Source organism: Endozoicomonas gorgoniicola, assembly GCF_025562715.2.
Taxonomy (GTDB): Bacteria; Pseudomonadota; Gammaproteobacteria; order Pseudomonadales; family Endozoicomonadaceae; genus Endozoicomonas_A; species Endozoicomonas_A gorgoniicola.
The window spans coordinates 519,042-576,166 of record NZ_JAPFCC010000001.1; the positions used below are offsets into that span (position 1 = coordinate 519,042).

Annotated in this window: 57 protein-coding genes and 2 pseudogenes (2 of these 59 cut by a window edge); 25 read left to right on the plus strand and 34 right to left on the minus strand. The window is 48.9% G+C overall.

Annotation, left to right across the window (positions count from 1 at the left end; all coding sequences use genetic code 11):
• The 13 genes from NX722_RS02385 to ccoN form a co-directional block, all read right to left on the minus strand.
• Positions 1-482, minus strand: partial view of an adenine phosphoribosyltransferase gene (locus NX722_RS02385; protein ID WP_262566556.1) — the 5' portion only. Its footprint begins 61 nt before the window's first position; 482 of the gene's 543 nt are visible here — the first part of the coding sequence; it begins with the start codon at positions 480-482; its stop codon lies off the left edge, out of view.
• A gap of 104 nt (positions 483-586) precedes the next feature.
• Positions 587-1,345 carry a fumarate/nitrate reduction transcriptional regulator Fnr gene (gene fnr, locus NX722_RS02390; RefSeq protein WP_262566557.1) on the minus strand — a complete coding sequence of 253 codons (759 nt, stop codon included), beginning with the start codon at positions 1,343-1,345 and terminating at the stop codon, positions 587-589.
• Between the two features lie 322 nt (positions 1,346-1,667).
• Positions 1,668-3,053 (minus strand): oxygen-independent coproporphyrinogen III oxidase, encoded by a 1,386-nt coding sequence (gene hemN, locus NX722_RS02395; RefSeq protein ID WP_262566558.1) that lies wholly within the window; start codon positions 3,051-3,053, stop codon positions 1,668-1,670.
• 175 nt (positions 3,054-3,228) lie between these two features.
• Positions 3,229-3,948, minus strand: a complete 720-nt coding sequence (locus NX722_RS02400; RefSeq protein WP_262566559.1) for a sulfite exporter TauE/SafE family protein — start codon at positions 3,946-3,948, stop codon at positions 3,229-3,231.
• Positions 3,949-4,001: 53 nt separating this feature from the next.
• The gene (gene ccoS / locus NX722_RS02405) at positions 4,002-4,202 is read right to left on the minus strand and encodes a cbb3-type cytochrome oxidase assembly protein CcoS (RefSeq protein ID WP_262566560.1); all 201 of its coding nucleotides are present in this window, start codon (positions 4,200-4,202) and stop codon (positions 4,002-4,004) included.
• A 2-nt stretch (positions 4,203-4,204) separates the two neighbouring features.
• On the minus strand, positions 4,205-6,685 hold the full coding sequence (locus tag NX722_RS02410) for a heavy metal translocating P-type ATPase (protein WP_262566561.1): 2,481 nt from the start codon (positions 6,683-6,685) through the stop codon (positions 4,205-4,207).
• A 16-nt stretch (positions 6,686-6,701) separates the two neighbouring features.
• Positions 6,702-7,256, minus strand: coding sequence for a FixH family protein (locus tag NX722_RS02415; RefSeq protein WP_262566562.1), 555 nt, complete (start codon positions 7,254-7,256; stop codon positions 6,702-6,704).
• A 39-nt stretch (positions 7,257-7,295) separates the two neighbouring features.
• The gene (gene ccoG / locus NX722_RS02420; protein ID WP_262566563.1) at positions 7,296-8,681 is read right to left on the minus strand and encodes a cytochrome c oxidase accessory protein CcoG; all 1,386 of its coding nucleotides are present in this window, start codon (positions 8,679-8,681) and stop codon (positions 7,296-7,298) included.
• Positions 8,682-8,886: 205 nt separating this feature from the next.
• Positions 8,887-9,681, minus strand: coding sequence for a hypothetical protein (locus NX722_RS02425; RefSeq protein ID WP_262566564.1), 795 nt, complete (start codon positions 9,679-9,681; stop codon positions 8,887-8,889).
• A 338-nt stretch (positions 9,682-10,019) separates the two neighbouring features.
• On the minus strand, positions 10,020-10,922 hold the full coding sequence (ccoP, locus tag NX722_RS02430; protein ID WP_322740906.1) for a cytochrome-c oxidase, cbb3-type subunit III: 903 nt from the start codon (positions 10,920-10,922) through the stop codon (positions 10,020-10,022).
• On the minus strand, positions 10,919-11,140 hold the full coding sequence (locus tag NX722_RS02435; RefSeq protein WP_262566565.1) for a cbb3-type cytochrome oxidase subunit 3: 222 nt from the start codon (positions 11,138-11,140) through the stop codon (positions 10,919-10,921). The genes ccoP and NX722_RS02435 overlap by 4 nt, the downstream gene beginning before the upstream one ends.
• Positions 11,141-11,144: 4 nt before the next feature.
• Complete coding sequence (gene ccoO, locus NX722_RS02440) at positions 11,145-11,756, minus strand: cytochrome-c oxidase, cbb3-type subunit II (protein WP_262566566.1); 612 nt, start codon at positions 11,754-11,756, stop codon at positions 11,145-11,147.
• 18 nt (positions 11,757-11,774) lie between these two features.
• Complete coding sequence (gene ccoN / locus NX722_RS02445) at positions 11,775-13,226, minus strand: cytochrome-c oxidase, cbb3-type subunit I (RefSeq protein WP_262566567.1); 1,452 nt, start codon at positions 13,224-13,226, stop codon at positions 11,775-11,777.
• A gap of 512 nt (positions 13,227-13,738) precedes the next feature.
• Here ccoN and NX722_RS02450 point away from each other — a divergent pair.
• Both NX722_RS02450 and NX722_RS02455 read left to right on the plus strand, forming a co-directional pair.
• Positions 13,739-14,698 carry a TraB/GumN family protein gene (locus tag NX722_RS02450; protein WP_262566568.1) on the plus strand — a complete coding sequence of 320 codons (960 nt, stop codon included), beginning with the start codon at positions 13,739-13,741 and terminating at the stop codon, positions 14,696-14,698.
• 29 nt (positions 14,699-14,727) lie between these two features.
• A complete protein-coding gene (locus tag NX722_RS02455) occupies positions 14,728-14,868 on the plus strand; it encodes a hypothetical protein (protein ID WP_262566569.1) in 141 nt (46 codons plus the stop codon).
• Here NX722_RS02455 and NX722_RS02460 read toward each other — a convergent pair.
• From NX722_RS02460 to NX722_RS02470, 3 genes are all read right to left on the minus strand, one after another.
• Entirely contained in the window at positions 14,855-15,562 is a 708-nt protein-coding gene (locus NX722_RS02460; protein ID WP_262566570.1) for a hypothetical protein, read from the minus strand. The two genes, NX722_RS02455 and NX722_RS02460, sit on opposite strands and share 14 nt — an antisense overlap.
• 273 nt (positions 15,563-15,835) lie before the next feature.
• Positions 15,836-16,543, minus strand: coding sequence for a hypothetical protein (locus NX722_RS02465; protein WP_262566571.1), 708 nt, complete (start codon positions 16,541-16,543; stop codon positions 15,836-15,838).
• Positions 16,544-16,816: 273 nt separating this feature from the next.
• A complete protein-coding gene (locus NX722_RS02470; protein ID WP_262566572.1) occupies positions 16,817-17,548 on the minus strand; it encodes a YopT-type cysteine protease domain-containing protein in 732 nt (243 codons plus the stop codon).
• A gap of 235 nt (positions 17,549-17,783) precedes the next feature.
• On the opposite strand from NX722_RS02470, the gene NX722_RS02475 reads away from it, so the two are divergent.
• Positions 17,784-19,145 (plus strand): IS110 family RNA-guided transposase, encoded by a 1,362-nt coding sequence (locus NX722_RS02475; protein WP_262563664.1) that lies wholly within the window; start codon positions 17,784-17,786, stop codon positions 19,143-19,145.
• Positions 19,146-19,519: 374 nt separating this feature from the next.
• On the opposite strand, the gene NX722_RS02480 is transcribed toward NX722_RS02475, so the two are convergent.
• Positions 19,520-20,437 (minus strand): Dyp-type peroxidase, encoded by a 918-nt coding sequence (locus tag NX722_RS02480; RefSeq protein ID WP_262566573.1) that lies wholly within the window; start codon positions 20,435-20,437, stop codon positions 19,520-19,522.
• A gap of 276 nt (positions 20,438-20,713) precedes the next feature.
• Between NX722_RS02480 and tusA the strand changes: the two genes are divergently transcribed.
• The 3 genes from tusA (at position 20,714) to NX722_RS02495 (ending at position 22,686) form a co-directional block, all read left to right on the plus strand.
• On the plus strand, positions 20,714-20,959 hold the full coding sequence (gene tusA / locus NX722_RS02485) for a sulfurtransferase TusA (RefSeq protein ID WP_262566574.1): 246 nt from the start codon (positions 20,714-20,716) through the stop codon (positions 20,957-20,959).
• Between the two features lie 232 nt (positions 20,960-21,191).
• Positions 21,192-21,794, plus strand: coding sequence for an FMN-dependent NADH-azoreductase (locus tag NX722_RS02490; protein ID WP_262566575.1), 603 nt, complete (start codon positions 21,192-21,194; stop codon positions 21,792-21,794).
• A gap of 34 nt (positions 21,795-21,828) precedes the next feature.
• Positions 21,829-22,686 (plus strand): pirin family protein, encoded by an 858-nt coding sequence (locus tag NX722_RS02495; protein ID WP_262566576.1) that lies wholly within the window; start codon positions 21,829-21,831, stop codon positions 22,684-22,686.
• A 17-nt stretch (positions 22,687-22,703) separates the two neighbouring features.
• On the opposite strand, the gene NX722_RS02500 is transcribed toward NX722_RS02495, so the two are convergent.
• The 3 genes from NX722_RS02500 to NX722_RS02510 all read right to left on the minus strand — a co-directional run bounded on the left by NX722_RS02500 (position 22,704) and on the right by NX722_RS02510 (position 25,212).
• A complete protein-coding gene (locus NX722_RS02500; protein ID WP_262566577.1) occupies positions 22,704-23,387 on the minus strand; it encodes a hypothetical protein in 684 nt (227 codons plus the stop codon).
• Between the two features lie 67 nt (positions 23,388-23,454).
• A complete protein-coding gene (locus NX722_RS02505; protein ID WP_262566578.1) occupies positions 23,455-24,144 on the minus strand; it encodes a hypothetical protein in 690 nt (229 codons plus the stop codon).
• Positions 24,145-24,225: 81 nt separating this feature from the next.
• Positions 24,226-25,212: a DUF3080 domain-containing protein gene (locus NX722_RS02510; RefSeq protein WP_262566579.1), complete on the minus strand. Its 987-nt coding sequence runs from the start codon at positions 25,210-25,212 to the stop codon at positions 24,226-24,228.
• Positions 25,213-25,436: 224 nt separating this feature from the next.
• Here NX722_RS02510 and pdxB point away from each other — a divergent pair, with 224 nt between their 5' ends.
• From pdxB to NX722_RS02530, 4 genes are all read left to right on the plus strand, one after another.
• A complete protein-coding gene (pdxB, locus tag NX722_RS02515) occupies positions 25,437-26,609 on the plus strand; it encodes a 4-phosphoerythronate dehydrogenase PdxB (RefSeq protein WP_262566580.1) in 1,173 nt (390 codons plus the stop codon).
• A gap of 106 nt (positions 26,610-26,715) precedes the next feature.
• Positions 26,716-27,840: an RNA-guided endonuclease InsQ/TnpB family protein gene (locus NX722_RS02520; protein ID WP_262565795.1), complete on the plus strand. Its 1,125-nt coding sequence runs from the start codon at positions 26,716-26,718 to the stop codon at positions 27,838-27,840.
• A gap of 158 nt (positions 27,841-27,998) precedes the next feature.
• Positions 27,999-29,246, plus strand: coding sequence for a sterol desaturase family protein (locus NX722_RS02525; protein WP_262566581.1), 1,248 nt, complete (start codon positions 27,999-28,001; stop codon positions 29,244-29,246).
• The gene (locus NX722_RS02530) at positions 29,246-29,635 is read left to right on the plus strand and encodes an ACT domain-containing protein (protein WP_262566582.1); all 390 of its coding nucleotides are present in this window, start codon (positions 29,246-29,248) and stop codon (positions 29,633-29,635) included. Before NX722_RS02525 ends, NX722_RS02530 begins: the two co-directional genes overlap by 1 nt.
• Before the next feature lie 7 nt (positions 29,636-29,642).
• On the opposite strand, the gene NX722_RS28725 is transcribed toward NX722_RS02530, so the two are convergent.
• From NX722_RS28725 to NX722_RS28750, 11 genes and pseudogenes are all read right to left on the minus strand, one after another.
• Entirely contained in the window at positions 29,643-30,497 is an 855-nt protein-coding gene (locus NX722_RS28725; protein WP_407647950.1) for a C2H2-type zinc finger protein, read from the minus strand.
• A 114-nt stretch (positions 30,498-30,611) separates the two neighbouring features.
• Positions 30,612-31,418, minus strand: a complete 807-nt coding sequence (locus NX722_RS28730; protein WP_407647951.1) for a C2H2-type zinc finger protein — start codon at positions 31,416-31,418, stop codon at positions 30,612-30,614.
• 137 nt (positions 31,419-31,555) lie between these two features.
• Entirely contained in the window at positions 31,556-32,377 is an 822-nt protein-coding gene (locus tag NX722_RS28735) for a C2H2-type zinc finger protein (protein WP_407647952.1), read from the minus strand.
• A 114-nt stretch (positions 32,378-32,491) separates the two neighbouring features.
• The gene (locus NX722_RS28740) at positions 32,492-33,316 is read right to left on the minus strand and encodes a C2H2-type zinc finger protein (RefSeq protein WP_407647953.1); all 825 of its coding nucleotides are present in this window, start codon (positions 33,314-33,316) and stop codon (positions 32,492-32,494) included.
• Positions 33,317-33,410: 94 nt separating this feature from the next.
• Positions 33,411-33,782, minus strand: a complete 372-nt coding sequence (locus tag NX722_RS02535; RefSeq protein WP_262566583.1) for a YacL family protein — start codon at positions 33,780-33,782, stop codon at positions 33,411-33,413.
• Positions 33,783-33,873: 91 nt separating this feature from the next.
• Positions 33,874-34,425, minus strand: coding sequence for a hypothetical protein (locus NX722_RS02540; protein WP_262566584.1), 552 nt, complete (start codon positions 34,423-34,425; stop codon positions 33,874-33,876).
• Between the two features lie 226 nt (positions 34,426-34,651).
• Complete coding sequence (locus tag NX722_RS02545) at positions 34,652-34,843, minus strand: hypothetical protein (RefSeq protein ID WP_265442328.1); 192 nt, start codon at positions 34,841-34,843, stop codon at positions 34,652-34,654.
• A gap of 234 nt (positions 34,844-35,077) precedes the next feature.
• Positions 35,078-35,476 (minus strand): annotated as a pseudogene (locus NX722_RS28745) (C2H2-type zinc finger protein); the annotation flags it as partial.
• A 135-nt stretch (positions 35,477-35,611) separates the two neighbouring features.
• Positions 35,612-35,752 carry a hypothetical protein gene (locus NX722_RS02550; protein ID WP_262566586.1) on the minus strand — a complete coding sequence of 47 codons (141 nt, stop codon included), beginning with the start codon at positions 35,750-35,752 and terminating at the stop codon, positions 35,612-35,614.
• A gap of 160 nt (positions 35,753-35,912) precedes the next feature.
• On the minus strand, positions 35,913-36,551 hold the full coding sequence (locus NX722_RS02555) for a C2H2-type zinc finger protein (RefSeq protein ID WP_262566587.1): 639 nt from the start codon (positions 36,549-36,551) through the stop codon (positions 35,913-35,915).
• Between the two features lie 39 nt (positions 36,552-36,590).
• Positions 36,591-36,746, minus strand: a pseudogene (locus tag NX722_RS28750) (hypothetical protein); the annotation flags it as partial.
• A 328-nt stretch (positions 36,747-37,074) separates the two neighbouring features.
• Between NX722_RS28750 and NX722_RS02560 the strand changes: the two are divergent.
• The gene (locus NX722_RS02560; protein WP_262566588.1) at positions 37,075-37,302 is read left to right on the plus strand and encodes a hypothetical protein; all 228 of its coding nucleotides are present in this window, start codon (positions 37,075-37,077) and stop codon (positions 37,300-37,302) included.
• A gap of 35 nt (positions 37,303-37,337) precedes the next feature.
• Here the strand turns inward: NX722_RS02560 and NX722_RS02565 are convergent, their stop codons facing one another.
• A complete protein-coding gene (locus tag NX722_RS02565) occupies positions 37,338-37,688 on the minus strand; it encodes a hypothetical protein (RefSeq protein WP_262566589.1) in 351 nt (116 codons plus the stop codon).
• A gap of 160 nt (positions 37,689-37,848) precedes the next feature.
• On the opposite strand from NX722_RS02565, the gene NX722_RS02570 reads away from it, so the two are divergent.
• The 9 genes from NX722_RS02570 to NX722_RS02610 all read left to right on the plus strand — a co-directional run bounded on the left by NX722_RS02570 (position 37,849) and on the right by NX722_RS02610 (position 49,267).
• Positions 37,849-39,345, plus strand: coding sequence for an isochorismate synthase (locus NX722_RS02570; RefSeq protein ID WP_262566590.1), 1,497 nt, complete (start codon positions 37,849-37,851; stop codon positions 39,343-39,345).
• Between the two features lie 78 nt (positions 39,346-39,423).
• Positions 39,424-41,175, plus strand: coding sequence for a 2-succinyl-5-enolpyruvyl-6-hydroxy-3-cyclohexene-1-carboxylic-acid synthase (menD, locus tag NX722_RS02575; RefSeq protein ID WP_262566591.1), 1,752 nt, complete (start codon positions 39,424-39,426; stop codon positions 41,173-41,175).
• Entirely contained in the window at positions 41,175-42,107 is a 933-nt protein-coding gene (locus NX722_RS02580) for an alpha/beta fold hydrolase (RefSeq protein ID WP_262566592.1), read from the plus strand. Before menD ends, NX722_RS02580 begins: the two co-directional genes overlap by 1 nt.
• 42 nt (positions 42,108-42,149) lie before the next feature.
• Complete coding sequence (menC, locus tag NX722_RS02585) at positions 42,150-43,184, plus strand: o-succinylbenzoate synthase (RefSeq protein WP_262566593.1); 1,035 nt, start codon at positions 42,150-42,152, stop codon at positions 43,182-43,184.
• A complete protein-coding gene (locus NX722_RS02590; protein ID WP_262566594.1) occupies positions 43,175-44,683 on the plus strand; it encodes an AMP-binding protein in 1,509 nt (502 codons plus the stop codon). The genes menC and NX722_RS02590 overlap by 10 nt, the downstream gene beginning before the upstream one ends.
• Positions 44,684-44,943: 260 nt before the next feature.
• On the plus strand, positions 44,944-45,633 hold the full coding sequence (gene thpR / locus NX722_RS02595) for an RNA 2',3'-cyclic phosphodiesterase (RefSeq protein WP_262566595.1): 690 nt from the start codon (positions 44,944-44,946) through the stop codon (positions 45,631-45,633).
• 66 nt (positions 45,634-45,699) lie between these two features.
• On the plus strand, positions 45,700-46,710 hold the full coding sequence (gene ubiU / locus NX722_RS02600; RefSeq protein ID WP_262566596.1) for a ubiquinone anaerobic biosynthesis protein UbiU: 1,011 nt from the start codon (positions 45,700-45,702) through the stop codon (positions 46,708-46,710).
• 46 nt (positions 46,711-46,756) lie between these two features.
• Complete coding sequence (locus NX722_RS02605) at positions 46,757-47,653, plus strand: U32 family peptidase (protein WP_262566597.1); 897 nt, start codon at positions 46,757-46,759, stop codon at positions 47,651-47,653.
• A 291-nt stretch (positions 47,654-47,944) separates the two neighbouring features.
• Positions 47,945-49,267: a hypothetical protein gene (locus NX722_RS02610; RefSeq protein ID WP_262566598.1), complete on the plus strand. Its 1,323-nt coding sequence runs from the start codon at positions 47,945-47,947 to the stop codon at positions 49,265-49,267.
• Positions 49,268-49,316: 49 nt separating this feature from the next.
• On the opposite strand, the gene ubiT is transcribed toward NX722_RS02610, so the two are convergent.
• Together ubiT and thiM are read right to left on the minus strand one after the other, a co-directional pair.
• A complete protein-coding gene (gene ubiT / locus NX722_RS02615; protein WP_262566599.1) occupies positions 49,317-49,787 on the minus strand; it encodes a ubiquinone anaerobic biosynthesis accessory factor UbiT in 471 nt (156 codons plus the stop codon).
• Positions 49,788-49,799: 12 nt separating this feature from the next.
• Positions 49,800-50,615: a hydroxyethylthiazole kinase gene (gene thiM, locus NX722_RS02620; RefSeq protein WP_262566600.1), complete on the minus strand. Its 816-nt coding sequence runs from the start codon at positions 50,613-50,615 to the stop codon at positions 49,800-49,802.
• Positions 50,616-50,992: 377 nt separating this feature from the next.
• Between thiM and alaE the strand changes: the two genes are divergently transcribed.
• The 5 genes from alaE to NX722_RS02645 form a co-directional block, all read left to right on the plus strand.
• Complete coding sequence (gene alaE, locus NX722_RS02625) at positions 50,993-51,427, plus strand: L-alanine exporter AlaE (protein ID WP_262566601.1); 435 nt, start codon at positions 50,993-50,995, stop codon at positions 51,425-51,427.
• A 372-nt stretch (positions 51,428-51,799) separates the two neighbouring features.
• Complete coding sequence (locus NX722_RS02630; RefSeq protein WP_262566602.1) at positions 51,800-53,572, plus strand: dipeptide ABC transporter ATP-binding protein; 1,773 nt, start codon at positions 51,800-51,802, stop codon at positions 53,570-53,572.
• A 44-nt stretch (positions 53,573-53,616) separates the two neighbouring features.
• A complete protein-coding gene (locus tag NX722_RS02635) occupies positions 53,617-55,173 on the plus strand; it encodes an ABC transporter substrate-binding protein (RefSeq protein WP_262566603.1) in 1,557 nt (518 codons plus the stop codon).
• Positions 55,174-55,263: 90 nt separating this feature from the next.
• The gene (locus NX722_RS02640; RefSeq protein WP_262566604.1) at positions 55,264-56,244 is read left to right on the plus strand and encodes an ABC transporter permease; all 981 of its coding nucleotides are present in this window, start codon (positions 55,264-55,266) and stop codon (positions 56,242-56,244) included.
• Positions 56,241-57,125: the 5' portion of an ABC transporter permease gene (locus NX722_RS02645; protein WP_262566605.1), read on the plus strand. Its footprint extends 60 nt past the window's final position; 885 of the gene's 945 nt are visible here — the first part of the coding sequence; it begins with the start codon at positions 56,241-56,243; its stop codon lies beyond the right edge, outside the window. Before NX722_RS02640 ends, NX722_RS02645 begins: the two co-directional genes overlap by 4 nt.

The following is a 57,125-nucleotide window of genomic DNA, read 5'->3' on the forward strand; positions in this document are numbered from 1 at the left end:
GAGCCGCCAAGGTCAGGCAGGTCCATAATCGCTGCCGCCTCAATGGTTCTTGCGCCCAGTTTTTCAATGAGCTGAACCGCAGCCAGCAGAGTGCCACCCGTTGCAATCAGGTCGTCAACCAGTAAGACCCGGTCACCTTTTTGCAGGCTGTCGGCATGAACCTCCAGGCTGGCTGTTCCATACTCCAGATCGTATTCTACCGAGATGGTTTTGGCGGGCAGTTTACCTTTTTTGCGAAACAGAACCAGAGGCTTGTTGAGTACATAGGAAAGGTTGGAGCCGATCAGAAAGCCCCGTGCATCCATTGCACCAATATGGCTGAAATCCAGCTCCATGTAACGGTGGATAAAACTGTCCATCACGCCACGCCAGGCTTTTGGGTTTTCAAAAATGGTGGAAACATCCCGGAACAGAATGCCTGGCTTGGGCCAGTCGGGAACAGTACGAATCTGGGACTTGAGATAAAAATCGTCGATGATCATGAAGTGGCAACCATATGCTGTGAAAGTGCTGATCATGGCTTGGAGAAAACCACTGCCGTACGGTGCCATCGGACTGTACGACAGTGTGAACAGGTTACATCAAATCAGTTTATTGCAATGATCTGTTCAATATCAGCGGCTTTTCCGCCAGCCAGAGAGCATAGTTGAACTGCGTCACGAATTTCAATTTCCTTGCCAACAGCCGAAATCAGGCCGTTTTTCTGGAAACGAGTGAAAACACGGCTAACCGTCTCTACTGCCAGACCCAGATAGTTGCCCATCTCGTTACGGGACATGGACAGTCTGAAAGACTGGGATGAGAAACCACGACGACGGAAACGGCTGGCAAGATTGATCAGGAATGTAGCGATACGCTCGTCTGCATTCTTCTTGGACAGCAGCATCATCATTTGCTGGTCTTCCCTGATTTTTTTGCTCATCAGGCGCATCAGGTGACGACCCAGCTCCGGGAATTCGTCAGACAGCATTTCCAGCTGCTCAAACGGAATCTCACACACCATGGTGGTTTCCATGGCCTGGGCGGAGACCGGATACATGTCAGTGTCCATACCGCTCAGGCCGAGGATTTCGCTTGGCAGGTAGAAGGCAGTAATCTGTTCTTCACCTTCGTTAGTTGCTGTGTAGGTTTTGATAGCCCCGGAACGCACAGCGTATACGCTGTCGAACGGGTCTCCTTCCAGAAACAGGTGTTCCCCTTTTTTCAGCGGGCGGCCGCGTTTTATGATTCGATCCAGATTGTCAATGTCTTTCACGCTCAACGCCAGCGGCAGGCACAGAGAGCTGAGACTGCAATCCCTGCATGCCACATGGCTTGGTTGTCGGACGTTGGGCTTAGACGTCATTGAGTGCCCTCAAGGTCTTAAATGCAAAACGCTGACTATTGTATGGAAAATATTTGGAAAGTGTAAGTGCGGTGTTGACTTACGAATGTTGATATTGATTGTTTTTTGAACTTAATTCGGTAAGTCGCATTATGTTGCGGCTGATAGCTGGTCTTATTAGTGAATGCTTTGCCCTTTTTCTGGGTTTGAGCAGGGTGTTTGCGACTTTTTATACGACGCCCTTTAAGAAGCAGGAGTTTCATTGTTGTTGTCGGCTTATTGAGCACTGCACAGATCAGAGTTAGAGCGACTAACCTCTGATCTATGTAAAAGGATATCCAGATTAAATCACTTTAGAAAAAAGCTTCGTGTTTTTTTGCTCCTGATAATACCGGTCAAACACCATGCAGATATTTCGTATCAGCAGTTTGCCTACCGGTGTGACTTCCAGAATTTCGGGTGTTATGACGATCAGACCATCCTGTGCCAGTGGTTTTAAGTTGATCAGTTCAGACAGAAAGTAGCTGGGAAAATCAATAGAATATTGCTGCTCAATTGTTTCTGGTTTTAGTCTGAAATGGCAGATCAGCTCGTTGATGACACTCTGACGAATCTGGTCATCTCTGGTCATTTTCAGACCGCGCTTAATCGGCAACTGACTTTGCTCGATAGCAGACTGGTATTCAGCCATATTTGTATAGTTCTGGATATAGGTGTTGCCTACCTTGCTGATAGAAGAGATGCCCATACCTATCAGGTCACACTGGCTGTGTGTGGTATAACCCTGAAAGTTGCGATGCAGCGTGCCGTCTTCCTGTGCTACTGCCAGCTCGTCATCGGGTAGTGCAAAATGATCCATGCCGATGTAAACATAGCCACTGTCCAGTAACCTGCGGGTCGCCTGCTGCAGAATCTGCAGTTTGACATCGGCAGGTGGCAGGTCTCTCTCATTTATTCGACGCTGTGGCATAAAGCGATGTGGCAGGTGAGCGTAGTTAAACAGCGACAGACGATCGGGTTGCATCGCGATCACCTTATCAATGGTAGTCATGAATCCGCTGAGCGTCTGTTGCGGCAGCCCGTATATCAGGTCCATGTGAACCGATTTGAATGCCATGGTGCGGGCTGCATCAAGAACCGATTCAATTTGCGCTTCGCTTTGTACCCGGTTAACCGCCTGCTGTACCACCGGGTCCAGATCCTGAACGCCAATGCTGATGCGGGTAAAGCCCTGGTCCCGCAATGTCGCCATCATGGGCCAGTCTACTTCACGAGGGTCCAGTTCGATGGAGTAATCAATGTCACTCCCGTGGGACAGTTTGAAGTGTTCAGATACCTTGTTCATCAACGCTGAAATCTGTTCCTGATTAAGGAAAGTGGGCGTGCCGCCCCCAAGGTGTAGCTGTTGTACTTCCTGATCGTCATTATACAGGTCTGCCTGCAGCTCAATTTCTTTGAACAGGTAGTTCAGGTAAGTGTCTGCCTGCTCTTTGCGCTGAGTGACAATCTTGTTGCAGGCACAGTAGTAACAAACGTGCTGGCAAAACGGAATATGGAAATACAGCGACAGAGGCTTGTCTGTGGCTGAACTACGCCAGGCGCTGGACTGATAATGCTGCTTGTCGAAGTCTTCAGAAAACTGAACTGCCGTTGGGTATGAGGTATAGCGTGGACCAGACAGGTCATACTTGCTAATCAGTCCTGTATCCCACACGGGTGTGTTATTCATAGTTTTTCTCATGTTGTTCTTGTCAGGTCATCAGTCAGCCGTCGACCTTGTGAAATGTTGTTTTAGTTTACGAAAAGGGTGGATAGATAAAGTTGATGTGTGTCAATAGGTAGGGTGCGTAATTTACATTTCTTTGATTTAATTGATCAGGGTCAGGTAGATGAGGTCGTACCGGCTACATTGAGTGACTGCTCATGGCCAGTAAAGACATAACCCATTTTTGATGTGGACCGGGAATAGCCCAGAGCCCAAACAGGATCATTAATACGCCCGCAATGTTGCGGGTAGCTGCTGCCTGAATCAGCGAGGTTAACTGTCTGGCAAACAGACCCGTTAAAAAGACAGCGGGCAAGGTACCGAGCCCAAACAGGCACATCAATAAGGCCGATTGCAGGGCATTGCCCTGAGTGGCGCTCCAGACCAGTGTGCTGTAGACCATTCCGCAGGGAAGCCAGCCCCAGAGGCTGCCCAGCGTCAGGGCATTAGGCAGATTACGAATCGGCAGTAAACGACTGGCTGCTGGCTGAATATGTTTCCATAGTCGTCCACCAAACTGTTCCAGACGCATAAGGCCCCGCCACCAACCGCTAATATAAAGCCCCATGGCGATCAGCATAATGCCTGCGACACCGCGCAAGGCCAGATGAAGTCCACGACTGAGGTCGCCCAGATACCAGCCAATACTACCCAGAATAAAACCAGCCAGTGCATAGCTACCTATCCTGCCCAGGTGATAGGTCAGCATTAAGACCGTTGTCTGCCAGCGATTTTTGCCCTGAAGCGACAGGCTTAACGCCGAGGTAATACCGCCACACATGCCAATACAGTGAGCGCTGCCCAGCAGTCCGATACTGAGCGCGGTCAGATAAACAGGCATGGTATGGCTTAGCTCCATCTCAATATATCCAGTAATTTATTATTCTCAGAAAGATCATGTGTTTTGCATATTTATGATTCTAAAGGCTTTTTTTTCCCACTACTCTGACATGTGTCAGTTTCTGGCTTTATTGTTTTGTCTTCATAAAGAATGCTATGAGCCGGACCTTCGAGGTCATCAAACTGCCCACTGTCTACTGCCCAGAAAAACAACCTGATGGCGAGGGCAATAAACAGAACGGCAAGGGGGATGAGAATAAACAGGCTTTCCATGTTTATATCCTTATGGCCGGGTTGTATACAGAGGGTGGTTCTGAGCACTCAGAAACCGGGACACGGCTGTTTTTTTGTTGTCCACCCAGGCGCAGGGCATTGCCCACAACAATCAGTGAACTCAGTGCCATACCTATGGCTGCCATCCAGGGGGCGATCAGACCTGCTGCTGCCAGAGGCAGTGCGCTAAGGTTATACAGCAGTGACCAGGTCAGGTTCTGGCGAATGACTGAACGGGTTTTGCGAGCCAGCTGCCAGGCATCCAGCAAACGACTTAAGTCGTTAGATAGCAGGACGGCGTCGGCACTGGTTTTTGCCAGATCGGAAGCCGTACCCATCGCCAGTGAAATATCTGCCCCTGCCAGAACCGGGACATCGTTGATGCCGTCGCCCACCATCAGAACCCGTTCACCCCGTTGTTGTTGCTGCCTGATAAACTCAAGCTTGTCGTCGGGGCTTGCCTGTGCCTGCCAGTGGTTGATATTTAACTCTTCAGCGACAGTGGCAACCACGTTTGTCTGGTCTCCGCTGAGCAGCGTCACGGTTATTCCACGGTTTTGTAACTGGCTGACCACTTCGCAGGCTTCCTGACGCAAACTGTCGTCCATCATCCGGAACCAGCACAGGGCTGTATGGTTCTGGCTGAGTAGTAACCACTGACCAGTGCCTTCCGGTCTTGCCGGGCTGTTGTCTGGCAGGCAGAAATCGGGTTTGCCTATCCGGTAAACATTGCCGTCTATAACACCTTCAACGCCCTGTGCGGTGTAAGTCTTCACTGTCTGTACTGATAACGTCGACGTTGTCGTTTGAAAAGCTTTCGCAATAGGGTGTTCTGAATGAGCTTCCAGTGCCGCAGCAATTTGTATTACATCGCTTTCTGAGTGACTCTGGCTAACCATACGCACTTCACTCAGCTCTATATTGCCTCGGGTCAGCGTACCTGTTTTGTCAAAGACAACATGGGTAATCTTCTCAAGACCTTCCAGAACATGCCCTTTTGTGATCAGGAAACCAAGCTGGTGCAAATGTCCAGTGGCAGCGGTGAGCGCCGTAGGCGTGGCCAGTGACAGAGCGCAGGGACAGGTGACCACCAGTACTGACAGAGTAATCCAGAAAGCGTCTTCGGCGGCCGCTGCGGACCAGTACCAGTAGACGGTGGTGGCAACAATCAACACCGAAGCAACAAACCAAACGGCTACCCGGTCAGCCATTCTGGCAATAGCCGGCTTGTCATGCCGGGCATGGTTAAGCAGCTGCATGATGGCAGACATGCGGGTTTCTGCGCCAGTCTGGGTGACCTTCAGCTCAATGGCGTTCTCTACATTAAGGCTACCACCTATAACGATGTCGCCACCTTGATGGGCGACCGGGCGGTTTTCGCCGGTCAGCATGGATTCGTCAAAACGGCTGGAGCCGCAGGTAATAATGCCGTCAGCCGGAACCGAGTCGCCGGGTAAAACACGAACAAAGTCGTTTTTTTGCAGCTCTTGCGCCGGTACCCGGACATACTCACCATCAACCAGCTTCAGGCAGCTGGAGGGTAGCAGGTTTTGCAGAGCCCTTGCGGCTCTGGATGTGGCATGTCTGGCTCGAAGCTCAAGGTAGCGACCCATCAGAAGAAAGAAGGTGAACATCGACACCGAATCAAAATACACTTCGCCACTGCCGTTTATTGTGGCCCATAAACTGGCGATATAAGCACCGCCAATGGCGATGGAGACTGGCACATCCATACTCAGATGACGCACCCTGAGATCGCGCAGGGCTGCCTTAAAGAAAGGGGCGGCAGAATAAAGGATAACCGGTGTGGCCACCAGAGCGCTGATATAACGAATAAAATCACGATAAGCGTCGCTCATATCATTGGTAATCGCCCCTGAATAGAGGGCAATGGCATACATCATCACCTGCATGGTGCCAATGCCCGCCAGTGCCAGTCGTCTAATAAAACGACGATTTTCTTCTTTTAACAGGGCTTCCTGACGATCTGCACGCCATGGGTGGGCTTTGTAACCAATACGATGAATATGCAGCAGCAGGGTACTCAGTGGTATCTGTTCAGGATTCCAGACCACCTGGGCTTCATGGGTGCTGAGGTTGACGCTGACCCGGTCAACCCCTGTCAGGGTGCTAATGTGGCTTTCCAGCAACCAGATACAGGCGGCACAGGTAATGCCTTCAATTAACAGGCTGGCCTGTTTGAGTGACGAATCGACGGCAATTACAAAATCGTTCTGAATCTCGTCCCTGTCGTAGATCAACAGCTCTTCCTGAAGTCGCCGGGTAATGCTGCCGGCCTGTAGTCCCGGGTCGGTGCGGTGCTGGTAATAGCTGTTCAGACCACCGGCAATAATAGCTTCAGTGACTGCCTTGCAGCCAGGGCAGCACATGGGCTGCTGTATTCCGTCAACATCTGCATGGAATGGGGGAGTGCCGGGAATTGGCAGATGACAGTGAAAGCAGTGGTGGTTGTCCTTGCTCATGTTTCACCCCGGTACATCAAGGTTGAGAATGCAGCAGCACAGTGGCTCCGGGCTCAAGCGTATGAGTCTGGTTCAGGCGCCAGCCGGTCTCGTAGCCGATTTCCGGAATCAGTTCGTCAATGGTTTCGAGCTGAATATAGGTTTTGCCAGAAACGGCTCTGTCGGTCTGGCCAACATAAACGACATCTGAAGTCAGGGTGATGCCTTGCTTCAGGGTGATAACCTTGTCCCGGTCAGCAAAAGCTGGCGACAGCAGGCTCAGTTTCAGCGATGAAGGCCACTCTTCAGCATCCCCCTGAACCCTTACCTGTACCTCGCCCATCAGTTCGTCAATAGTCAGCTGTGCTGAGATGTTCAGGTCTTTGGCATTCTGGTCGCGGGTCAGATCCTGGTTGATGGCTTTACCACTCTTGTAGTAATCATCCACTACAACGCTGTCTTGTATTTTGAAGGCGTAATAAATCCGGTAGCCGCCCCAGATAAAGGTCGTTAACAGCAGCCCGATGATTGCCCAGACCCAGGGCTCTTTATACCAGGGGGTGAAGGGCTCATGGTTTACCGGATGGGTCATATACTGCTTCCTCTTCTCCGAATAGTGTTCTTTTTCTGTCTATGGCGAGATGAATCGACTGCCTGAGCTGACGGATATCGAATCAGATGGCGGGTTGGTGAGGGTAAACTCAATATCCAGCCCCGGTGTTTTCAGCTCATCTTCTGGTGCGGACAACCGAATAACCTGTTCAGCGACCTCACCGGAATTGACGACAAACGTTGTCTGGCTTCCTGTGCGTAAATCAGGGATGCCGGAAAAGCTCAGGGTGAGCGTCTGATTCTGGTCGGTTTTGTTGGCTATTTTCAGGGTAAAGATATTTTCGATGCGACCGTCCGGCAGGGTTCGGTACAGCACATTTCGATCCCGCAATATTTCAAACTCAAGGGGTGACCGATTAGCCAGTGTCCATAGAAACAGCCCTGCCATTACCAGCAATGCGCTGACATAGCCAATCAGGCGAGGGCGCAGCCAGTGAGCAGGCTGGCCAGCCAGCTGGTTCTCGGTGCTATAGCGTACCAGCCCCCGCTCATACCCCATTTTATCCATGATGCTGTTACAGGCATCAATGCAGGCGGCGCAGCCTATACAACCAATTTGCAGACCGTCCCGGATATCAATGCCGGTCGGACAAACCTGAACACAGACCTGACAGTCGATACAGTCGCCCAGTCCATCTTCTTTATAATCACTGTTGCGTTTTCTGGATCCCCTGGTTTCACCGCGTTTTTCGTCGTAAGCGACAACCAGAGTGTCATTATCAAACATCACGCTCTGGAACCGGGCGTAAGGACACATCAGCAGACAGACCTGCTCCCGCAGCCAGCCTGCATTGCCATAAGTGGCCAGGGTGAAAAAGGCAATCCAGAATACTGCCCAGGGATGAACCTGCCAGTCGACAACATCGGCAACCAGTTGCCTGATGGGGGTGAAGTAACCGACGAAGGTCAGGCCGGTGGCCAGAGCGACGAGCAACCACAGCCCGTGTTTCGCCAGCTTACGAAGGAGCTTGTTGCCTGACATGGGCTGCTGGTCGAGCTTGATACGGCGGTTTCGCTCGCCCTCTGTGAATCGTTCAATCCACATAAAGATCCAGGTAAAGACGCTTTGTGGGCAGGTATAACCACACCAGACCCTGCCAGCAAAAACCGTGATGGCAAATAAACCAAAAGCGCAGATGATGAGCAGCCAGGACAGCAGAACAAAATCCTGGGGCCAGAAGGTGGCTCCAAAAATATGAAACTTTCGTTCAGGTAAGTCAAACAGCACCAGTTGCTGCCCGTTGACCTGCACCCAGACTGTACCGAAGTACAAGGCAATAAGAAGGCCTGCCCCAAGCAGTCTGAGGTTGCGGAAAAAACCTTTAAAGCTTCGGGTGTAAATCGGGTCTGGCTTTTGATACAGATCTATCAGCTCTGGCTGATCGTCAGGTTGTTTTTTTTTCATTGTTCTGTTAACACCACTTTATTTTGACTTCTTCTGTTGCTGCTTCGAAATAGAAACAGGCTATCAGGTGTTATTTGAAAAACATCCGGTTTTTCGATGGTCTATTTTACCTGTCTTCAGAAAAAATAGCTTCGATAAAAGTGTCAAATAACACGAAAAACGGGTGAGAACGGTTTTCCTTATCTGCCTGATTTAAGAGCCAATATCAAATCAGGTTAATTTTATCCTGAATAACAGCCCACCCTGCCGGGTCGCGAATATAGCCATCTACTGTTGACCAGTCAGGGGTATCTCTGCGCAGAGTCTGGCCAAATAATTCATGTACCATCTCCGTGGCTGGCCCACTACCACCAAATGTAGAGCTTAACTGTGATTCCTGAAAGGCTCGCCAATGTAATAGTATTGAGGTGTGTAACACCAGGCTGCCGTATCTGTTTGCCACAATGTTGCCGCCAATACCACTGGCTGCCCCTATCACACCACTGGCAATCGATATTGGAATGCAATCAGCCGCAAGCTGACCACCTCGGCTGATGACTTTTAGCTCTTTCATCTTAAGAAGCACAGCGCATAGTTGAGTCAGGTATTCGCTTTGACTGAATCGGCTGGAGAGCTGCTTTAATCTGGCAATGTGAGCGATTGTTTTAGTCTCGGCCCTTGCATGACGGGCAATACCGGTGGTATTGACTTGCGTGACAAGTGAGCCAACATTTCCTACCGCTGATAAAAAACCACCACCTATTTTTTTGAGCTTTCTGTTGACAAAATACTGTCGAACTAATTCTGAGAAGCCGTCAAAGTCGTGTCCCTGTGCTATGAAAAGAGGGTTAGGAGTTCTTGCCGGCTCAGAGCCTCCAGCTGCCTCGGCAATGTTTTCAATACCACTTCCAACCATAGTACCAATGCTTGTACCGGTCAGCTGATCGACAACTAATGCCGCCAGAGATAACCCGTCCATGGCGTGACCTGATACCAGCTCTGTAAACTGCTCTTTCTTCATATAGAACTGTCCTGAACTCTACCTGAAATTCACCCAATGATTCACCACTCTCTCAATTTATTTTTTCCCGTCTAATAACCAATATCTGCCAATGACTTTCTTATTGTTCAGGCAACAGCCGGGCAACCGATTCTTGTTGCCTGACTATGTATTTAAGCAGACTGGGGGAAAGTTCTTCAGTAGGAAAAGTCATCACGGGATTGAAGGTTAGATGACAAATTCAGGTTTTACCGCTTCAAGTACCGGCTTTTGAGTACGTTTCGGTAAGTTTGATCTGTAGGTCGGGAGTCGCCTCCCGCTCGTCCCAACCAGCAGGTCAAACACAGTGAAGTCGTGTACTACTTTATTTTCCCTTCTCTAAGGCTATAGACATAAGTAGAAACCAGATGCACTTTTTCTTCTCCGAGAATATGCTTCCAGGCGGGCATTACACCATTTCGGCCGTTTCGAACGGTATATTCAATCTCTGTCTGGCTGGAGCCGTACAACCAGATGCCATCGACCAGATTGGGAGCACCCAGGGCTTTGTTACCTTCTCCGTTCGGGCCATGGCAAATTGAACAGGTGTCGTTATAAATTTTCTGGCCATTGTTCAGTACTGAGTCGTCTATCTGGCCAACCAGCCCTACCTGATAGCGGATAAACGTGGAAACATCCTGTACCCCTCTTTCACCAATCACGGCTCCCCAGGCAGGCATCTGCCCGTTTCGCCCTTCCATAATGCTTGTTTTGATGTTTGCAGGCTCGCCACCATACAACCAGTCATCATCGCTCAGGCTGGGGAAGCCAAAAGCTCCTCCGGCATCGGAACCATGACAGAGCGCACAGTTGTTGAGAAAGATACGCTGACCCATTTTCAGGGCTTTAGGGTTTTCAACCAGTTGCTCAATGGGGGTTTTGGCGTACTGGGCAAACAGTGGTACATAGCGTCTGTCGTGTTTTTCCTGATTCCGCTCCAGTTCGCCGGTGGACGTCCAGCCCAAAAAACCCTTCCAGCTGCCCATGCCCGGATAGAGCAGCAGATACGCTGCAGAAAAAACCAGCGTGGCAACAAACAGCATGAACCACCAGTGCGGCATCGGGTTATCCAGTTCTTCAATACCATCATAATTATGCCCGGTGGTTTCTTCGGTCAGGTCGCGTCGTTGCGTTTTGCGGGTGGCGAACAGTAGCCAGATCACCAGAACAAGACAGATCAGGGTAAGTACGATGATCCAACCACTCCAGAAACTACTCATCATTGTGATACCCCTCCTTTATTGTTCATCCGTGAATCACCTGTTTGCAGACCGTTATTTTTGTTGTGTCGACTGTCAGGGTCGTCTTCATCTGCAAATGGCAGGTGTGCGGCTTCTTCGAAATCTTTTTGCTTGCGACCGCTGTAAGCCCAGTAAGTGACGGAAAGGAACGCCACCATGGCCAGAACGGTGGCAAGTCCTCTGATGTCATTGATGTCCATGGTGTTACCGTTTTGTTGTAATGGTTGTGCCGAGTGATTGCAGATAAGCCACAAGGGCGTCCATTTCTGTGTTGCCTTTTACCCGGACAGCCGCTCCGGCTATATCCTCATCGGAATAGGGCACACCCAGCGTGCGCATGGCTTCCATTTTTCTGGCGGTTAATTGACCGTCCAGAGTGTTTTCGTTTAACCATGGGTAAGCAGGCATTATGGATTCAGGAACAACATCTCTCGGGTTGTAAAGATGAGCCCTGTGCCATTCATCGGAGTAACGACCGCCAACCCTCGCGAGGTCTGGCCCGGTTCGCTTGGAGCCCCACAGGAACGGAAATTCGTAAACGGATTCGCCAGCCACTGAGTAATGGCCGTAACGTTCAACTTCAGCACGCAAGGGGCGGACCATTTGCGAATGGCAGCCGACGCAGCCTTCACGGATATAAATATCACGCCCTTCGAGTTGCAGCGGGGTATAAGGTTTCAGCCCGGCAACAGGCTGAGTGGTCTCTTTCTGGAAGAACAGGGGGACAATTTCAACCAGGCCGCCAAAACTGATCGCCACCACAATCAGCAGCACCATCAGGCCAATATTCTTTTCAACAATCTCATGTTTTGTCATGGTGATGATCCTCCTTGCTCAGACGGCCTGAGGCTCGGTACTGGCATCAGCTTCAGTATCCAGAGCCGGTTGCTGACTGGTGCGGTAAACGTTGTAAGCCATGATCAGGACTCCGGCGACAAAGAAGGCACCGCCAATGGCTCGAACGATGTAGCCAAACTCGCTGGCGACCACTGATTCAATAAAGCTGTAGGTCAGGGTGCCGTCGTTGTTCACTGCCCGCCACATCAAACCTTGCATGATGCCGTTTACCCACATGGCAACGACATACAACACAGTGCCAATCGTCGCCAGCCAGAAGTGCGCATTAATGAGGGCTACGCTGTACATCTGTTCACGACCGTACACCCGTGGAATCAGGTGATAGAGGGAGCCGAAGGACACCATGGCAACCCAGCCAAGGGCGCCGGAGTGAACATGGCCGATGGTCCAGTCGGTATAGTGGGACAGGGCGTTGACGGTTTTGATCGCCATCATCGGACCTTCAAAGGTGGACATGCCATAGAAGGACAGGGAGACCACCAGGAAACGCAGAATCGGGTCGGTGCGCAGTTTGTGCCAGGCTCCGGACAGGGTCATGATACCGTTGATCATGCCGCCCCAGGACGGTGCCAGAAGAATCAGTGACATGACCATACCCAGGCTTTGCGCCCAGTCTGGCAGCGCGGTGTAGTGCAGGTGGTGTGGACCTGCCCAGATGTAGATGGCAATCAGCGCCCAGAAATGAACGATGGACAGCCGGTAGGAGTAAACCGGACGTTCAGCCTGCTTGGGAACAAAGTAATACATCATGCCAAGGAAGCCCGCAGTCAGGAAAAAGCCTACCGCATTGTGTCCGTACCACCACTGGATCATGGCATCCATGGCACCGGCGTAAGCGGAATAGGATTTGGTCAGGGTAACGGGAATGGCGGCACTGTTCACCACGTGCAGAACCGCAACGGTGATGATGAAGGCACCAAAGAACCAGTTTGCCACATAGATATGTCTTGCCTTGCGCTTCATGATGGTGCCGAAGAACACCAGGGCATACGACACCCAGACAATAGTAATCAGGATGTCAATGGGCCATTCCAGTTCGGCGTACTCTTTTGAAGATGTCAGGCCCATAGGCAGGGTGATGGCCGCCAGAACAATGACCAGTTGCCAGCCCCAGAAGGTAAAAGCAGCCAGCCCGGGTAATGCCAGTGTCGTCTGACAGGTGCGTTGAACAACGTAGTACGAGGTGGCAAATAGCACGCAGCCACCAAAGGCAAAGATAACGGCATTCGTATGCAGTGGTCGCAGTCGGCCAAAACTGGTCCAGGGCAGGTTAAGGTTGAGTTCGGGAAAAACCATCTGTGTGGCGATGAACAGTCCGACGCCCATTCCTACGATAGCCCAGACCACTGCCATAAGGGCAAACTGCCTGACAACCTTGTAGTTATAAGGAGAATCGTTGTAAGCGGGCTGTAGCAAAACAGTGCTCATACTCCGTGTTACCTTCGGTTTGTACTTATTATTCGGTTATTGTGGGTAATACGCAGGTCTGGAGTATTGATATATGTCAATTTAGGTCAGGAGTGACCCATGAATTGCGGTGCTCTCGTGTTCTTATGATAACGTCCCGGAGACTGTGTCTCTGGATCGGTACTAACGCACTTCTTATTATTCTCCGGTCCTGAGTCATGTCCGGCTTTTTGCACGATACTAATAACAGTTCTGTTAACAGTTCTGTGCAAAGATTCGGTAAACCCGAGGCAATAATACAGAATTGGTATGTGGTTAGCTACGGGTTATACCCAAATTTTATTCCCCACCTTTCACAGTTGCCACTATGACGGTTGTCCTGAGCAGAATTGCTACTACCAGATCCGACTCCCTGAAAACTTGAGTCATAACCAATAGGTCAGTTTTCATAACACTTTCCTTCTTACAGGCAAACTTCTTGAAATACTCAGAGTCAAACCCTCTATGAAAACTATTCAAGGGGAGGTGTTACTATGAAAGCGACTCTTATTCGACTTGCTGGCTTATTAGTATTGTTGTGCTCGGGACTGGTTTACCCGGAAAGTAATATTAGTTCTAAGCTCTGGAAAATCACAGATAATCATCAACAGATCAGAGGCTACCTGTTTGGCTCGGCTCATCTGGGGGTGCCGGAAGAAAAACTTTTCAAAAGTTTTCCAAAACTGAAGGAAGCCATTCATAGTGTCAGCCGGGTCGCTTTAGAAAATCCATTCGTGTTTGATATCCCGGAGGTTAATGAAAACGCCCCAGAGCCAGCCAGAATTGATTGTACTCAGGGTGCAGGCTTGTATCTGAGTGAATCTGAGTTTACTGCTTTCCAGGCCAGAGTAGCAGAAATCTATGGCCAGGATTCAGAGATTACACAAAATGCATTCTGCTTTAACCCAGGTTTCTTTCTGAATGAAGGCCTTCAGGGACAGTCGGAATTGCTTTTTTCAGGCAGCGCTGTCGATATGGTTATCGCGAACTATTCGTTGGATCAGGGTAAATCAGTAACGGCACTGGAAGGGTATGAAGCATTAAGGTATGAAGAAACTTTTAGTCCGGGCTATCAGCGGCTCCGTCTACTGAACTGGATTAAAGCCAGGAAGCCGATGTTAGCACAAGTGGATGATGAAGAACTGAAGTTCATAATAACAGGGATGGCAATCCGATACTTTAGCAGTCTTGATAGTTCTGAGAATTTTTTATTCGATAATGGAATCGAAACAAATCTCATTTTGGACTGGGTTGAAAGATATCAGGAGCAAACAGAAGATAAGTTTTCACTTAAGTACAGGAATTTATGCTGGATGTCCAAAGTTAAGGAGCTATTGAATAGTCGTAGCAGTGTTCTGTTTGTTGTCGGTTTTTATCATTTAGCAGGAGAAACAGGATTAGTTAATCTGATCAGGAAGCAGGGGTTCAACGTAGAGCCAGTTACTGATGACTGATTCTGAAGTCGCATGAATGCTGATAGGTGATGTTATTTGATATTTATCAGGGTGTGGTGAATGTTGCAGGAAGTGATTCTGTCATTTTCATCGGGGAGTCAACGCTGACGGCCAGTGAACAGAGCGGACTTCTGGTGCTGGCAGGGTTGCCGCAGGCTAAGATTGAGTGAGAGGTACGGCTGGTGCAAAGGGGATTAGCTGCCATTTATCCATGAAGCCAAGGGGTTTGTAATACTTTCTGAAGTATTGTGGAAAAAAGCAGATGAAGTCCTGACGGTTGCTAAACCACGCTTCTCCCATGTTTGCATCGAACAGGCAGGCATCTCCAGCCTGGTCACTGGACCGGCCAAGCCAGACACAAATTGTATGTGACCTATAACCGGTATCAAAAGTTATGATGGCATAGCAGTTACTCAACCCGATTAATGCACTGGTTATATGAGTCTCAATATCGGGTTGATACTCCTTGTGGAAAATCTCCCTTTTTTTTCTATAGGCTCTTTTTTCCAGTATCTCTGCTTCCGGGTACGATAGAATGGTTTGTTCACGGCTGCTGTAAAGAGGGAAAATGCCGTGCATTTCAAAAAACAGCTCTAACTTGGAGCTATCATAGTGCGGATGGTTAAAAAAATTATTTAAACGTGCCATCTCTTTGGCAAGTAATGTATTCAAATATTCCTTTTTTGGGGGGCCGATGTAATTGGCCAGGCTGTCATTCTGCGAATGATATCTTATCCAGTTAGCGCACAGTGCTACACAAACTCCAGTTGGTCGCCCCCCCAGAGAGGCAAAATCTGCGTGTGAAAACTGCCACACACGGTGGCCATTATGTTGTCTGATCAGGTAGTTTAAGTTTGACTCCATTGTCTATACACCTCGAATACAGATTGGCCCTGTACCAGCCAAACAAATCGGCCTTTCCCATATCGGGCAAATGAAGCAAATGATGGTACTTCATAGACACAAGCTCACACTGTCAGCCACTCACGTCAAGATAGTAGAGCGGTGACGTTTATACCAGTCAGGGCTGTCATCATCTAACTCTTTAAAAACTCTACAGAAGGCGCAAAGAAAGCACAGCCCGTCACTGCGGTAGTGAACAGAGCGGACTTCTGGTGCTGGCAGGGTTGCCGCAGGCTAAGATTGAGTGAGAGGTAAGGCTGGTGCAAAGGGGATTACCTGCCATCTATCCATGTAGCCAAGGGGTTTGTAATACTTTCTGAAGTATTGTGGAAAAAAGCAGATGAAGTCCTGACGGTTGTTAAACCACGCTTCTCCCGCGTTTGGATCGAACAGGCAGGCATCTCCACCCTGGTCACGGTACCAGCCAAGCCAGACACAAATGGTATGTGCATTAAAGCCGGCCCAAAAAGTTATGATGGCATAGCAGTTACCCAACCCGATTAATGCACTGGTTATATGAGCCTCAATATCGGGTTGATACTCCTTGTGGTAAATCTCCCTTTTTTTGCTATAGGCTATATTTTCCAGTATCTCTTCTTCTGGGTACGATAGAAGGGTTGATTCACGGCTGCTGTAAAGAGGGAAAATGCCGTGCATTTCAAAAAACAGCTTTAACCAGTAGCTATCATAGCCCCTATGGTTAATAAAATTATTTAAACGTGCCATCTCTTTGGCAAGTAATGTATTCAAATATTCCTTTTTTTCGGGGTCGATGTAATTGGCCAGGCTGTCATTATGCGAATGATATCTTATCCAGTTAGCGCACAGTGCTACACAAACTCCAGCTGGTTCCCCCCCCAGAGAGGAAAAATCTTTTTGTGAAAACCGCCACACACGGTGACCATTATATTCTCTGATCAGGTAGTTTAAGTTTGACTCCATTGTCTATACACCTCGAATACAGATTGACCCTGTACCAGCCAAACAAATCGGCCTTTCCCATATCGGGCAAATGAAGCAAATGATGGTACTTCATAGACACAAGCTCACACTGTCAGCCACCCACGTCAAGATAGTAGAGCGGTGACGTTTATACCAGTCAGGGCTGTTATCATCTAACTCTTTAAAAACTCTACAGAAGGCGCAAAGAAGGCACAGCCTGTCACTGCGGTAGTGAACAGAGCGGATTTCTGGTGCTGGCAGGGTTGCCGCAGGCTAAGATTGAGTTAGAGGTAAGGCTGGTGCTAAGGGGATTACCTGCCATTTATCGATTAAGCCATCAGGTTTGTAACACTTTCTGAAGTATTCTGGAAAAAAGCAGATGAAGTCCTGACGGTTGCTAAACCACGCTTCTCCCAAGTTTGGATCGAACATGCAGGCATCTCCACCCTGGTCACGGTACCAGCCAAGCCAGACACAAATGGTATGTCCATTATAACCGGCATAAAAAGTTATGATGGCATAGCAGTTACCCAACCCGATTAATGCACTGGTTATCTGAGTCTCAATATCGGGTTGATACTCCTCGTGGAGAATCTCCCTTTTTTTTCTATAGGCTATTTTTTCCAGTATCTCTTCTTCTGGGTACGATAGAATGGTATGTTCACGGCTGCTGTAAAGAGGGAAAATGCCGTGCATTTTAAAAAACAGCTCTAACCTGGAGTTATCATAGCGCCGACCCTGATGGTTCATAAAATTATTTAAACGTGCCATCTCTTTGGCAAGTAATGTATTCAAATATTCCTTTTTTTTGGAGCCGATGTAATTGGCCAGGCTGTCATTCTGCGAATGATATCTTATCCAGTTAGCGCACAGTGCTACACAAACTCCAGCTGGTTGCCCCCCCAGAGAGGAAAAATCTGCTTGTGAAAACTCCCACGCACGGCGACCATTATATTTTCTGATCAGGTAGTTTCTGTTTAGCGGACTAGCCCGCCCGGCGGGCACACAACCCAGAGTAACTCTTAGCTGCCAACCTCAATTCTTCGTCCTACGATAAGGAAGGAGGCATATCCGAGCCAGAGACCGAACGCACACTGGTGCTCTTGCCCGAAGTTTAGCGTGGTCGGGAGGCTGGCGACCGCATCACTGATGACGCCTGGCGATCTCGTTCAGAAGACTGCATATGATCGACAGCCCCATACCCGGATATGCCTTCGTTCAGTAGTGTAGGAACGCAGTCATGAAACACAACCCAAATCCGGCTAAAGTTCAAAAGCGGATATCTGGCCATCTAAAAACCGTGAACCTCTATGCTGCAGGCATTGATATTGGTTCAGAGTTCCACTTTGTTGCTGTCCCTAAAGAGCTCGATGAACAGTCGGTTCGGTCTTTTGCCTGCTTTACCTCTGATCTCGAAATGATGACTCAATGGCTCGTGAAAATCGGAATTACGACCGTGGTCATGGAGTCTACCGGAATCTATTGGATTCCCGCTTTCGAAATGCTTGAAGAGCACGGCCTTGACGTCAAACTGGTGAATGCTCGTCATGTTAAAAACGTCCCTGGTCGTAAAAGTGATGTGCAGGACTGTCAGTGGTTACAACAACTGCATACTCATGGCCTGCTTGAGGGAGCTTTTCGCCCTGAAGATCAGGTGTGTGCCTTGCGTGCCTATATGCGTCAGCGTGAAACCCTGATCCGTTACCGGGCGTCGCACATACAGCACATGCAGAAAGCTTTACGGCAAATGAACCTGTTGTTGGACAATGTCGTTGCGGATATCACTGGCAAAACGGGGATGGGTATCATTCTCTCCATTCTCGCGGGAGAGCGTGACCCAGAGGTACTGGCCAAACACCGGGACTCTCATTGTAAAAAATCAGAGAAAGTCATTGCTAAGTCACTGCATGGGCATTACCGGGTGGAACACCTATTTGCCTTAAAGCAGTCTGTTGAGCTTTATGATTTTTACGAAAAGCAAATTGAAGCTTGTGACAAGGCATTGGAAGACCAGTTGAACCAGTTTGATGATAAGTCCGAGAGTATCTCTCTGCCTGCAAAACGCAAATCAGCCAGCGCCCCTGCTTTTGATGTAAGAACTCACCTTTACCGGGTGACAGGGGTAGATCTGACATCGATTGAGGGAATAGAGGAAAATACCGCCCTGAAGGTAGTTTCTGAAATTGGTACAGACATGAGTCGCTGGCCGACAGTGAAGCACTTTTGTTCCTGGCTGGGACTGAGCCCGGGAAACAAGATATCAGGAGGCAAAGTGTTGAGCAGCAAGACCAAAAGAATCCCTAACCGGGCCGCTTCTGCTCTGCGTATGGCTGCACTGACTCTGGTGAGTTCGAAAAGTGCGCTGGGAGCCTATTATCGTCGAATGAGAAGTAAGCTGGGGGCACCAAAAGCGATTACAGCGACTGCACATAAACTTGCCCGGCTGATTTACAGCATGCTGAAAAACGGCTCAGAGTACGTAGATAGAGGTCAGGATTACTACGAGGAGCAATACCGTGACCGAGTCATTAAAAACATGAGAAAGCGCGCTGAAGACATGGGTTACAAACTGGTCGAAATTGAAACAGCCTCACCATCTTGACTCTATGCAAATAACTAGTCCCGAAGGAGTTACTCAGAAGCTCCATTGTCTATACACCTCGAATACAGATTGGCCCTGTACCAGCCAAACAAATCGGCCTTTCCCATATCGGGCAAATGAAGCAAATGATGGTACTTCATAGACACAAGCTCACACTGTCAGCCACCCACGTCAAGATAGTAGAGCGGTGACGTTTATATACCAAAACTCATTTGAAACATAAGGTTTATGATTGCCCCTATCGTCATCCCCGCGAAGGCGGGGATCCACTGTTCGTGGTAGATTCCCGCTTTCGCGGGAATGACGGCAAAACGACAATTATAAACCCACTGGTTTCAAGTGGGGTTTGGTTTATCAGTCAGGGCTGTCATCATCTAACTCTTTAAAAACTCTACAGAAGGCGCAAAGAAGGCACAGCCTGTCACTGCGGTAGAGAAGTTCATCAGGTGGTCATAGTGTCCGGCCTCGTCGGCTTTCATCATGGCTTCAAGCATCAGCTCAAAGTGCAGCGGGGTACGGCAGTAGGAAGCAAAGAGCAGTCCGGCTTCCTTGCTGTTGCCGTATGGCATGCTGTGACGCAGGATTTCCATGCCTTTGCCGTCTGCGTCTTTTATGTTGGCGCGTTTTACGTGGGCGGTCGGTGCTTTTTCTTCGCGATTGAACTCAATATTGTCTGCTTTGGTACGACCGATGATTTTTTCCTGCTCTGGAACAGGCTGCTCGTTCCACTGATGCAGGTGGTGGATGTAGCGCTGTGTATGAATATAACTGCCTGCGGCAAAGTCTGAGTCTTCTTCACCCACCAGGGCAACACTGGCACGACTGTCGCCAGTCGGGTTTTCTGTACCGTCGACAAATCCGGTCAGGTCTCTGGAATCCAGATAACGGAAACCGGACACTTCTTCTTCAACCGAGATGCTCTTGCCAAACTGCTCAAGGATGTCATGCATCAGCTGGAACACAACATCACGGCGATTGGCGCGGATGTGTAGCAGAATGTCTCCTGCTGTGGCGGGTGCCAGGCGTTCTTCATCTTCTATTTCAGGGAACGGGCGCAGGGATTTCGGGCGGGACTGAGGGTAGAGTAAGTCCCAGGCGCTGCTGCCAAAGCTGACGGTGGATGACAGGCGGGCATCCGGGTACTGTTCAGCCAGTTTAGTTGTCATTTCAGGAATGATGGCACTGGTCTGTCGGATGCGGTCCAGACTGGCAGGGTCTTTGTTCATCAGCAAAGTAAGAAACAATGCATCGGTATTGGCTTCCGGAGTAATGCCTGACTGAGGAGTGTGCATGGGTTGTCCCTGATTCGTGTGTCCAACCGAACACTGTATGAGCTTTAGGTGTTAATAACCATGCTGAGGGTCAATAAAATAAACCTTCAGGTAAGGCGTTTACGTACTTTTTCGACAGTACGTCTGGGCAGGGTGCAACCTGATCAGCTGATCGTTACAATAGCGCTCTTTCTGCATGCCGGGTGCATTCACTGAGTACGGAAATCACGGCTTATGGTTTGCCGGTCGCTGGTTTATTTTGGTAATGGAGCCGGGCAGTAATTTTGAGGATAGTCTGTGTCAGAGCATATTGAAGTACAACATGAACTCGATACCTGTGGTCTGCTGTGTCCGGAACCGGTCATGATGTTGCATAATAAGGTTCGGGACATGATAGCCGGTGAAGTGGTGAAGGTGATCGCTACGGACCCGTCTACCCAGCGCGATATTCCAAAGTTCTGTAATTTTCTGGATCATGAGTTGCTGCACAGTGAAGAAGCCAACAAGCAGTACATCTATATGATTCGCAAAGCAGCGGAATAAATACCATTGCAGCGTAATGGGGGCTTGCCAGTGGTAGTTCCCCCCCTCTTTCATCCATTTGCGCTTTTCAAAACCCACCTGTAACCGCCAATGCCTTCCTGATTGCCAGTCATTATTATTTCTAAAATTTAGATAGATTGGGGCGAATAATTCGTCTTTTAAATCGTAAAAATCGACGATAAATTAATGGGTAAGGTAATAAAAAATACAACACTGCTTACAGGAGCACACCATGAAAACCATCCTGAAAATCACTTCAAGCCTGTTTGGTCAGGAGGGTCAGTCCTCAAAGCTGACGCAGACATTTATTGAGCGACTGCAGCAGAGACAGCCGGACTCTGAAATCATTCATCGGGATCTTGCGGCAAAGCCTGTGCCACACCTTGATGCAGACAGTTTTCAGGGGTTTGTAGTACAACCTGATGAGCGTACCGATAGCCAGAAGCGTGCGGCAGAGTTGTCTGATGGTCTGATTGATGAGCTGCAACGCGCCGATATTCTGGTGCTGGGTCTGCCTATGTATAACTTTGGTATCCCTTCGACCCTGAAAGCTTACTTCGATTATGTTGCCCGGGCAGGTATTACTTTCAAATACACGGACAAGGGCGCTGTTGGTTTACTGCAGGGTAAAAAGGCTTATGTGCTGACGACCCGTGGGGGGCTCTATAAAGGCACTTCAAAAGACACGGAAACCCATTATGTCACCGACTTTCTGTCTTTTCTGGGCATAGACGATATTCAGTTTGTTTATGCTGAGGGGCTGGCAATGGGCGACGATGCTCGTGAAAAAGCCCTGCAAGACGCAGCACAAAGCATTGATCGACTGGTGGTTTAAATGAATGGGTGGTTTAAATGAATGGGTGGTTTAAATGAATAGCACAAGAAGCGTTATTCATAGTGTCGACGCAGTACCTGCTTCCGATGGGGCAGGGGTGCAGTTGAAGCGGATTATGAGTCAGCCGCCGCACCAGCTGATGGACCCGTTTCTTATGCTGGATGAGTTAAAAGCGGATCATAAAGAGGCTCTCGGAGGAGGCTTTCCTCCCCATCCCCACAGAGGGATAGAGACGATTTCCTGCATGCTGGTCGGTGGTTTCCGGCATGAGGATCATATGGGGAATCGTCGCGAGGTAGGAAATGGAGGCATACAGTGGATGAAATCGGGTCGTGGCGTGATTCACTCAGAAATGCCGTTACCTGAGCAGGATCGTCTGCACGGTTTCCAGGTCTGGTTGAATATGCCCCGCCGGGCAAAGATGGATGATCCGCAATACCTGGATATTGATCGTGAAGCAATCCCTGAGTGGCCACTGCCTGAAGGCAAGTGTCGTGTACTGGTGGGTTCACTAAAGAACAATGACATTCAGGTGCAGGCACCGGTGGTTCGGCAGGAAACTCAGGCGCTGATGCTTGATGTTCAGATGGAAGCCGGTGACCGGGTGGTACTGCCTGTTACGCTAAGCAAAGCCATGATTTACGTTTATCAGGGGGTAGTAAATGTTGCAGGCAGTGATTCGGTTATTTCCGTAGGGCAGTCAACGCTTGCGGTGCTAAGTGAGTCGGGAGATCTTGAACTGACCGCCAGTGAACAGAGTGGATTTTTGGTGCTGGCAGGAGAGCCGTTGAATGAACCCGTGGTTCAGTCCGGGCCTTTTGTCATGAATACTCGCGAAGAAATTGAGCAGGCGTTTCAGGAGTACAGAGCAGGAGAGTTGATTGCCAAATAGTTATGCAAGTTTTCAGATCAGACTGGTGCAAAAGGGAGTACATACCAGCCATGGCTGTAGCCTTTAGGCTTGTAAAATGTGTTGAAGAAATCTGGAAAAAAACGGATAAAATCCTGACGGTCGCTAAACCATATTTCTCCCAGGTTTGTATCAAACAGATTGGCATCCCCAACCTTGCCATAGGCTGTGCCGAGCCAAATACAGATCGTATGCGCATACTGAGCTGACTGAAATAATATGACGGCATAGCAGTTACTCAATCCGGTTAATGAATGGGTGATCCGAGCCTCAATATGCGGGTCATATCTTTTGTAATAGGTCTCCCTTTTTTTTCTATAGCCCACTCTTTCCAGCACTTCTTCTTCCGGAAAGGATAAAACCGTCCGTTCATGGCTACTGTAAAGAGGCATAAGTCCATGCATTTGAAAAAACAGCTTCAACTCGGGTTCATGAAAGCCCTGTGGGTTAAAAAAACAATTTAAACGTGCCATATACCTGGCAAGCTGTTCATTCAGATAGGGCTTTTTTTCAGAATCGATGTAGTTGACCAGACTATCATTTTGCGAGTGATACCTTATCCAGCTGGCACACAGTGCTGTACAAAGCCCATTCGTTGAACCACCCAGTGAGGCAAATTCGCGATGTGAGAACTTCCATACACGGTGACCATTATAGTGTTTGATCAGCTCTTCTAATTTCATCACATATACTACTTCGGACGCATGTTATCCTGATGCCAGCATAGCAAAGCGGTCTTGCTGAAATAATTTATTCGTCCACCAGTTTGGTAAACGCCGAAATGGCATCGGGATCACCTTTTTTAATTTTATTGGCAATAATATGGTGAAAGAAATAGCGGAAGTTTTCATGATCCTGAGCAGGATACAGGCACTCATCACCTGCCAGAATAGGGGTTGTATCAACTTCTTCTTCGTTGGCTACCATCGCCAGTATCCGGCCATCATTAAACAGTCGCCAGCTGGTGACATGAACCAGAACAACTGTCTTGAAACTGTCTTCTGATAAAATCGCGTGGGTACCAATGTTGTCGTTTATTTCCTGAAGGGCGAGTTCCGGGTCTTCGCTGTCGATGTGATAAAAGCTGGCAGCACTTTCCAGTTCCGCTACCTTGTGTTCAGGCGGCTCGAAATAGGCAAGCTCGTGAAAACTGTCGTAATAGCCTTCCCAGTGGCCATTCAGCGGGTCGTTCAGTTCTCTGGCAGGCACCAGCCGGTTCAGCCAGGGAACCATGGCATCAACATTGCCGTCTTTGCTGAGCGCCCAGCATAAAATTTTCATACTGAACAATTTGCCGGGGTTGGCATCGTTGCTGTACAGCATTTCCATGCCGTCCATTTCCGGTGCCAGTCGTATTATTTTGCTGGATTCGTTTTCATCAAGTGGCTTGCGGGTAAAAAGATCAATGACATTGGTATTCTCTACTGGCTTGTTATCCATAAATGCCCTGTCTCCTGAAACCTGCCTGGCGAAAAAGGTAAGCTGCTCACAGGAAAGAGTATCGGCATACAACAGGGTAAGTTAACGCGCGGTCGGCATGAGGTTGCACTCACCCAGTACAGACTGCCAGGCCGAGGTATGGCGCTTTACTGACTGGTCAAGTCGGTACCAGATGCCTACCGGAGACTGGTCAGAAGTGATCTGTTGCAGATAAGCTCGCATAGGCTCAGAGGGCGGAGGCGGTAGTTGCTGAAGCAGCTGCTTCATGGCAGATCGCCACGCACTGCCTTCCCGGTCGATACGGCTCAGATAAGCTTGTACCTGGCTGGCGTAGAGCAGGTGGAATACATTCCGCAAACGTTCTGCGGTGGGCATCAGGCGACCATTGGGACACAGGGGGCGTTGTTTAAGGCGGGTTTCCAGTAGATAAGCCACTGCACTCAGCGTGTCAGTCAGTTGTATGACCGACCGAATCAGCTGCCCACTGTAGTGTGAGGCAACCAGCTGTTGCAGGTGTTGTTCCAATTCAGCTTTTTTGTAAGGCGCTGAAAGGGTCTGGTCAGGCAGATAGTGGTTCAGGTACAGCAGAGTGTTCAGCGTTCCGGCCTGACCGGTTTGTTCATCCGGCAATGATTCAGGGCTAAGAGTCAGCTGCTTTGCCAGTTCTACATGACCAAACAGGGCGTTCCAGCGAATGGCCGGGAGCTGCTCCTGTTTACGCAGTGTGATGCTTTGCAGTTCCGGCAGAATCGTTGAATCAGGTTCAGCTTCCTGCAGGTATTGAATACAGGCAGTCAGTTCGTTGAGTAGCTCTTTTTCATAATTCAGGCGCTGGGATGGCAGCATCTGTCGGCCCAGGCTGCTGTTGCGGTAAGCCACCACCTTGCTCAGTCTAGGGCATTCAAGTAAATCCAGGGCAGCCAGAACCTTCATACGAATATCGGGAATGTCGTAAATGCGTTCTTTCAGGGGGGGCAGCGCCGGGTCATGAGCCGTTTTGTGAGGGGCGGGGTCTATTTCGGTGACACGGCTGATTCGTTTCAGGTAGTCATCCAGTAAATCATCCATTGGATTGCCAGGCTGGCAGCCTGAAAGAAGAAGCAGTAACAGCGGTAGCAGGAAGCGGATCATGTTCAGAAATTCGACCAGAGGATGAATTTATCCTACAACATGTTCTCAATATCCACTATTAGCTTGTGGCTGTTTTATAGTCATCGCTTCTGGGTAGTGGCTTTCCAGATAATAAATAGGACGTTAGTATCGCTTTCTTTACTGAGGGTGATCCTGCTGTTATGAAATCTGATGTTGTAAAACCGGCTGCCTTAAAAATCGTGGCCGACGAAAACATTCCACTGGTACGGGAATGCTTTGCAGAGCTGGGTAATGTGGTGACTTTACCGGGGCGCAGTCTTTCTGCAGATGATCTGGTCGATGCAGATGTGCTGGTGGTTCGTTCTGTCACCCGGGTGAATAAAGAACTGGTACAGAACAGTTCCCTGAAATTTGTCGGAACCTGTACGGCAGGCTTTGACCATGTTGATCGGCCAGCCCTGAAAGCGCAGGGCATTGAGTTTTCCAGTGCGCCTGGCTGCAATGCCCGTTCGGTCGTGGAGTATGTGTTGTGCGCACTGGATATACTGGCGGAGCGGGACGGTTACTGCATAACCAATCGTACGGTTGGCATTGTTGGCAAGGGGCAGGTGGGAGGTCGTCTCTACCGGGCTTTGCAGGCGCTGGGCGTAACGGTTATGGCAAACGACCCTCTGCTGGAACCTGAAACAGGGGTTGAGCTGGTGGAGCTGGATGAATTGCTTGAACGTTGCGATGTCATTGCCCTGCATACACCGCTGACCACCTCGGGCGATTACCCGACTTACCATTTGATGGGTGAGCAACAGTTGCTGGCTATGAAGCACGGCAGTGTATTGATTAATGCCGGGCGGGGGGCTGTGGTAGACAACCAGGCATTGCTGAATGTTCTGAAGACCCGGGATGATCTCAGCGTGGTGCTGGATGTCTGGGAACATGAGCCGGAAGTTGATCCTGAGTTACTGGAGCTGGTGGATATCGCCACGCCCCATATTGCTGGTTATAGTCTGGATGGCAAAATCACAGGAACCGTTATGGTCTACCAGGCGCTGTGTCGTTTTCTGGGTTTGCCTGCCCGAACCTCACAGCAGGACCTTACGCCGTTGCCGTCGCTTATGAAACTGGAATTTACCAATACCGTCGATGCTAACCAGGCCACCTCGGTCGCTATGCGTGCCACCTATGACATTCGCCGTGATGATGCCCTGATGCGTCGTCTGCTGAAAATGGAGCCGGAAGCGCGCAGTCTGGCTTTTGACTTTATGCGTAAAAATTATTCAGAGCGTCGGGAGTTCAGCACCTTGAATATTGATGCCAGCCATGCCAGTCAGGCGGTACAGCAACGTTTGCAGGCAATGGGTTTTTATCGAAACTAGCGGAAAACCCCGTACTTTTAGTGCGGGGATGGATAGCGAGCAGTCTGGAAGACTGCTTATAGAAGATACTTGAAGATTTTACATTTTTTGATATAAACTTGTAAGCATGAATAAACGAGCTTTCAAATACAGATTTTACCCAACGCCTGAGCAGGAAACCTTGCTTGCTCAGACGTTTGGCTGTATTCGGTTCGTTTACAACCATATCCTTCGCTGGCGTACTGATGAGTACTACAACAATGGTTGTAGTATTAATTACAATGCCGCCTCGAAGCAGCTTACAGAGCTGAAAAAGAACCCTGAGTACCAGTGGTTGAAAGATGTTTCTTCTGTACCTGTTCAGCAAGCACTACGACACCAGCAAACCGCCTTCAAAAACTTCTGGGAAGGTCGGGCGAAATACCCCACTTTCAAAAAGAGACACGCAAAGCAGAGTGCTACTTTTGCCGCTTCTGCTTTCAAGTACAAAGAAGGTCAGCTATTCATAGCTAAAAGCAAAGAGCCTTTGAATATCCGCTGGAGCAGAGAGCTATCGTCAGAGCCTACCAGCATAACCATCAGCAAAGACAGAGCTGGACGCTACTTTGTATCCATGCTGTGCGAGTTTGAAGCTAAACCAATGCCTATTTCTAACAAGACAGTGGGCATTGATTTAGGCTTAAATGATCTGTTCGTCACTTCAGACGGCCAAAAATCCGGTAATCCAAGACACACCAAGCGCTACGAGCAAAAGCTCGCCTACCTTCAGCGTAAGCTGGTGAAAAAGCAGAAAAGCAGTAACAACCGAGCTAAAGCAAAGCTCAAGGTTGCCCGCCTTCATGCGAAAATAGCTGATTGCCGGATGGATGCTACTCATAAAGCATCCCGCAAACTAATTAACGAGAACCAAGTTGTTTGTGTAGAGTCCCTGAATGTGAAAGGCATGATCAAAAATCCAAAACTGGCAAAGCATATAGCTGATGCAAACTGGGGTGAATTTGTACGGCAGTTGCAGTACAAAGCCGAGTGGGCAGAAAGGATTGTTGTTCAGATAGACCGATTCTTTCCCAGCTCCAGGCGTTGCTCCAGTTGCGGATTCATCCATGAAAGTTTGCCGTTGTCTATCCGTGAATGGAAATGCCCGAAGTGCAATACCCTTCACGACAGGGATATTAATGCGGCAATCAATATCAAAACCGCCGGGCTGGCGGGGTTGGCCTGTGGAGCGACTGGAACGGGGGTTGCAGCCTAGCTGCAATCTAGAGAAGGCGTGTCGAAGCAGGAAGTCTGTTTGGTGACGAACAGGAATCCCCGTCCTTCAGGGCGGGGAGGATGTCAATTGATGAAAACGGGTGCTGAACATTATATTTTCATAGACAATACAGAAAATAAAAATAATGGGTCAATGTCGTGGACTATATCGTTTTTGCTATCCCGGTTTTCATACTGCTGATTGCCATTGAGATCATCGTCACAATCGTCAGAAAAAAAGATTATTACCGGTTCAGTGACGCGATTAACAGTCTGAGTGCCGGAATGATCAGTATCACATCCGGCATTCTGACCAAAATCGTCAGTGTGACGATTTATGCAGGACTGTTCAGCGTGTTTGCCCTGTGGGATATGAGTGTTGAATCCCTGTGGGTCTGGGTGTTTGGATTTCTTTTTTATGACCTCTGTTATTACTGGACTCATCGCATGGGGCATGAAATTAATGTCCTCTGGGCAGCCCATGCGGTGCATCATCAGAGCGAAGAGTACAACCTGACGACAGCCCTCCGACAAACCAGCAGCGGCTTTATTTTTGGCTGGTTGTTTTATGTGCCGATGGCGGTGGTGGGTATTCCGCCGGTGGTCTTTTTTACGGTGGGTCTTATTAATCTGTTGTACCAGTTCTGGGTTCATACCCGTCATGTGCCAAAACTGGGCTGGTTTGAATGGTTCTTTGTTACGCCCTCCAACCACCGGGTTCATCACGGCAAAAACCGACGTTATCTGGATAAAAATTATGGTGGGGTTTTTATTCTCTGGGACCGTCTCTTCGGTACCTTTGAGGAAGAGGATGAACAGTATGAACCCATTCGTTACGGCACTCTGAAACCATTACGCAGCTGGAATCCTCTATGGGCAAACTTGCAGCTGTACGTCGAACTGTGGCAAGATTGCAGGGCAACCAGAAGCTGGAAGGATAAGCTGACCCTGTGGTTTCGCAAAACCGGCTATCGTCCGTCCGATGTGGCAACCCCCATGAAAATGCCGGACATCCATGCCTATGAGAATTACAAACCCGCTGTCGCCCACTCCCTTATGTTTTATGCTGCCTTCCATTTTGCCCTGATGATCGTTGCAACTCTGGCACTGATGAGCAGTTATCACTTGATGCCCATGTGGTTTAATACGCTCTGGGTGGTTGTGTTTGCTGTGCAATTACTGGTTATTGGCTGGCTGCTGGAAAAAAGCAAAAAGCTGGTTATTCTGGAAGCGGGACGTTTTGCTGCCGTTGCAGCAGCTTTGGGCGTTACGCACTTGCAACTCGATGTGTCGGCCAGTTTGTGGTGGCTGCTGTGCGTACTGGTTGTAATTTCATTACTGGTACTGAGCAGGATTCAATATAGCGAAAGTGCTCAGGTTCATTTACAGAAACCCCGGGAAGTATAATGTCAACGCCATTGAAGTTGTCGGTTTTACGGCAAACGTTTTCGGTTCATCGCTTTGCTATTGACAACCCTGTTCCCCCAGAAGTGCTGAACAGTGAGATCTATTCAGTGATGCGAACAGATGATGAACTGTCGATAGTCTGTGAGTCTTCTCTCTCTTTGAATTCAGATCAGGCGGAGACGGACTGGTCGGCATTGAAGGTGACTGGCCCTCTGGATTTTTCACTGACTGGCATTCTGGCAGGATTGGCCACTGCACTGGCTGAAGCGGATGTCAGCCTGTTTGCCCTTTCTACGTACGACACGGATTATGTGTTAGTGAAGTCAAAGCAGTTGAGTCAGGCTTGCATGGCTCTCAATAGTGCAGGCTATATACTGGAAAACGGGTAAGCATGGATCAATCGGGAATGTCACTAAATGCCTCGTCAGTTTCACAAAGATAAAGATCATCTAGTTCAGAGTCTGCTATCTCTTCAAATATATTCCCGGAATCAGGGCCTGGAACGTTTGGAGCAATCTCTGTGGTCACTAGCCCTGATCTCTGTGTTGCCGTTGTTATAGTGGCTGAAGCACTCTCTTTAGTGACCATATAGGCACTTCCTTTCCGTGATGTGACGGTGCTTATAGATAAAGTACTACCTGAAGTTACCGTGGTTTGGGTTGTTACGCTGACAATTCCCACTGGTTCCAGATGTGTATGCGCAGTAACAAACTGGCTTGTTGATGCATCAAACTGGCTTGTTGATGGATCAGAGTGGTTTGACACCATGTGCCTGCTGAGATTGGACTCTAGGTTAAAACGACAACCACATACTTCACACTTAAGGGGGCCGTTTGTTGCATGAATTCTTTCATGCCTCCTAAGATGGGCTAATTGAGTAAAAGCAGCATCGCAATTTTCACACTTATAAGGTCGTTCACCGGTATGGCTCCGCATGTGTTGAGTCAAGGCTCCATTGTTTCTAAAAGCCTTGTTGCATTCTGTGCATGTATAAGGTCGATCATTGGTATGGGTTCGCATATGTCGGGTGAGAGCATCAGCACGAGCAAAAGGCTTTTCGCATACTCCGCAAACAAACTCCTTCTCACCCGTGTGGATTCGTATATGTCTTTTGAAAGCGGACGGGTCTGTGCAGACATGCCCACACGTATCACAGACGTAAGTTTTCGGCGCTTTCGGCGTTTTCGGCATGCCTGAAACCCCTGTGTAAGGGACAAGAATCAGAGTTAACCCTTCTACTCCATGCTTCATAATAGACGCAAATGGTAGACTGGACTGTGGCAAGTCTCTTCCAATATGAAATGGTTGTGTTTGCTGTGCAATTACTGGTTATTGGCTGGTTGCTGGAAAACGGGTAAGCATGGATCAATCGGCAATGTCACTAAATGAATCGCCAGACTCATAATCATAAAGAGCTAGTTCAGAGTCTGGTATGATCTCTTCAAATATATTCACGGAATCAGAGTTTGGAGCAATCTCTGTGGTCACTAGCCCTGATCCCTGTGTTGCCGTTGTTATAGTGGCTGAAGAAGTCTTTTTAGTGACCGTATAGGCACCTCCTTTTCGTGATGTGACGGTGCTTATAGATATAGTACTACTTGAAGTTACCGTGGTTTGGGTTGTTACGCTGACAATTCCCGCTGGTTCCAGATGTGTATGCGCAGTAACAAACTGGCTTGTTGATGCATCAGAGTGTTTTGACACTTGGTGACTGGAGAGATTGGACTCTAGGTTAAAACGACAACCACATATTTCACACTGAAGGGGGCCGGTTTCGTCATGAATTATTTCATGCCTCCTAAGATGGGCTAATTGAGTAAAATCAGCAGCGCAATCGTTACACTTATAGGGTCGTTCACCGGTATGGATCCGCTTGTGTATAGCCAAGGTTGTCGTGTTTTTAAAAGCCTTGTTGCATACATCGCATGGATAAGGTCGTTCACCGGTATGGATTCGTGTATGTCGGGTGAGACTATCAGCACGAGGAAAACGCATGCCGCATACTTCGCAAATAAAACTCCGCTCACCCGTGTGGATTAGTATATGTCTTTTGAGAGCGTATGAGCATGAGAGGACTTGCCCACACTGATCACAGACGTAAGTTTTCGGCATGCCTGAAACTCCTGTGTAAGGGACAAGAATCAGAGTTAACCCTTCTACTCCATGCTTCATAATAGACGCAAATGGTAGACTGGACTGTGGCAAGTCTCTTCCAATATGAAATGGTTGTGTTTGCTGTGCAATTACTGGTTATTGGCTGGTTGCTGGAAAACGGGTAAGCATGGATCAATCGGTAATGTTAGGTAATGTTAGGTAATGTTACTAAGTGAATCGTCAGACTCATAATCATAAAGAGCTAGTTCTGAGTCTGGTATGATCTCTTCAAATATATTCCTGGAATCAGAGCCTGGAACGTTTGGAGTAATCTCTGTGGTCACTAGCCCTGATTCCTGTGTTGCCGTTGTTATAGTGGCTGAAGAAGTCTCTTTAGTGACCGTATAGGCACCTCCTTTCCGTGATGTGACGGTGCTTATAGATATAGTACTACCTGAAGTTACCGTGGTTTGGGTTGTTACGCTGACAATTCCCACTGGTTCCAGATGTGTATGCGCAGTAACAAACTGGCTTGTTGATGCATAAGAGTGGTCTGTCACCAGGTGACTGGAGAGATTGGACTCTAGTCTAAAACGACAACCACATGCTTTACACTTATGGGGGCAGGTTGATTCATGAATTTTTTCATGAGCCCTAAGATGGGCTAATTGAGTAAAAGCAGCATCGCACTTTTCACACTCATAAGGTCGTACACCGCTATGGATCCGCCTGTGTTCAGCCAAGGCTCCCTGGTTTCTAAAAGCCTTGTTGCATACATCGCATGGAAAAGGTCGTTCATTGGTATGGGTCCGCATATGTCGGGTGAGACTATCAGCACGAGCAAAAGGCTTTTCGCATACTCCGCAAATATGAGGCTTAACACCCGTGTGGGTTAGCTGATGTTTTTTGAAAGCGGACGAGTCTGAGAGGGTTCTCCCACACGTATCACAGATGTAAGCTTTCGGCGTTTTCGGCATGCCTGAAACCCCTGTGTAAGGGACAAGAATCAGAGTTAACCCTTCTACTCCATGCTTCATAATAGACGCAAATGGTAGACTGGACTGTGGCAAGTCTCTTCCAATATGAAATGGTTGTGTTTGCTGTGCAATTACTGGTTATTGGCTGGTTGCTGGAAAACGGGTAAGCATGGATCAATCGGTAATGTCACTAAATGAATCGCCAGACTCATAATCATAAAGAGCTAGTTCAGAGTCTGGTATGATCTCTTCAAATATATTCACGGAATTAGAGTTTGGAGCAATCTCTGTGGTCACTAGCCCTGATACCTGTGTTGCGGTTGTTATAGTGGCTGAAGCAGTCTCTTTAGTGACCATATAGGCACTTCCTTTCCGTGATGTGACGGTGCTTATAGTTAAAATACTACCTGAAGTTACCGTAGTTTGGGTTGTTACGCTGACAATTCCCACTGGTTCCAGATGTGTATGCGCAGTAACAAACTGGCTTGTTGATGCATAAGAGTGGTCTGTCACCAGGTGACTGGAGAGATTGGACTCTAGGTTAAAACGACAACCACATATTTCACACTTATGGGGGCCGGCTTCTTCATGAGTTTTTTCATGCCTCCTAAGATGGGATGATTGAGTATAATTACGACCGCACTCATTACACTCATAGGGTCGTGCACCGGTATGGGTCCGCTTGTGTTGATTCAAGCCTCTATTGTCTTTAAAAGCCTTGTTGCATACATCGCATGGAAAAAGTCGTGCATCGGTATGGGTTTGTGTATGTCGGGTGAGACCATCAGAACGACGAAAACGCATGCCGCATACTCCGCATTTATAAGGCTTCTCATCCGAGTGGATTCGTCTATGTTTTGCGAGAGCGGACGAGTCTGAGCAGATTTTCCCACACGTTTCACAGGCGTAAATTTTCGGCGTTTTCGGCGTTTTCGGCATGCCTGAAACTCCTGTGTAAGTGACAAGAATCAGAGTTAACCCTTCTACTCCATGCTTCATAATAGACGCAAATAGTAGACCGGACTGTGGCAGCCAATGGAAATTCTTCTTACTGGAAAGAAGTTTAATCGTTTACTCCAAACAGGCAAGGACTTTATTGAGCGTTAAATTGCTCCCAGGCATCCAGCATGGTTTTAAAATCATCCAGTCCACACTCGGCATGGAGTTCCTGGTCGTAGAAGTCCATGTTTTCATCCACAGGTTCGTCTTCAAGGTCATCTTCTGGCAGGGCGGTTGAACGCACACTGGCATCAGTGCGTGTCAGCCTGAGATTGAACTCCAGGCCTGGCAGGCTGAATGCCCAGCGTTCACCGGACTGCAATTCGGCAATGATTTTGAACAATGGCAGCAGCCGTTCCGCCCTGGCTGCAGGTTCTGCCAGCAGCCAGTTACCCATCGCTTCGTGACCCATTGAAAAGCACGTCTCTATGCGGCCTGTCAGGTCACGACGAAATTCATACTCCATAGTTAATCCAGGACAGTTAATTCACCGTTGTTTATATGGAGTAAAATTGTACTGGTAATGCTATTGGGACCGAATAGGTAGAAAGCCTGTTTTATAAACGCTTGGGGCTAAACCAGAAGCGACGTTTGAAAGGCAAAATCCAGGAAGACCCGATTGCAGTCAGTAAGGCTTCAGGATGGTACTGGCGCAGCTGCTGTCGAACCTTTTGCTCCTGAGGTTTGTGAACATCCACCATGATCAGATGCTTACCCTGCTCAATATCGTCATGGAACTGCGCCACCTTGTAATTTTCTCTCATCGCCCCGACCAGTCCACCGCTCCATGCACCAAACAGGGTGAATATACCTGCGATAAATAACAGAACCATCGGGGGAACCGGTTCAGAGATAAAGGGCAGAATATTATGCAGCACAAACACCGTGAGCAAACCGATAGTCCCACCCAGAATCGCCCCCAGCTCGCCCGAATGAATCACGTCATTCTGCTGAAACAGGTGAGCGCTGTGAACGTGGCGATGATAAAGCCCCACTTCATCCTTGCTAAGTACATGAATATGCCAGTCAGTGACACCGTTGTTGTGCAGGTCATCACTGATCTGGCTGACGCTGTTGAGTGTGTCGGTCAGATAATAAAGACGTTTCATGCTTTCCTCCTGCGTACTGCAGGCAAGATGGACTGGAAGATTATAGAGTACTGGCGCGGATGCCATCTCTTGTTGATAATTAAATCAGCAAACGTTTAAACCGTATGAGAAGGACAGGGTGATACGTACGACACGGATTATGTGTTGGTGAGGTCGAAGCAGTTGAGTCAGGCTTGCATGGCTCTCAATAGTGCAGGCTATATACTGGAAAACGGGTAAGCATGGATCAATCGGGAATGTCACTAAATGCCTCGTCAGTTTCACAAAGATAAAGATCATCTAGTTCAGAGTCTGATATCTCTTCAAATATATTCCCGGAATCAGGGTCTGGAACGTTTGGAGCAATCTCTGTGGTCACTAGCCCTGATACCTGTGTTGCGGTTGTTATAGTGGCTGAAGCAGTCTCTTTAGTGACCATATAGGCACTTCCTTTCTGTGATGTGACGGTGCTTATAGTTAAAGTACTACCTGAAGTTACCGTGGTTTGGGTTGTTACGCTGACAATTCCCACTGGTTCCAGATGTGTATGCGCAGTAACAAACTGGCTTGTTGATGGATAAGAGTGTTCTGTCACCAGGTGACTGGAGAGATTGGACTCTAGTGTAAAACGACAACCACATACTTCACACTTATGGGGGCCGGCTTTTTCATGAATTTTTTTATGCCTATTAAGATTGGATGGGTGAGCAAAATCCTTACTGCACTCATCACACTTGTGGGGTCGTGCACCGGTATGGGTCCGCTTGTGTAGATTCAAGGATCTATTGTCTTTAAAAGCCTTGTTGCATACATCGCATAGACAAGGTCGATCATCGGTATGGGTTTTTGTATGTTGGGTGAGGTAATCAGGACGAATAAAACGCATACCGCATACTCCGCATAGATAAGGCTTCTCACCCTTGTGGGTTCGTCTATGTCTTGAGAGAGCGGACGAGTCTGAGAGGGTTCTCCCACACGCATCACAGACGTGAGTTTTCGGCGCTTTCGGCATGCCTGAAACTCCTGTGTAAGGGACAAGAATCAGAGTTAACCCTACTACTCCATGCTTCATGGTAGACGCAAATGGTAGACCGGACTGTGGCAGCCAATGGAAATTCTTCTTACTGGAAAGAAGTTTAATCGTTTACTACAAACAGGCAAGGACTTTATTGAGCGTTAAATTGCTCCCAGGCATCCAGCATGGTTTTCAATTGTTGTGCAGGTCATCACTGATCTGGCTGACGCTGTTGAGTGTGCCGGTCAGATAATAAAGACGTTTCATGCTTTCCTCCTGCGTACTGCAAGCAAGATGGACTGGAAGATTATAGAGTACTGGTGCGGATGCCATCTCTTGTTGATACTTAAATCAGCAAACGTTTAAACCGTATGAGAAGGACAGGGTGATACGTACGACACGGATTATGTGTTGGTGAGGTCGAAGCAGTTGAGTCAGGCTTGCATGGCTCTCAATAGTGCAGGCTATATACTGGAAAACGGGTAAGCATGGATCAATCGGGAATGTCACTAAATGCCTCGTCAGTTTCACAAAGATAAAGATCATCTAGTTCAGAGTCTGATATCTCTTCAAATATATTCCCGGAATCAGGGTCTGGAACGTTTGGAGCAATCTCTGTGGTCACTAGCCCTGATACCTGTGTTGCGGTTGTTATAGTGGCTGAAGCAGTCTCTTTAGTGACCATATAGGCACTTCCTTTCTGTGATGTGACGGTGCTTATAGTTAAAGTACTACCTGAAGTTACCGTGGTTTGGGTTGTTACGCTGACAATTCCCACTGGTTCCAGATGTGTATGCGCAGTAACAAACTGGCTTGTTGATGGATAAGAGTGTTCTGTCACCAGGTGACTGGAGAGATTGGACTCTAGTGTAAAACGACAACCACATACTTCACACTTATGGGGGCCGGCTTTTTCATGAATTTTTTTATGCCTATTAAGATTGGATAGGTGAGCAAAATCCTTACCGCACTCATCACACTTATAGGGTCGTGCACCGGTATGGATCCGCTTGTGTACATTCAAGTCTCTATTGTTTTTAAAAGCCTTGTTGCATGCATCGCATAGACAAGGTCGATCATCGGTATGGGTTTGTGTATGTCGGGTGAGGTAATCAGAACGAATAAAACGCATACCGCATACTCCGCATTGATAAGGCTTCTCACCCTTGTGGGTTCGTCTATGTCTTGAGAGAGAGGACGCGGATGAGTAGGTGTTCCCACACGTACCACAGACGTAACCTTCCGGCGTTTTCGGCGTTTTCGGCATGCCTGAAACTCCTGTGTAAGGGACAAGAATCAGAGTTAACCCTACTACTCCATGCTTCATGGTAGACGCAAATGGTAGACCGGACTGTGGCAGCCAATGGAAATTCTTACTGGAAAGAAGTTTAATCGTTTACTACAAACAGGCAAGGACTTTATTGAGCGTTAAATTGCTCCCGGGCATCCAGCATGGTTTTCAATTGTTGTGCAGGTCATCACTGATCTGGCTGACGCTGTTGAGTGTGTCGGTCAGATAATAAAGACGTTTCATACTTTCCTCCTGCGTACTGCAAGCAAGATGGACTGGAAGATTACAGAGTACTGGCGCGGATGCCATCTCTTGTTGATACTTAAATCAGCAAACGTTTAAACCGTATGAGAAGGACAGGGTGATGAAACAGATCAAGGTCAGCGTCGGAAAGAAAGGAGCTCATGATGAACAGGAGCAGCTCAGCAGCATTGATGCAGAACTGAAGTCAACGCTGGAGCGCCTGAAAAAGAAAGGCTTCAACCCTATGCAGATGTGCAACAAGCTTATCGAGCATGAGATGACGGCTCCCGATGGGTTACCCTGGAGCTATGACCTTGTGGTGTCTGAGTGCAAACGGTTGAAGATTTAAGACCATCTTTATGGAAGTCTGACAGACTCCCTGCCTCAGCCCCGGCTTTTTTTTAGCAGTTCCTGAAAGCGCCTCTGTTTTTCTTCAGGACTCAGTTGCACAGTGGCTTCCTGATGGTGGTTAACCAGTGGGCTATAGTCCAGTGGTGGCAGATCGTCAGAACTGCTCCCTGAATGATCTTCTGGTTTGTCCTGCTGTTCCAGCTGCAGCAGGTGAGCATCCATTACGTCCAGTGCTTCCACTAAGCCGTCGTGTTCATTTTCGGTGTCATCAAGTCGCTGTAGTTTGGCTACTATATTGTCGCGAATCTGGCGAATGCGCTCAGGGGACGTTTTGTGTTGATTTGCTTCAAGCCACTTTCTGGCAGATTCGCCATTGGTTGCCATACTCGATCCTGTTTCTAAAACTTTCAGAGCGCATATTACGCAACGCTTCGGAAAATACCAACCTGTAGTGATCAGTGCATGTACGTAAAATTTACCGATTTGCCTGATGCACAGATGATGGAGTTTGTTCGGGAGATGATTTTGCTCTCCGGCTATAACAATGCAAGAAGTTAATGTTCATACACCTGCGTTGACAAACCATCTGCGGCAGCTGCTGCAGAAGCCTGCACCGGGTGTGCCTGTTGTGCGAATTGAGCAGCCTGTGCCTGTGTGTAACCTGATGTCGTGGCTGGAATATCAAAAGAGCCCTCAGCCTGAAAAGAGCCCTCAGCCTGAAAACAGCCCTCAGCCTGAAAACAGCCTTCAGCCTGAAAACACCCTTCAGCGAAAGGAAAGTAACCAGCAGCGGTCTTACTGGCGTGACCGGGATGCGGATATAGAAATTGCGACCCTGGGTCAGAGCTGGAGTATGCCGGTTCCGACACGACGGGAGCTGCCTGAAGCGGCAGACAGGGCTGTCAGCCTTATAAACGACTCGGGCGTCTGGGCTGAAAAAGCCCGCTCATTGCTGTGGCTGTCGTTTTCAGATGTTGACCGCATGGTCTGGCCAGCCTTTGGTTATGGCTGTGTGTATCTGCCACGGATTGAAATGGTGTTAACCCGCAAAGGGGCGACACTGGCCTGCTATTTACTGGCTGAGTCAGATGAGCTCTGGCAGTCAGAAATTGTCAGCGCGCTTAAACAGCTGGATGCCATCAACTGGCAGATATCTGATGAGCAGGACGCTTATCAGCTTGGCCCCTTGCGCTACCAGCCGGAGCAGGCGGGTTATAACCGCTGTATGGCCAGGGCAAAACAGGCTCTTGCGGCGGGTGAAATGCAGAAAGTTGTACTGTCACGTTCGGCCTCAACCACAATTGAGGGTACTTTCAGCCCCTGGCGACTACTGCAGCACTGGCGGATGGCGAACCCCCGCTCTTATGTTTTTGCTGTTGAAGCCCGTAATGGCGACCTGTTTTTTGGTTGCTCCCCGGAACGACTGATGGCCCGGCGTGGGAGAGTCATTCATACTGAAGCACTGGCTGGAACCGCTCCCAGGGGAAGTACCCGGGAAGAAGACAGCGTTCTGGAGCAGTCGTTATTAAACGACCGTAAAAACATTCATGAAAACCTGCTGGTACTGAAAGATATCCGTGACCGGCTGGGGATTTTGTGCCAGTCACTGGAAGCAGACCGAAGCCATTCAGTGGTTAAACTCAAATCCATCCAGCATTTGCGCTATCTGATCCGGGGAGTACTTAATGCAGGAGTGACCGATGGCGAACTTCTGGCTGCCCTGCATCCGACACCGGCTGTGGGGGGAACCAGTCGGGAAGTGGCCATGCAGTTTATTGAGAACCATGAAGGTTATGCCCGTGGACTTTATGCGGGTGTCTTTGGTGTTGTCTCGCCTGAGCATACCGAAATGGCTGTTACCATCCGTTCCGGGTTGTTACGACAACTGTCTAATAACTTGCAGCAACTGTCGTTATTTACCGGAGGCGGTATTGTTCAGGGTTCTGACAGTGTCGAGGAGTGGAAGGAGCTGAACAATAAACTGGCAACGGTGTACTCGTTGCTGAAGGACGCTGAGCAGGAAAGCTTTGCACTCTCGTAGCTTACAACTTCTAACCTCTCCGGGTTGTGAATAAACAGCCTGTTGTCTATCACTATTGGCTTTTGTGTGAATCTGTTGATGAAATTTCCAACCCGGCATCCCAACCTGAATAGTTTATGGTCAGCTCTGGTACTGGAAGAACTCTGGCGGCTGGGCGTTGAGCATATCTGCATTGCACCGGGCTCCCGTTCGGCGCCACTGACTCTGGCGGCTGCGGTTCACCCCCGGCTCCGGCAACATGTCCATTTCGATGAACGGGGACTGGCTTTTTTTGCCCTGGGTCTGGCGAAGAGCAGTGGCAGACCGGTGGCGGTGATAACGACATCAGGAACAGCGGTACCAAACTTGTACCCTGCCATTGTAGAAGCGCGACAGTCTGGCGTACCGCTGGTGATTATTACGGCTGACCGCCCGCCTGAACTGATTGACTGTGGTGCGAATCAGGCCATAGAACAGCAGGATATTTTTTCCGGTTATCCGGGAGCAACCATTCGATTACCCACCCCAAGTCTGGATATCCCTGCTAACTGGCTGTTGACCAGCATTGATCAGGCTTATGCCCGCTCCTGTCGGCAGGGCCTGCCACTGCATATTAACTGTATGTTCCGGGAACCGCTGTACCCGGGCAAAAAGGATGAAGACTACTCTCTGTACCTGGCTGAAACGACTCGCTGGATTGAGTCCGGTTCACCGCATACGGAATATGAACTGCACGGGGATGGTAGTTTAAATGCCAGCCCTGTGTCGTGGGCTGAATTTATGTCAGGTAAAGGATTAGTGGTGGTTGGTCGTCTGAGAACCAGCGACGATGTCGATGCTGTACTGGCTCTGTCGCAGAGGCTGGGCTGGCCGGTTCTGGCGGATATTCAGTCCCAGTTGCACGGGCATCCTGCCGTTATCCGGCATAGTGACCTGTTGCTGGCATCCCGCTCAGGCAGGGCATTAATGTGTCAGGCTGATCGCGTGTTTCAGGTCGGGGGGCATCTGATTTCCAAACGGCTTGACCATTTTCTTGGCAGCCATCGCTGGCAGCATTATTACATGCTGGGGCGTGAAGTCAGACGAATGGATACCGGCCATTGCCAGACTTATCGCATGGTTGGCAATATCGGCAGAATCTGTCATCAGTTGGCACAGCTGCACGCTGCGTCAGATGCACCGCTGCTGCCAGAATGGCTCAACGCTTTTGAGACGCAGGAGCAACATATTTCCAGTGTCGTACGACAACAGCAGTCAGAGTCTCTGTCCGAGAGCTGGATTGGCACACATCTGTCAACACTGTTGCCAGAAGATGTATCCCTGTTTATAGGCAACAGTTTGCCCATCCGTCTGATCGATATGTTTTCTGCCCATCGTTCTTATGGTGTCTACACTAATCGGGGGGCAAGTGGCATTGATGGTCTGATAGCGACTGCCGCTGGATGCTCTGTAGCGACGCTGAAACCGCTGGTTCTGCTGCTGGGAGATATTTCGTTCCTGCATGACCTGAATTCTTTGCAGCTAGTCAGAAATCTTGATTCCCCAATGCTGATCATTTTGTTAAACAACGACGGTGGCGGCATTTTCAATCTGTTGCCACTGGCAAAGGGTGATTCAGCTATCAGGAGCCGGGCCATGGATTATTTCACGACACCACATGGTCTGGATGCCAGCCACGCTGCCGCCATGTTTGGTATTGAGTATGAATGTCCGGAGTCTATCGCCACTTTCAGTCAAGCTGTGGAACAGTCACTGCAACGTCCGGGCTGTACTCTGCTTGAGGTTAAAACCGAACCGGGAGAGGCTGCCCGTGATATCAGCCAGATCATTGCTCAGGTGGAGGAGTTGTAATGAATAACCTTGCTTACCGAACCTGGGGTATTCGGGGGCGTCCGACCCTGGTATTGCTGCATGGTTTTCTGGGAGACAGTGAAGACTGGCTGCCACTGGTGTCGCTGCTGGAAGATGACTTTTATCTGGTGGCTGTCGATCTTCCCGGGCATGCCAAAAGCCTGAATGCCGGGTTGTCTGATGGCAGTGCTGAACTATCTGACGACCATGTTACGCGGTCTGACGACAATATCAGATTGTCTGACGACAATATTAAGCTGTCTGACGACAATATTAAGCTGTCTGGCGACAAGGCATTTGCACTATTCAGTGACTTGCTGGACCTGACCCTGCATCAGCTGGATCTGAAACACTACAGCCTGCTGGGGTATTCGCTGGGTGGGCGGCTGGCGCTGCTGCACAGCCTGAGTCATAGCAACAGGGTTGAACAGTTGCTGCTGGAATCCTGTCACCCCGGGCTGGAGACAGAAGCTGACAGAGACTTGCGTCGCCAGACCGATAAAGAGTGGGCAGAGCGCTTCCGGACGGAACCTCTGGATCAAGTACTTCAGCGCTGGTATCACCAGCCTGTCTTTGCTGACCTCAACAGTCAGCAGAGGCAGGAACTGATGGAACACCGGCTTGGCATAAACAAGAATGGTCGTTTACTGGGTGACATACTTGAATACTGTAGTTTATCCAGACAGCCTGCCTGCTGGGGGCAGATCGAAGATGTTTCGTTTCCTGTCCATTACTTTTATGGGGAGCGAGACCTGAAATACACCGAGCTTGCTTTGCGGTTGCATAAATCCGGTAGTCTGGCCGGTCTGCATAAAATTGCCGGTGCCGGCCACAATATCCATCGGGAGCAGCCTGCGGATATGGCCGACGTCATTCGAGAGCAGCTGAGTCGCTCCAGCGGGCAGAAGGTGGTTTTGGATGGAGAGTTCTGAATGGAGCGTTCTGAATGGAGAGTGCTGAATGGAGCGTTCTGAATGGAAATAGTTGGCTCGAAGATTTACCAGTATGACTTGCCGCTTGCCTGGCCTTTGCCATTGAAAACAACAAAACTAAAAAGCCGGCAGGGGCTGGTTCTGGAGTTAAAGGTCAACGATGCTGATCAGGGCGTTGGCTACGTTTATGGTGAAGCCGCCCCTCTTCCTGATTTCAGCATTGAGAGTCTGGGCGCGGCGCGGCAGCAGCTGGAAGAGATAGCTTCAGCACTTGCAGGGCAGCAGGTTGACCCGGAATCTTTCAGTTGTCAGGAGTGGTGTGGTCAGCCTGTATATCCTTCCGTTGCTTTTGCCCTGGAATCAGCGATATGTCTGCCTGCTTTTCTGGCAGACGATACGGAGACCGCGCTGCCTGTTGCGCCACTGTTAACTGGTTCAACGGCGGATATACTGAAGCGAACAGGCTCCTGGTCATCCTGCTGGCCCAGTGTCTTTAAACTTAAAGTGGCTCGTGGAGATGAAGAGCTGAAATCAGACGTTTATCGGGTCAGACAGCTTCTTGAAGCATTGCCCGATTCCGTTTGTCTGAGGCTGGATGCTAACCGGGGCTGGTCGTTAGAACAGGCTGTAGAATTTGTGCGTCAGATTGATCCTGTCCGTATTACCTATATAGAAGAACCCGTGGATACAGCGTCGGACTGTCTTGCCTTTTATCAACAGACGCGCATGCCTTTTGCATGGGACGAAACCCTGCAGAATCCTGAGTTTGAATTCTCGCCGCAGGCTGGTCTTGCCGCCATTGTCGTGAAACCAACGCTGGTTGGAGGTATTCGTCGCTGTGAAAGTCTGATCAGTGCAGCCAGAGACGCAGGTATTCATACAGTTATCAGCTCAGCCTTTGAGTCGGTACTGGGCGTTAATGCGCTGGAAACTCTTGCAAGAGCCTGGGCACCCGGGGAAGCGGCTGGTCTTGATACCCTGACAGCGTTTGAGCAACCACTGTTTGATCAGCCTGTTGCCCTGTGGCAACGACTGCCGGGGGAGGTATTACAACAAATGGAACTGGTATGGCGCTGATTGAATGCCCTTTACGGAAAATTGCCCTGGCTTCGCCAGATCACACAGTGATGCAGGTTAATGATCGTAGCGTGTCGGCTTTGCAGCTGGATGCCTGGGTCGAGGACTACCGCCTGCAACTGTTACGTCGACTCAACGCAGGCGATCGCCTGTTGGTCATACTTCAGGATAAACTTGAAACCGTTGTTGTGATACTGGCCTGTCTGCGTTCGGGGTTAGTTTACTGTCCTGTTAATCCAGTGTTTCCTGAGCCCCGGATTCTGGACTATGCCCGAAAAATTGGCGCAAATGTTTACGTCAGTGATACTGGTTTTAAGCCTGAATCGATAGAGTCGGTTGGGAGACCCACCCTGGCTGCCCGGGCGGTCGCTGTTGACTCGGTAATAGACATTGATCGCAAAGCAATTGCTGATCTGATTCCAACCTCTGGTACCACCGGCGTTCCAAAGGCAGTGGCACACTGTTTAGATAATCATCTGTTCAGTGCCAGAGGGTCCGCTTCGGTTATTGAACTTACTCAGGGTGATGGCTGGCTGTTATCACTGCCTCTGTATCATGTGGGTGGCTTCAGTATTGTTATTCGTTGCCTGATGGCTGGAGCCTGTCTGTTGATTGACCAGCAAGGGCTGCCACTCTCCCGGCTGCTGAAGGCTATGCCGGTGACCCATATCTCTCTGGTCAATACCCAGCTACAGCAGATAGTTCAGGGTGACGACTGTGTTGATCTTGCCGGAACCCGGCTGAAGACAATTTTGTTGGGTGGTGGTGTCGCTTCAGCAACTCTGGTCAGGGCAGTACAGGAAAACAATATCCAGATTCTGACCACTTACGGAATGACAGAAATGAGTTCACAGGTATGTACAGGCGTACCGCAGTTCACTCGTGAGGGGGTTACATCCGGAGAAGTGCTGCCTTACCGTAAGGTTAAAATTGCCAGTGATGGTGAGATTCTTGTGGCTGGCAAACCTTTATGCCTGGGTTACTATCTTCTTAGCGAATACCTTTGTAGCGAATATCTTTGTAGCGAATACCTTAGCAGTGAAAACAGCACCAGTGGAAACAATGGAAGAGTGATTCCGGTTGTTGATGCTGAAGGCTGGTTTCACACTGGAGACCTTGGCGAGTGGGTGGGTCAGCAGATTCGTGTTCTGGGACGCAAAGACAATATGTTAATTTCCGGAGGAGAAAATATTCATCCTGAAGAAATTGAACAGGCACTGCTAGCCTGTGAAGGCGTTGCGCTGGCTGTTGTGGTTGCAGTTCCGGATAAAAAATTTGGTCAGCGACCCCTGGCATTTGTAGAAATGGTTGACGGAATGGTCAACGAATCGTTTACAAAAATTTGTCTGGAAGGCAAGATTGCACGATTCAAGATACCCGATCGAATTCTCCCTTTGCCAAAAGAGTTACCATCTGAATTTCCGGGGCAGAAGTTATTTACAGGTATCAAGCCTAACCGCCGTTTGCTACAAAAACTGGCTAATCGACGTATATCTTAAAGGCTTCTTAAAGGCTTCGTTTTTATTATCAGAAGTAGCTCGGCTTTTGCTCTGATCTGGTTTGGAAAATGATGGAATAAGGTGGTGTCTGTTGGTAGGTGAAAACACTCACTGCGGGTCGTATTTTTACCTGAGTGCAGGCATAATTATCTTCCCTACTGAGTTGGTGTATTGGCTTTTAGGGGCAACGGGTCAGGAGAGTAGAATCCGTTGCTGAGAGTCGTGATCGGTATCCGATTTTTTTGGCGAAGCAGCGAAATATGAATTATCAGATAACTAGAGAAAAGCAAAACACTATTTCCAATAACACGAGTTCCAGTAAAACGAGTTCCAGTAAAACGAGTTCCAGTAAAACGAGTTCCAGAGCAATGGCTTCTAAAGAAACAGTTCGTGCATTTGTTGCAGTAAAGCTGCCTCTGGAGCTGGCGGCTATGCTGCATAAGAAAGCAAAGAATCGTGCCGGAGATGCTCTGGTGCATAAAATGCGCTGGGCGGCTCCTCAGCAGCAGCATATCACCCTGCACTTTCTGGGAGAGTGTACCCATGAACAACTGAAGCAGTACAGTGCTCAGCTGGAATCTGCTTTTTCCGGGGAGCATGCATTTTCCGCCATGACCGGGCGCTATGAGATCTTTCCAGATGCTAACCGGCCAAGAGTGCTTGCCCTGAGTATGCACTCCGGACAGCAGCTCAATAGCCTGGCCCACATCTGTGAAGAGGCGGCTGCATCCTGTGGATTGAGGCAGGAACTCCGCAATTTCCGTCCTCATGTCACCCTGGCGCGCTTCAAACAGCATCGCCACGTTTCCCCAAGACATTTCTTCAATATGCCAAGCTTTCGTATGAGTATCTGTGAAGTGGTGCTTATGCAGAGTGAAACCGGTTCGGGCGGAACGACCTACCGCACACTTCAGACCTTCCCGCTACGTTCATTAGCGCAGTCTGCTTGATAGGAATCAATACCTATATCAGATACCTGTGATAGTCTGAACGGACTAGAACGAGGGAGCGCATATATGGAGCTGGTCTGCCCGGCAGGGAATTATCCATCTTTAAAAGCTGCAGTTGATAATGGTGCCGACGCGGTATATATCGGCTTTCGAGACAACACCAACGCCCGACATTTTGCCGGTTTGAACTTTACGGATCAGCGCGCGGTAAAAGCTCTGGATTATGCCCGCAATAATAATGTTCGCCTGTTTGTTGCAATTAACACTTATGCCCAGGCTGACCAGTGGTCACGCTGGCAGTACGCTGTGGACGCCTGCGCGGATTTGCAGGCGAGTGCTTTGATCGCTGCTGATATGGGAGTAATGGCTTACGCCTGTGAGAAGTATCCGGAATTACCCCTGCACCTTTCGGTACAGGGATCTGCAACCAATGCGGCGGCACTGGAGCTGTATCATCAACAATTCAATATCCGTCGTGCGGTTCTGCCACGGGTTTTATCGTTAAAACAGGTACAGGCACTGGTTAAAAAGAGTCCGGTAGAGTTGGAAGTCTTTGCTTTTGGAAGTCTGTGCATCATGGCAGAAGGTCGTTGCCTTCTGTCGTCTTATGTCACAGGTGAATCGCCTAATACGGCGGGAGCCTGTTCTCCTGCGTCAGCAGTGCGCTGGGAGCAAACGGCGAATGGCGGCATGAGTACCCGGTTGAACGGTGTTCTGATTGATCGCTTCTCGGCTCATGAACAGGCGGGTTACCCCACTTTATGCAAGGGGCGCTTTAAGGTTCAGGGTGAGGCTCAGGAAAAAATCATGCATGCGCTGGAAGAACCTACCAGTTTGAATACCCTGAATCTGATTCCCCGCCTATCTGAAATGGGAATCAGTGCTGTAAAAATTGAAGGTCGACAGCGTAGTCCGGCTTATGTGGCAGCCGTGACCCGGATCTGGCGGGAAGCGCTGGATGCCTGTAAAGCGAATAAAAATGAATTTCAACCCGAAGCACGCTGGATGGCAGAACTCAGCAAATTGTCCGAAGGTAGCCAGACGACATTGGGTGCCTATAGCCGACCCTGGCAATGACTTATTTCTATTTAATGGATTCTGATCATTCAGGAGGAATGACCGAATGCAAACCACTCTTGGACCTGTGCTGTATTTCTGGCCCAGGCAGGATATTTTTGATTTTTATGAAAAGGTGTCTCAGTCAGGTATTGACCGGGTTTGTCTGGGGGAGGTGACCTGTTCCAAGCGGCGAGAGATGAGCCATGGCGACTGGATAGCTATTGCCCGGCTGCTTGCTGATGCAGGTAAGAAGGTTGTTTTATCGACGTTAACACTGCTTGAATCCGAATCGGAATTGTCACAGGTGCGAAAAGTCTGTGACAACAATGAATTTATGGTTGAAGCAAACGATATGTCAGCGGTTAAGTTTCTGTCGTCGAATGGACTTGAATTCTGTACCGGACCTTCGCTGAATATCTATAACGCCTACACGCTGAAACAGCTGTATAAGCTGGGTTTGAAGCGCTGGGTGTTACCCCTGGAGTTATCTGAGAAAAAGTTGACCAGTATTCTGCAACAGGCTGAAGAGCTGAAGCTTAACGATAAAATAGAGACTGAAGTGTTCAGTTATGGCTATATGCCTCTGGCCTATTCAGCACGGTGTTTTACTGCCCGGGTAAACGAAATAGGTAAGGATGAGTGTGACTTCATCTGTCGGAAGGTACCTCAGGGAATACCTCTGGCGACTCAGGAAAATGAGCAGCTGTTTACTTTGAATGGTATTCAGACCATGTCCGGACACTGTATGAATATTCTCAGCCGCTGGCAGGATATGGAAAAACAGGGCGTTCACTCGATGCGTTTGTCTGCGCACTCTCATGATGTGATTGAGATTGCAGATAGCCTGATTTGTTCGATTAAGGATAACAAACCTTTCTTTTCGGAGTTATCTGTTGAGCAGTGTAATGGCTTCTGGGAAGGTGGCTCTGGTAAAGATCAGCTGTATCGTGAAGTGAGATAACTATACAACAACACAACAACATGAGCCCTGCACTGCGGGGCTGTCTTAACCTCAATTCTTCTTTCTATATCATGCCTGTTTAATTATTGAATTGCCTGCCTGAAATGCGGTCTAACCTTCTCACGGTATCTACAATAATCATCAGAATAACAAGCTTCAATGTAAGCCTCGTGTTTGAGAGGGAAAGCAGAACGATGGTCTTCAAAGCCATACAATTAGCTTCAAACCTCAGAAAAGACGCATAAGTACAACAAAAAGTAATATGTCCGCTTAAGGTCGGTCAGGAGCTGTATGAAAAAAACATTACTCACAATGTTCTCTTTATTAAGGATGGCAGCATTAGCTTGTATTATCGTACCATCCAGCTTATACGCTGAGGGACACTCCGAGAAGTTCGGTCTATACCTGAAATCGGGGAATGCTGACTTCAAACGTATAGCGTCGGTAGACATTGAATTAACCGATACAGAAGGTGAAAAATCAAAGAGGCAAACGAGAAAAACACAGATAGCGATTAACAAAGGCTATAGATGGATAGCAAACAGGGGCTACATAGGCTACCTACAATACCTTAAATCTGGCAAAACAATGACGTGGTTTGAATCACCTTCACTGTTCTACCAGGCTGATTCTTCACGCGGTGCATCATTAATTGAGTTTTCAGCAGAAACGTCCGGGCTTGGTGTAACCAGTTTCTCCCTGAGATATTCACAGCGGAGGAATCAACATCTTAATAGCGCGGTACAATCCTACATTTACACTTATGTGATGCGGGAAGAAGGTCATTTACCGCTCTATTGCAGTGAGGCTGAGGAGTCAGTCAGTCAGACAGAATCAACCGGGGCGATGATGGAACCGGATGAAGGATACCATTCCCTGGGGTCATCCGAAGACTTGGGAGCAACAGCTCTGGAGCCCGGGTCAGCAGGGGTTACAAATGCAAAGCTGAGCATGATCAATTTCTATTATCATCACGGTAACTACGAAGGATTAGGCGCATGGTACTTTAATCACTATTTTGGCGAAAGTAACCTGGGCTCCAATTCAGGCTCTGAGTCTGGGTCTGAGTCTGAGTCTGAGTCTGGGTCTGGGTCTGGGTCTGAGTCTGAGTCTGAGTCTGAGTCTGAGTCTGAGTCTGAGTCTGAGCCCAAAAAAACGGTATTCGTTGATATATGGTCGCTGTTTGAATACCGTACGACCATCCATCAACTGATAGCCGATAATCAGTATTCTGTTTTTCTGGTTACCCCTTACCTTGGCACAAACCCTGTTATGCTCGCTAACGCAGAATCACCTGAGCAGGGGGGCAGATTAGTCTTTAACCTTCTTTCTCCTATCAGAGCCCCCGATGGCGTAAGGCTTCAGGCCGGACATGTTGAGTTTGTTGCCAGCAACCCCTCAGCACTTGACAGGGTTAGAATGGTATTCAGAACCAACATGAATGTGGAGATTGATCTTGTGAGGGAGTCTAGCGTTGAAGCTTCCTCTGCTGAAATAACTCCGTTACCCGAACTCACGCTGACAGAACAGGACTTCCTGCCTGCCGATAATTTACAGTGTGAAGAATGCCTCGACGATACGCCACCAGGCTTTCTCACACTGGAATGGAAATGACCTGAAACGAAAAGCCGATACCGCGACAGCCCAGAAGGCGTTATGGCTTCTAGCGACTGAAGTCTTCTAATTTATTGCCCAGCTTCATCAGTGTCTGGAATGCTTTAGGCAGCTGTTCAGTATCGATGCTGTCGAGCAGGTTTTTCAACCCTAAGCCCAGTTCAGTATCCCCTTCAATCATTAAACGACGTTGGAAGAACAGTGTGTCAGGGTCTTCCCTGCGCAATGCCAGCGTTCGAAATGCCATACTGTCACCACTAAATACGACATCGCATGGGCGACTGCTAACGGCTTTGAGCTGGTTGCCATCAAAGCCTATATGAAAGCTTAACTCTGCGTCAGTGATATGAATTTTTACCCAGCGCTGCTCCATGAAATCGAACTCACCTTCTTCAATAGACTGGCGAAAGACGTGGTTGATGGCTTTTTCCAGTGGTGTGGTCACCAGTTCGTCAGGCATCAGGCGCAGCGGGGTTGTCAGGGTTTTTACACTGGGCAGGGGCGGTGTTGGCAAAGCCATAAAGGCTCCTTGTTATTGTTTAATCAAAACTTCAAGGCTTAAACGGGCTTGAATCGTTTCAGCATCCAGCAGGTATAACTCGTCCAGGAGATGCATTTGCAGGGAGCCGGGCCCTTTTGCGGCAAAGGCTGCTTTTTCACCGGCTATTCCGAGACAGGCGATACTGGCAGTGACTGCCAGCCATGGGTCATTGCTACTGGCCAGGAATGCTCCGGTCATTGCGGTGGCGGTGCAGCCGGTTCCTGTCACTTTCGCCATCATTGGGTGGCCGTTAGTGATTTTTGCTATGCGTTGACTATCGATAATGTAATCCGTCGCGCCAGTGACGGCGAGAACCGTATTCAGTTGAGCGGCGCGTCGCTGAAGGTAGCTCAGGGTTTCATTGAGAGCGTCGTCGCTGGAGCTGTCGGTATCGACACCTCTGCCGGTGGGCTTACCAGTCAGCAGGGTCAGGATTTCAGAGGCATTGCCCCGGATGGCTGCTGGTTTTAGTTCCAGTAGCTCGGTGTTTAGTTGTAATCGATAAGGAGTGGCTCCGGCACCTGCCGGGTCCAGAATCCAGGGTTTACCCTGTTCACGGGCAGCCTGAATCGCTTTTCTGATCGCAGTCCGCTGGGGTTCAGAGGGAGTGCCGGTATTGATCACCAGAGCGCTGGCAATACTGACCATGTCGGCCATCTCTTCAGGTGCATGTGCCATAACCGGCGAAGCGCCAATGGCCAGCAATGCGTTGGCGGTGGTGTTGGTGACAACCAGGTTAGTGATGTTGTGAACCACTGGTTTCTGTTGTCTCAGGGCTGCCAGTATGGCAGAGATTTCAGAGTGCATTGTTTGTATTGGCTCGGGTGAAAAAAAAGGATCGCTAAACTTTAGCCGAAAAATGCCCTGACAGATTATACATGAGACGTAAAATCGCTGGTTTGATATGGATCATGTGGTGCAGGTTGATGGTTTTAGTGGATGCATCTATCCGTTAACGCTTGCTTAGATGTATATATCACTTATTAGTGTATTTATATGGTTTTATACTCTAATTAGCTTGTTAATACAGATGATATCACTATTGTAATATGGTGGTTTTATCGTTAAATTTAGCGCGTCAAAAGCAGGTGCTTTCCTGTATCTGTCACTAATACAACATCCGTTTTTCTTCTGTGCCTTTTAGCGCAGGGAGTATTTATTGACTTGATTGTCCGGGGATAAAGATGTCTATCAAGCGTGAAACCATTGCAGATACCTTTGCACTGATCAGTTTTGGTCTGGTTGTGGGTATGTCCGTTGAATTGTTTGTGGCTGGTTTAAGCATTGAGCAGTCTTTGCATTCGCGCTTATTAAGTATCCCTGTGAATCTTCTGGTGGCCCGCGCTTACGGTATCTACCGTGACTGGGTGATGGCCCAGGGTCGTAAAATGACCCGCAATTCCCTGATGGATTCGGTCATGGATATAGTGGCATTTCTGACCTTCCAAATGCCGGTTTATGCGGTGCTGGTGGGTACTTCCGGAGCTTCTCTGGATCAAGTGATTACTGCCTGTATGGGGCAGCTGGGAGCGCTGATTCTGATGGCGCGTCCTTATGGCATTTATATGCAGATGTGCCGTAACTGGTTTGCTGAGCGTGCCACTGTGCAAACTGCGTAATTATTCAGCGCCAGCCATTGAAGCGACAACTAATTATTTGAAAGTTGTCGCTTTTTTGTATGACCTGGTCTTGTTTATTCCTCCTTATTTCTTTGATATAGTCCAGAAAAATGCCTGAATGCGTGGTACGGGTTGCCAATAATTATTCAAAAACCATCCATTAATCACGATTAACACAGAGACGACTATTCTTTTTTCAACAACATCGTCGCATTCACCGGTTCTTATTCATTAACGCTGAACCTTATTGTTCAGCAGGCAGATTCTTACCCGTCCACAGCCAGCTCTGGCATCGCATTCGTGTGCCATAAATAACAAGAAATAGTGCAGGCAGTTGCATGGATTGTTGCTGTTTGCAGATAAGGGGGCTGTATGTCTTTATTGGAAGTGAAGGACCTGCGCATTGAGTTTCCATCGCGCCATGGGGTTGCGGTGGCAGTGAAGGATGTGTCTTTTACGGTCAGTCGGGGGGAGATTCTTGGGTTGGTCGGCGAATCGGGCGCGGGCAAATCGACCATTGGTAATGGCATTATTGATCTGCTCAGTCCTCCCGGGCATGTCGCATCGGGTCAGGTCATTCTGGCGGGAGAGACTATCTCCGGTTATACCGGAGAGTCGATTCGACAGGTCAGGGGAAGTCGTATCGGATTTATTTTTCAGGACCCGATGACATCCCTGAATCCACTTCTGACCATTGAAACCCAGCTGGTTGAAACCATTCGTACCAATCTGCAACTGGATGAACCGGCTGCTGCCAGAAAAGCCCTCGCCATGTTACAGGCGGTGGGTATTCCCGAACCGGAAATACGCATTAAACAGTACCCGCACCAGTTCTCCGGAGGTATGCGACAAAGGGTTGTTATTGCCATTGCCCTGTCCTGCGATCCGGAACTGATTATTGCCGATGAGCCAACTACGGCACTGGATGTGTCGGTGCAGGATCAGATATTGCAACTTATTCGCCAGCTCTGCAAAGAGCGTGATGTGGGCTGTATTCTCGTCACTCATGATATGGGAGTTATTGCCAATACCACTGACCGTGTTGCGGTTATGTATAGGGGAGAGGTGGTTGAAATTGGCACAACGGGGCAGATTCTTCATGATCCGGTTCATGACTATACCAAAAGCCTGATCAGTGCGGTGCCAAGAGCTGACATTAAGCTCCATCGGTTTCCAAGGGTTGAATACATAGAAAAAGTACAAACCACCGCTATTGATGTTAAAAATCACTGGCTGGGTCAGCAGGAAACCTTTGGCGAGCTTCATGATGGGCATCTGCTTGAGGTACAGAATGTTCATTTGAAATTTGAAACCCAGTCTGCCTTTCTGAAAAAAAACCGAAAATACGTTCAGGCTTCCGATAATGTCTCCTTCTCTGTGCAGGAAGGGGAAACCTTTGGGCTGGTCGGAGAGTCAGGTTCAGGCAAGTCAACCATTGCCAGGGTCATCGCCGGACTTTATACGCCAGACAGTGGCGAGATTGTTTACGCCGGCAGAGATATCAGCAGGCTGGATGACAGAAGTCGCCGTCCCATCAGACGACAGATTCAGATGGTATTTCAAAATCCCTATTCAAGCCTTAATGGCCGGATGAAAGTCAATGACATTATTGCCGAACCGATACGCTTCCATGGTCTTGCGGATTCGGAGTCGCAGATCCGGCAGATTATTGCCGACCTGCTGGATCATGTAGGACTGGGCAGTCAGGCAGGCGTGAAATATCCCCATGAATTTTCCGGCGGCCAGCGGCAGCGTATTTCCATTGCCAGGGCTCTGGCAACACGACCAAGGTTGCTGATCTGTGATGAGCCGACTTCAGCTCTGGATGTGTCTGTTCAGGCACAGATTTTAAACCTGCTGAAAGACCTTCAGGATGAGTTGAATTTGACCATGCTGTTTATTAGTCACGATTTGCCGGTTATCCGCCAGATGTGTGATCGGGTGGCGGTTATGAAGCAGGGGGCTATTGTTGAAATAGCCGACACTGAGCAACTGTTTACCCAACCGGCGCATCCTTATTCCCGAAGCCTGATTGAGTTGATGCCACAAATGCATCAGTTTTCGCGGGAAGGCCTGGATGTAGAAGGACAAGCAGAAAGGAAAAGCCCGTTACGACAACAGAATGCAGGATTTGCCCTGGTTTGACGTCAGTTGTCATATAACAAAAATAATCCCGTAGGAGGGAAATAATGAAAAAAATCCTTAAGTCGATGGCAGGCATGGTGCTTGCCACAACACTGGCTGTAGGGGCGCAGGCCGCAACTCTGAAAGTGGCTTATGACTCTGATCCGGTCTCTCTTGATCCCCATGAACAACTGTCCGGTGGAACGCTGCAAATGTCCCATTTGCTGTTTGATCCACTGGTGCGCTGGGATAAGGATATGAACTTTGAGCCTCGTCTGGCGACAAAATGGGAGCGTAAGGATGATCTGACCATGCGTTTTCATCTGCGCAAGGGTGTGAAGTTCCATTCCGGCAATGATTTTACGGCCAAAGATGTGAAGTGGACCTTTGATCGCCTGAGGAGCAGTCCGGATTACAAGGCCATATTTGAAGCCTTTGCGGAACTTAAGGTGATTGATGATTACACCATTGATCTGGTGACGAAAAAGCCATTCCCGCTGGTGCTGAATAATGCCACGTACATCTTCCCGATGGACAGTGAGTTTTATACTGGTGATGACGACAAAGGGCAGCCAAAAGACCGTCTGGTCAAACACGCAGGCTCTTTTGCTTCCCGTAATGCTTCCGGCACCGGACCTTATATTGTTGAACGACGCCAGCAGGGGGTCAGAACAGACTATAAGCGATTTGCTGACTACTGGGATAAACAGTCTCCGGGTAATGTCGAGACCATCACCCTGACACCGATCAAGGAAGGCCCTACCAGGGTTGCAGCCTTGCTGGCGGGTGATGTTGACTTTATTTTCCCTGTGCCACCTAACGACCATAATCGTATTGACCGTGCCTCCAACTCTGAACTGGTGGTCCTGCCCGGAACCCGGGTGATTACCCTGCAACTGAATCAGGAACGTGTAGAGGCCTTTAAAGACAAACGTGTACGTCAGGCGATCAACTACGCCATCAATAATAAAGGGATTGTTGACCGTGTTATGCGTGGCTTTGCTACCGCAGCAGGTCAGCAGGGGCCTAAGGGTTATGCGGGTTACGTTGAAGGTCTGAAGCCTCAGTACGATCTGGAAAAGGCCAGGCAGCTGATGAAAGAAGCGGGTTATGAAAAGGGCTTCAGTATCACCATGCTGGCACCGAATAACCGTTATGTTAATGATGCCCGTATTGCTCAGGCGGCAGCCAGTATGTTGGCAAAGATCAATATCAAGGTGGATTTGAAGACGATTCCAAAAGCTCAGTACTGGCCAGAATTTGATCTGCGTTCAGCGGATATTTTGATGATTGGCTGGCATTCTGATACTGAAGATTCTGCCAACTTTACCGAGTACCTGACTGCCTGCACTGATGAGTCAACTGGTTGGGGTCAATACAACAGTGGCAACTACTGTAACCACAAGGTAGACGACATGGTTCGTTCAGCCAATCAGGAAACCGATCTGGCTAAACGCGCGGCTATTCTTCAGGATGTTGAACGTACTCTCTATGAAGAAGCGGCTTATGTGCCTTTGCACTGGCAAAACCTGGCCTGGGGCGCAGGTAAGGGTGTGCAGGCTGAGAGCGTCGTCAATGTTATGAATTTCCCATACCTCGGTGACCTGGTGGTGACCCAGTAATGGTCGGGTGGTTGCTCATTAACTATTCGTCAGATAATAGTGAGCAACCACTGTTTGAGGAAAATTTAAACTAAACGACCGGGTTGTATTATGTTGCTGTTTTTATTTCGAAGGCTGGTTCAGGGACTGGCGGTGATGTTTGTCATCAGTCTGATCAGCTTTTCTATTCAGGATAATCTGGGTGACCCACTGCGTGAGATGGTGGGTCAGTCAGTATCTGAAGCGGAGCGTCAGGCTTTACGAGAAGAAATGGGGTTAAACGACCCGTTTCTGGTTCAGTATGGGCGGTTTATGTCGAAGGCGGTTCGCGGTGATCTTGGAACGTCTTATTTCTTCAAAGAGCCTGCCTTGCAGGTGATTATGGACAAACTTCCGGCAACGCTGGAACTGGTATTCGGCGCTACTTTATTAATCGTGTTTATTTCGGTGCCATCAGGGGTTTACTGCGCCATTCGTCCCAATAGCTGGCTGACCCGGCTGATATTGGGGGTGAGTATTCTGGGCATCTCCATCCCTGTTTTCCTGACCGCTATTTTCTGCATCTACCTGTTTTCTATTGAGCTGGGATGGCTGCCTTCCTATGGGCGGGGTGAACTGGTTTCTGTCTTTGGTCTCTGGGACAGTGGATTCTTCACTAAAGACGGGATACTGCACCTGGTGCTGCCCTGTTTTGCTCTTGCCAGTATTATGCTGCCGTTGTTTATCCGACTGATTCGCTCTGAGATGGTGGAAGCGCTGCATACGGAGTATGTAAAGTTTGCTAAAGCCAAGGGGCTGAGAAAAGTCCGTGTTTATTTTGTTCATGCCCTTAAAAATACCATGCTGCCGGTACTGACAGTGGGAGGGGTGCAAATTGGGACAATGGTTGCTTATACCATTCTGACCGAGAGTGTTTTCCAGTGGCCGGGTATGGGCTTTCTGTTCCTCGAAGCGGTTCATCGGGTTGATACGCCGTTGATTGTGGCGTACCTGATTGTGGTGGGTGGCATTTTTGTGATCGTCAATACCCTTGTGGATATTCTCTACGGTCTGATCAATCCAACAGTAAATCTGGCAAGGACCGCGCAATGAGTGAACTGACAATGCATCAGCCAGTGTCTCGCTGGCAAAGAGTTAAAGATTCCGATATCTGGTATAGCTTTACCCGTGACCGGGTAGCCATGGTGTCGGCCTGTGTATTTCTTTTACTGGTCGGGGCGGCGGTGTTGGCTCCCGTGATTGCGCCTACCAACCCTTACGATCTTGCCAGTATCGATATTATGGATTCAGAGTTGCCCCCGAGTTGGGCTGAATACGGCGATGAACGTTTTCTGCTGGGAACCGATGATCAGGGCAGGGATTTATTGAGTACCATTCTTTATGGCGCCAGAATCTCGTTGATGATTGGTCTGTTTGCAGTGCTGTTGCAGGCGGTTCTGGGCATTACGCTGGGTTTGATGGCAGGGTATTTTGGCGGTCGGCTCGACAGTTTTCTGATGAGAATTGCGGATATCCAGTTATCCTTCTCCACCATGATGGTGGCGATAGTCGTGCTGGCCGTGTTTCAGGCATCCTTTGGGTCGGAACTGTATAACCGGTTGGCGATGTTGATGCTGATTCTGGTGATCGGTATTGCTGAATGGCCTCAATATGCCCGAACCATTCGGGCTTCTGTGCTGGCTGAGAAGAAAAAAGAGTATGTAGAAGCGGCCAGGGTGATGGGGTTGGGCAGTCGACGCATCATGTTTCGACATATTCTGCCTAATTGTCTGTCACCTATTCTGGTGATTTCAACGGTGCAGATTGCCAATGCCATTATCAGTGAGGCGGCATTGTCGTTTCTTGGTCTGGGTATGCCGGTGTCAGAGCCTTCGTTAGGGGCGCTGATTTCCAGCGGTTTTCAGTATATTTTTTCTGGCAGCTGGTGGATTACCGTGATTCCCGGAGTGGTGCTGGTGGTGCTGGTTCTTGTG

Coding starts and splice junctions, on each gene's coding strand:
- fnr (WP_262566557.1), bottom strand. CDS start 1,345: ATGACGTCTAAGCCCAACGTCCGACAACCAAGCCATGTGGCATGCAGG.
- hemN (WP_262566558.1), bottom strand. CDS start 3,053: ATGAATAACACACCCGTGTGGGATACAGGACTGATTAGCAAGTATGAC.
- NX722_RS02400 (WP_262566559.1), bottom strand. CDS start 3,948: ATGGAGCTAAGCCATACCATGCCTGTTTATCTGACCGCGCTCAGTATC.
- ccoS (WP_262566560.1), bottom strand. CDS start 4,202: ATGGAAAGCCTGTTTATTCTCATCCCCCTTGCCGTTCTGTTTATTGCC.
- NX722_RS02410 (WP_262566561.1), bottom strand. CDS start 6,685: ATGAGCAAGGACAACCACCACTGCTTTCACTGTCATCTGCCAATTCCC.
- NX722_RS02415 (WP_262566562.1), bottom strand. CDS start 7,256: ATGACCCATCCGGTAAACCATGAGCCCTTCACCCCCTGGTATAAAGAG.
- ccoG (WP_262566563.1), bottom strand. CDS start 8,681: ATGAAAAAAAAACAACCTGACGATCAGCCAGAGCTGATAGATCTGTAT.
- NX722_RS02425 (WP_262566564.1), bottom strand. CDS start 9,681: ATGAAGAAAGAGCAGTTTACAGAGCTGGTATCAGGTCACGCCATGGAC.
- ccoP (WP_322740906.1), bottom strand. CDS start 10,922: ATGATGAGTAGTTTCTGGAGTGGTTGGATCATCGTACTTACCCTGATC.
- NX722_RS02435 (WP_262566565.1), bottom strand. CDS start 11,140: ATGGACATCAATGACATCAGAGGACTTGCCACCGTTCTGGCCATGGTG.
- ccoO (WP_262566566.1), bottom strand. CDS start 11,756: ATGACAAAACATGAGATTGTTGAAAAGAATATTGGCCTGATGGTGCTG.
- ccoN (WP_262566567.1), bottom strand. CDS start 13,226: ATGAGCACTGTTTTGCTACAGCCCGCTTACAACGATTCTCCTTATAAC.
- NX722_RS02450 (WP_262566568.1), top strand. CDS start 13,739: ATGAAAGCGACTCTTATTCGACTTGCTGGCTTATTAGTATTGTTGTGC.
- NX722_RS02455 (WP_262566569.1), top strand. CDS start 14,728: ATGTTATTTGATATTTATCAGGGTGTGGTGAATGTTGCAGGAAGTGAT.
- NX722_RS02460 (WP_262566570.1), bottom strand. CDS start 15,562: ATGGAGTCAAACTTAAACTACCTGATCAGACAACATAATGGCCACCGT.
- NX722_RS02465 (WP_262566571.1), bottom strand. CDS start 16,543: ATGGAGTCAAACTTAAACTACCTGATCAGAGAATATAATGGTCACCGT.
- NX722_RS02475 (WP_262563664.1), top strand. CDS start 17,784: ATGAAACACAACCCAAATCCGGCTAAAGTTCAAAAGCGGATATCTGGC.
- NX722_RS02480 (WP_262566573.1), bottom strand. CDS start 20,437: ATGCACACTCCTCAGTCAGGCATTACTCCGGAAGCCAATACCGATGCA.
- NX722_RS02490 (WP_262566575.1), top strand. CDS start 21,192: ATGAAAACCATCCTGAAAATCACTTCAAGCCTGTTTGGTCAGGAGGGT.
- NX722_RS02495 (WP_262566576.1), top strand. CDS start 21,829: ATGAATAGCACAAGAAGCGTTATTCATAGTGTCGACGCAGTACCTGCT.
- NX722_RS02500 (WP_262566577.1), bottom strand. CDS start 23,387: ATGAAATTAGAAGAGCTGATCAAACACTATAATGGTCACCGTGTATGG.
- NX722_RS02505 (WP_262566578.1), bottom strand. CDS start 24,144: ATGGATAACAAGCCAGTAGAGAATACCAATGTCATTGATCTTTTTACC.
- NX722_RS02510 (WP_262566579.1), bottom strand. CDS start 25,212: ATGGATGATTTACTGGATGACTACCTGAAACGAATCAGCCGTGTCACC.
- pdxB (WP_262566580.1), top strand. CDS start 25,437: ATGAAATCTGATGTTGTAAAACCGGCTGCCTTAAAAATCGTGGCCGAC.
- NX722_RS02520 (WP_262565795.1), top strand. CDS start 26,716: ATGAATAAACGAGCTTTCAAATACAGATTTTACCCAACGCCTGAGCAG.
- NX722_RS02530 (WP_262566582.1), top strand. CDS start 29,246: ATGTCAACGCCATTGAAGTTGTCGGTTTTACGGCAAACGTTTTCGGTT.
- NX722_RS28725 (WP_407647950.1), bottom strand. CDS start 30,497: ATGAAGCATGGAGTAGAAGGGTTAACTCTGATTCTTGTCCCTTACACA.
- NX722_RS28730 (WP_407647951.1), bottom strand. CDS start 31,418: ATGAAGCATGGAGTAGAAGGGTTAACTCTGATTCTTGTCCCTTACACA.
- NX722_RS28735 (WP_407647952.1), bottom strand. CDS start 32,377: ATGAAGCATGGAGTAGAAGGGTTAACTCTGATTCTTGTCCCTTACACA.
- NX722_RS28740 (WP_407647953.1), bottom strand. CDS start 33,316: ATGAAGCATGGAGTAGAAGGGTTAACTCTGATTCTTGTCACTTACACA.
- NX722_RS02535 (WP_262566583.1), bottom strand. CDS start 33,782: ATGGAGTATGAATTTCGTCGTGACCTGACAGGCCGCATAGAGACGTGC.
- NX722_RS02540 (WP_262566584.1), bottom strand. CDS start 34,425: ATGAAACGTCTTTATTATCTGACCGACACACTCAACAGCGTCAGCCAG.
- NX722_RS02545 (WP_265442328.1), bottom strand. CDS start 34,843: ATGGTCACTAAAGAGACTGCTTCAGCCACTATAACAACCGCAACACAG.
- NX722_RS02550 (WP_262566586.1), bottom strand. CDS start 35,752: ATGGCATCCGCACCAGTACTCTATAATCTTCCAGTCCATCTTGCTTGC.
- NX722_RS02555 (WP_262566587.1), bottom strand. CDS start 36,551: ATGCGTTTTATTCGTTCTGATTACCTCACCCGACATACACAAACCCAT.
- NX722_RS02560 (WP_262566588.1), top strand. CDS start 37,075: ATGAAACAGATCAAGGTCAGCGTCGGAAAGAAAGGAGCTCATGATGAA.
- NX722_RS02565 (WP_262566589.1), bottom strand. CDS start 37,688: ATGGCAACCAATGGCGAATCTGCCAGAAAGTGGCTTGAAGCAAATCAA.
- NX722_RS02570 (WP_262566590.1), top strand. CDS start 37,849: ATGCAAGAAGTTAATGTTCATACACCTGCGTTGACAAACCATCTGCGG.
- menD (WP_262566591.1), top strand. CDS start 39,424: ATGAAATTTCCAACCCGGCATCCCAACCTGAATAGTTTATGGTCAGCT.
- NX722_RS02580 (WP_262566592.1), top strand. CDS start 41,175: ATGAATAACCTTGCTTACCGAACCTGGGGTATTCGGGGGCGTCCGACC.
- menC (WP_262566593.1), top strand. CDS start 42,150: ATGGAAATAGTTGGCTCGAAGATTTACCAGTATGACTTGCCGCTTGCC.
- NX722_RS02590 (WP_262566594.1), top strand. CDS start 43,175: ATGGCGCTGATTGAATGCCCTTTACGGAAAATTGCCCTGGCTTCGCCA.
- thpR (WP_262566595.1), top strand. CDS start 44,944: ATGAATTATCAGATAACTAGAGAAAAGCAAAACACTATTTCCAATAAC.
- ubiU (WP_262566596.1), top strand. CDS start 45,700: ATGGAGCTGGTCTGCCCGGCAGGGAATTATCCATCTTTAAAAGCTGCA.
- NX722_RS02605 (WP_262566597.1), top strand. CDS start 46,757: ATGCAAACCACTCTTGGACCTGTGCTGTATTTCTGGCCCAGGCAGGAT.
- NX722_RS02610 (WP_262566598.1), top strand. CDS start 47,945: ATGAAAAAAACATTACTCACAATGTTCTCTTTATTAAGGATGGCAGCA.
- ubiT (WP_262566599.1), bottom strand. CDS start 49,787: ATGGCTTTGCCAACACCGCCCCTGCCCAGTGTAAAAACCCTGACAACC.
- thiM (WP_262566600.1), bottom strand. CDS start 50,615: ATGCACTCTGAAATCTCTGCCATACTGGCAGCCCTGAGACAACAGAAA.
- alaE (WP_262566601.1), top strand. CDS start 50,993: ATGTCTATCAAGCGTGAAACCATTGCAGATACCTTTGCACTGATCAGT.
- NX722_RS02630 (WP_262566602.1), top strand. CDS start 51,800: ATGTCTTTATTGGAAGTGAAGGACCTGCGCATTGAGTTTCCATCGCGC.
- NX722_RS02635 (WP_262566603.1), top strand. CDS start 53,617: ATGAAAAAAATCCTTAAGTCGATGGCAGGCATGGTGCTTGCCACAACA.
- NX722_RS02640 (WP_262566604.1), top strand. CDS start 55,264: ATGTTGCTGTTTTTATTTCGAAGGCTGGTTCAGGGACTGGCGGTGATG.